The organism is Treponema sp. OMZ 805 (assembly GCF_050937395.1).
In the GTDB taxonomy this organism is placed as follows: domain Bacteria; phylum Spirochaetota; class Spirochaetia; order Treponematales; family Treponemataceae; genus Treponema.
This window is the reverse complement of sequence record NZ_JACCLP010000002.1, coordinates 1-56,864: the sequence shown is the minus strand read 5'-3', so window position 1 is coordinate 56,864 and position 56,864 is coordinate 1. Positions and strand designations below refer to the sequence as shown.

Genomic DNA, 56,864 nt, shown 5'->3' with positions numbered 1-56,864 from the left:
ATGACGGCAATATTTTTTACATATTCCATCATGTCTTCCCTCATCTGCATTTCTCGTTCAAAATATATTTGAAATCTTTTTTGCATGGTCTTTGCAGATAATTGTTGTACAAGGAACATGAGCGGTACCCCTGTAATCATTATTAATGCGAGCCGGTAATCTATAAAAAGCATTGCAATAAAAACCAGAACAGGAAGAAGAGTTGCCGCCATAATTTCCGGAAGACCGTGCGCCAGATATATTTCAATTTGCTCTACATCGTGTTCAACAATGCTTGTAAGCTCGCCGGTAGTATGCTTTTTAAAAAAGCCTAAATTCAATTTTTTAAGGTGTTCAATTATGGCAAGGCGTAATTCCGTCAATGTACTAAAAGCCCTGTCATGAGCTGTCTTTACGGCAAGATAATTACAACACGCCTTGAGCATAAACGAAATGAAAATACCTCCGGCAATCATTTTAAAATATTCCCTTTCCGCTTTTCCCGAAAATAGGCTGCTTATTACCAGTACCAATAAAACCTGCGGTAGTAAGTCAAACACTATTTTAAGTGCAAGCAGCACATTGGACAAAAAGGTTTTACCCGTTACCTGTTTTTTCAATTCCTTTTCAGTCATATCTACTCCTTTCTACATCTATAATGCACATGTATATTCGTTTATCTTTAAAACCAAATAATATTGAATATTTATTCAATATTGATAGATAAAATGAGGAGCGGTTGAACGCTCCTAAAATAAATCTTCTTCTATACTAAAGTGATTCCACGCCGTTGAAATAACACTTATTAAGAACAAAGAGCATATCTTCTGCCCATTTTTCATTTTTATAGTGCCGTGCAATTTCCATAAGCCCCTCAACATAATTATTTGCCAAAATATGAGCAAGCATTGGATCGTGCTTGGTTTTTGAATATCTCTTTAACCCATCTTTTATATGCTGTTCCAATCGTTTAACCCACATATCTTTTGCATTCTCATGTTTCGTTCCCGAGCTTTTGTCTATCAAAATGATGAGTTTTATTCTACTCTTTAATAGTTTGGGAAGTTGAGATGCTCCGCCCCGATTAAATCTTTCATAGGGACTTCCGGCCTCCATCTTTTCTTCATCTTCCATCATCTTAATGATGTTATCCAATACACCTGCGACTACTTCATCAAATAATCCTTCTTTGTTTTTGAAGTAGGTATAAATAAGCGCAACGGGAATATCAGCCTGTTCTGCAATATCCGTCAGCTTGGCGCTTCTATAATCTTGTTCATAAAATATTTTTTCCGCAGCCGTCAGAATCCTATTCTTAACTTCTTCTTTTAGCACCTGCACGGTAGAAATGTTCTCCTTTCTATTCCGTTAATACTGAATTATAATTTAATATTAAAAAGAAGTCCGATATTTGTCAAGTGAGGCTGACACTTTTGAAAATATATGGATAGATACTTATTTCAAAAGTGATTATACACCCGATAGGGTATGTTTTCGTACTCTTCTTTTGACATTATACCCTAGAGGGTGTATATTATATGTACAAAAACCTCACAGGAGACCATGTTTATATGAATAGAATAGCGGAATTCATTAAAGCAAGTAGAAAATCCGCCGGTTTGACACAGGAAGATTTTGCGATTCGATCAGGTCTTGGACTTCGTTTCGTCCGTGAATTGGAGCAAGGAAAAGAAACCGTACGCATGGATAAAGTGAATGTTGCATTGGCGATGTTCGGCATGGAAGCAGTTCCGGGTAAAAAAGGTGTAACTTCGGCAACCAAATAAGGTTGCCTCGTTAACCGATGAGTTTGCGTACCGCAAACATCACAGATTGTATGTACGCTATCGCGTACCAATTCAGCATCCTCCAAAATTGATATTTTGTTCGGCTGCTGAATTTTACGGAAGGTCTAACTTCGGCAGCATATAAATGAAAAATATATTCAGAACTGCATATGTGTATGTATATAATAACTTCGCCGGAAAGTTGTGCGAAACCGATGAGGGATATTCTTTTTCTTATGATGAAACCTATATGGCGCAAGGAGATAATTATCCAGTTTCATTGACGCTCCCGATTCGAAAAGACCCCTATACATCAAAAACGTTGTTTTCCTTTTTTGATGGACTGATTCCTGAAGGATGGCTTCTTGAGGTTGTAAGCCGTAATTGGAAGATAGACCCTAAAGACAGATTTGCCTTGCTGTTAGTTGCTTGTAAGGATCCTATCGGAAATGTCAGCATAAGTGAGGAAAAGATATGAACTGTCTGTGTTGTGGAAAGCTGATAAAAGACAATAATGAAAGTAGCGGCTGGCATAAGACATGTATAAAAAAATTTTTCACAACAGCTGTTATTCCGGAAATTGAAATAACAGACTCAGTGTTGGAAGAACTAGCAAAAGAAAGCACCAATAAAGGGTATACTATTCCGGGTGTTCAGAAAAAACTTTCATTACATCTTTCAAATGACGTGTATCCCAGATTGACTGTTGTGAATTACCCTACAGGATATATTTTGAAACCTCAAGTAAAAGAATTTCGTGCGTTGCCGGAATCTGAGCATCTTGCTATGTCTATGGCAGATAAAGCTAAGATTGTAACCGTTCCTCACGCTCTTGTAAAAAGTAAAGACTCTTATGCGTATATTACAAAAAGAATTGATCGTGTTTTTTCAAGAAATGCCAATGTAAAGCTCATCGCTATGGAAGATTTTTGTCAGCTTGATTTAAGATTGACTCAAGATAAATATAAAGGCTCTTATGAACGATGCGGGAATATTATTAAAAAATACTCTTATCGTCCCGGTCTTGATATAACCGAACTATTTTATCGACTCGTGTTTTCGTTTATTATCGGAAATTCCGATATGCATTTGAAAAATTTTTCCTTGATTGAAACGCAATCGGGTTCGGGAGTATATCATCTTTCCCCTGCATATGATTTGCTTCCGGTCAATATCATTATGCCGGAAGACAAAGAAGAATTTGCTCTGCCGATAAATGGAAAGAAAAACAATATTCATCGTAAAGATTTTCTTATCTTTGCAACCGGTTACGGCATAGCGAAACTTGCAGCAGAGAAAATGATAGGACAATTGATATCTATGACACCTGTTTTTATTGAAATGTGCCGTAATTCTTTAATACCTGATGATATGAAAAAGGCCTTTATAGCATTAGTTAATAAAAGAGTATCCGCTCTAAAGTAGTATGAAGATAGACAGCGCGGCGGGATAAGCGATTCTTCGTAACGGCATATCCATCGTTCAGACTGTGCAGAACCGTCTGTTATGCCGTCGATGGTGTTGCCGGTTTCTATGGGCCTATCATTTATTAAAAGATACAATGCTGTGTTGTATGCATGATTTACAAATCGCTTTCAAAAATCTTCTTGTTCATTTTTCCTCCACACGAATCACCTTTGCACTGTAATGTGAAAAAGTTGCATAGAAGTATCGTGTAACCTAGTATTCGTCTGCGGTGAGCAGCGTCAGTTCATCGCGCATGGAACGCCAGCTTTCGTAGCGGTCGGGATGGATATGCCCTGCGTCAAGTTCTTCCAAGATGCGGCAGCCGCGCTCGTGAATGTGTGAACAGGAAAGCCCGAAGGCGCACTGTATTGCGGCTGCCTCCATTTCGGGAAAGTAGAAGATGACTTCTTCCGGTTTAATGCCCCACAGCGCAAAGTGCCTGATACCGGGGGTGTCGATGATATTGAACGGCAGCCGGGTTCCGTCGTCAGCGGTAAAGGTCATCGGTAAAAAAACGCCCTGCGTTGTCGTATGGATACCGCGGTCGTACTTAAACGAAATGTCGGCGGTTTTAAGCGCAAGGCTGGGGTCAAGGCTATTCAGTAAGCTCGACTTTCCGACTCCCGACTGTCCGGTAACGGCACAGGTTTTACCCGAAAGGAGGCGTGCGAACGGTTCAAGTCCTTCCCCCGTCTTTGCGGAGACCTCGCATACCTGTATGCCGATGCGCTGCCAATCCCGTATCCGTTCCCGCACCGCTTCCGGAATACCCAAATCGATTTTGTTCACAATGATAAGTGCAGAGATTCCTTCCGCGGCGGCTTGAACCAATGTGCGGTCGGTAAAGCGCGGACGAAAGGGGGGATTGGCAGGGGTGGTAACGCAGAGCAGCAAATCGATGTTTGCCGCTAAGAGCTGCGGACTGCGCGTTTTCTGATTCCAGCGGATAAAACCGTTGCGCCGCGGTACAAGCGCCGTAATTTGTCCTTGGTCGGGGTTGAGGGCGTCATATTCAATATCGACCGTATCGCCGGGCGCTAAGGGGTTGTAATACCCGCGGCTTTCTTTCAGTTTTTTTCCCTTAATGGAACAACGCACTACGTTACCTTCGGGTGTGCGTACGGTAAAAAAATTATTTGCGCCGCTTAATACCAGCCCCTGCATTACAGCGATCCCTGCCAGTCGAGGTCAAACAGTTCACAGTAACCGCGGTAGAGCCGGTCGATGCGCTCGGTGATTTCGCCGGTAACATAGCAGCAGTTGCGGGATGCTTCCCCACCGGACGGCGGAGGCAGCACATCCAATGCATGGGAAACGACGCCGGGCAAGGAATCGACAACCTTTATTTCCGGAGCGGCGCATTCGGCAAAGGTGTCTGCAAGATGCAAAAAGTGAGTGCACGCCAGTACAATCGTGTCGACACCGGCGTCTTTAAATTGCCGGATTGCAGGCGCTACCGCTTTTTGTTTTTCTTCATCGGGAGCGGTAATCAGTCCGTTTTCAATTTTTGCAACCAGTTCCGCATCCGCTCGTCTTTCGATAGTACAATCGGCGGCAAATGATTCAATCAACTTATCAAGATACGGGTCGTTGATTGTCCGCGCCGTGGCGATAATCCCGATACGCTTATTAACGCTTACTTCCGCCGCGACCTTTACCGCCGGTACGGTACCGACAAAGGGAATGGAAAAATGTTTGCGCAGTGCATCGAGGGCGGCGGTTGACATCGTATTGCATACCACGATAACCATTGCGGGATCCAAGCGGTTTATTATTTTTTCCGTAACACCGAGGGCATACTTAATCACTTCCTCACGCGTTTTTTCCCCATAGGGAAAATGTTCCAAATCCGCCACATACGCAGCCGATGCTTGCGGCGCTTTTTTATGAAAATACCGGAAGTACGGCAAGCCTCCTATTCCCGAATCTAAAAAAACATACTTTTTGTGCATTTAATATAATACCTCATAAAATAAATTCATAATGCGAAATTCATAGTTTTACAATTAAGGATTATAAATTATGCATTATTCTTGAGCAAGGTGCATAGAATACAACGGATGCTCCTGTTATAATAAACGCCGTGAAAAATTTTGTTCGGCTCTTTTCGTATTTAAAAGGATTCCGTCTCTTATATCTGCTTGCGCTTATGTTTGCACTGCTTGCTCAGATTGCTGCAGCTCTACAGCCGAGCTTGATTAAAATCGCTAATTAATGATGCGCCTAGCTTGATCTTTGACGATTCACTTTCTGCAGTTGATATGGAAACCGATGCGGCAATCAGAGCCGCGCTCAAAAATGAAAATAAACATAAAACGGTGATCATCATTTCTCACCACATCGCTACGGTCAAAGATGCCGATATCATCATCGTATTGGAAGACGGAAAAATTACCCAGCAGGGCACACACCGCGAGTTGCCGGAACGAGGCGGTTTATACAAGCGAATTTATGATATTCAAAACGGTCAAAACTATTGAGCAGTATCCAGCGTATGATATAAAAAACCGGCAGCTTCACATCGTGTTGAGTAATTAAGAGTGCGATCCCCCCACATCCCGCTGTATAAAAACGGTTCGAGTGTTTTTTTTCCGCCGAGCAGCATGATGAGGCGGTCAAAGCCCATCGCGACGCCCGAACAAGGGGGCATGCGGGCGCACATCCCGCCGAAGTTATCCGGTACGGGATGCGGTACCCGCGCGGTTGCATTTTTGATTGCAGCCTCATCTGCAAATGAACGGTTGATCTCTCCCGCATCCCGCGCTTCGGTATAGCAGTTTGCAAGCTCCACTCCGCGTACATACACTTCCCACCGCTCTTTTGTCTTCCATATAAAACGGCGCCCGTCAGCGGCGGTACGCTGTTCCGTCCGTTCCTGTGCAAGGCAAGGTACCCGCGCGGGGTAGTCCAGCAGCGCAACCGGCACATCGGACGGAAGCTGCGGCTCGATGCAGTGCACCAAGAGCAGTTCGTATAAATCATCCCACGCCCAATCTTCATACTGCGCCCTGCCGCCGAGACCGAGCCGTTCCGCATGGAAAGCAAGCTCCGGCGTTTCCGCTTCTGCGAGGGAAAAACCGGCGAATCGTTTAAAGGCTTCGTCCATGGTCAGCTGCAAAAACGGTTTGGAAAGCACCGCACCCAATTCGGGATCAGCAAGCGGCATCCCCGCAACTGCCTGCGCCATAGTCTGTAGAAAAGCTTCAGTAATCTTGATGGAATCGCGGCAATCCGCTTGCATGGTGTAATATTCCAGCATGGTAAATTCTGGATTATGAATATGCCCGACGGATTCGCAGTTGCGGTAACATTTGGAAAGCTGAAACACCGAGCGGCCGTGCGCGGCGATAACCGGCTTGATGAATACTTCCGGGGAGGGAACAAGAAAGAGCGGGACTGCCGCATCCTCGCCGGTTTTAAAGGGTTTGAGGTACTCCGTGCGGAACACTTCAAGGCAGCTTTCGGGGATGAGCGCCGACGAGAGCGCCGGAGTGTCCAACTCCAGATATCCATGTGTAATAAAAAAATTCCGCGCCGCCTGTAAACAAGCCGCACGGAATTCGATAGCTTCTATGTCCATAATTTTTTCAAGGCAAACGCATCATCTTGCGGAATATTCCCGCAGAATAATTGATGCCTTGCTTCATCCATGCTATTCCCGAATGCTCAAGTGGAGTTCGGCAAGCTGCTTTTCGTCAACCTCGCTGGGGCTTTCATCCATGGGGCTGACGGCGAAGGTGTTTTTGGGGAAGGCGATGACCTCTTTAATCGAACTTTCGCCTGCCATCAGCATTACGATGCGGTCAAGCCCGGGGGCAATCCCTCCGTGGGGCGGCGCGCCGTACTTGAACGCTTCCGTTAAAAAGCCGAACTTCTTTTCCGCATCGGCGGGGTTAAAGCCGACAATGTTGAATATCCGCTTTTGCAGCTCCGGGTTATGGATTCTGATTGAACCGGACGCGACTTCGTATCCGTTGAGTACGAGGTCGTACAGGTCGCCTTTTACTTCGCCGGGGTTTTGCTCCAGCGTGTCAAGGTAGCGTTCCTGCGGCGCAGAGAACATGTGGTGCGCGGGATCCCATTTTTGCTCATCCTCGTTCCATTCAAAGAGCGGAAAGTCGATAACCCACAAAAAGGCGAATACTTTTGGGTCAAGTAGATTCAAATCCTTGCCGAGCTTGCTTCTGACGGCGCCGAGCGCGGTACAGGCGGTTTTATACTTTGCGTCCGCAACAAAGAGGAGAAGGTCGCCGTCTTGCGCGTTCAATTTTTTGCATATTTCAGCTTCCGCTCCGGCGCAGTATTTGGCAATGCCTCCTTCAAAGGCACCGCCTGCAACTTTTGTCCATGCAAGCCCCTTCGCCTTGTATATCTTTGCCGTTGCTTCCAGCTCTTCTATCTTCTTGCGGCTGTAGCTACCCGCCTGTCCCTTCACGGTGAGCGCTTTAACAGCTCCTCCGGCAGCGAGCGCATCTTTAAACACGGCAAAGTCCGTGCATTCCGCCATCCATGCGGCATCCTGCAGCTTCATCTCGAACCGGATATCGGGTTTGTCGGTGCCGTAGAGGTCGATGGCTTCATCATAGCTGATACGCGGGAATGACTGCGCCAAATCCGCGCCGATGGTCTTTTTGAACACCGTGCGAAACATGTCTTCGGTAACGTTGAGGACATCATCGCGGGAGACAAAGCTCATTTCGATATCGATCTGCGTGAACTCAGGCTGACGGTCGCCTCGCGCGTCTTCATCGCGGTAGCAGCGTGCAATCTGAAAGTAGCGGTCAAAACCGGAGACCATCAGTATCTGCTTGTACAGCTGCGGGGACTGAGGCAGCGCATAGAACTTACCCGGATACAGGCGGGACGGCACAAGGTAGTCGCGCGCGCCCTCCGGCGTGGATTTAATAAAGGTCGGCGTTTCAATCTCAAGGAAATTTTTACCGGTCAAGAATTCCCGCACAGCGAACGTAACCTTTGACCGCAGTATCAGGTGATCCTGCATGGTTTGGGAACGCAGGTCGAGGTAGCGGTACTTGAGCCGGAGATCTTCGTTGGCGTTGGTTTTTTCGTCAATCTGGAAGGGCAGCACCGCGCTCTTTGACAGCACCATAATGCGTTGAGCCTTAACTTCGATATGGCCGGTCGTCATGTCCGTATTGACCATGGAATCGGGACGCTCCCGCACCGTACCTTCAACGGCAATACAATATTCCATCTTCAAACCGGCTGCGGTTTCTTTTAGCTCAGTGCTTGCATCGTCATCGACAACCACCTGTGTCAGTCCGTAGCGGTCGCGTAAGTTTATAAAAGAGATACCCCCATGGTCGCGCTTGCGGTGCACCCATCCGTTTAATACTACTGTTTTACCGGCGTCGCTTTTTTGTAATTCTCCGCAGGTAACGGTCCGTTTCATTTCTATCATAATAGAATAAGTATAGTTAAAACGGAGCGTTTATGCAATTCTGAATTTATACACTTTTGCAAAAGGGGGCTGGAATGAGCGCAAAAGATTCTGTATACTGCTCCGATGGATGGGACAAATTCACTGCGACAGATTCAAAAATCATTCAAAAAGACCCTCTATTCTCCTAAAATACCGTTGAGTAGCATCCGGGAGGAATATGATTCTTTTTTTTACTCGCCGTATCTGCCTAACAATACGGATATAACACGAGATACGCTCGATTCGGTACCGGTAGAAATTCTGGAGCCGGAAGTAGCGGCAGCAAACCGTGTTATTCTTTATGCGCACGGTGGCTCATTTGTAAATGGATCATGTAAGGCTTCACGGAACTTTTGCGCGTCGTTTGCTCACGAATGCGCGTGCAAGTTGTTTTTGCCGGAATACCGCCGTGCACCCGAATATCCCTTTCCGGCCGGATTGGAGGATATCTTTATTACCTATCGAGGGATACTGAAAAAATACGCCTTTTCTCCGAAGTCGGTCGTTATTGCCGGAGACGAAGCGGGGGCTGCTTTGGCAACGGCGCTTGTTCATTATTTAAGACAAAAAAAATTACCGCAGCCTGCCGCGCTCGTACTCATTTCTCCATGGCTGGACATTTCATGCTCAAACGAAGAAATACATACGTTACAAAAATCCGATAAATTTTTGCTGAAAGAGTCACTTCTGGCAGTTGCCGGACGCTACACAACAGCTGAGAATTTTCAGAACCCCCTGGTATCTCCGCTGTACGGTTCCTTTACGAACTTTCCGCCGGTTTTTATCCAATGTGGCGGTAAGGAAATACTGTCGGCGGATGCAAAAGCGCTTGCGCAGAAGCTTGAAGCAGCCGGCGGCCAAGTCCGGTTAGATATATGGCCGGAGATGTGGCATTTCTTTCAGGCGATGGACGCACAGGCAAAAGAAGCTCACTTAGCGGTAGAGAAAATGGGACAATGGGTGCAGTCTCTTTTTATTGAGGAAGAACGATAACCATGATGGAATTGGTAGCCCCTGCCGGAAATTTGGAAAAACTACACTACGCGTGGGAATACGGAGCCGATGCCGCTTACATCGGCCTCAAAAATTTTTCTTTGCGGGTAAAAGCCGATAATTTTTTTACCGACGAATACAAAACCATCCATGCGCTCAAAGCGCACTATGCAAAACAAGGTAAACCAAAAAAGCTGCTCTGTGCGCTGAATATTTCTTTTCATAATGAGGACATTAAGGCCTTTTTAGCGGAGGCTGATTATTTTAAGCTCTACCCCATCGATGCCTTTATTGTTCAGGATATCGGAATGGTTTCCGTACTGCGCAAGCATTTTCCCGATGTGCCGATCCACCTCAGCACACAGGCAAACTGCATCAACTATGAAGCGGTGCGAGTATACCGCGACTTGGGATTTAAGCGCGTGGTACTCGGTAGAGAGGCCTCGCTTGCGGATATTGCCGAAATAAAAGCGCATGTACCGGAGATAGAGCTTGAGTGCTTTGTACACGGCGCAATGTGCATTGCGTATTCGGGGCGCTGCCTTATTAGCGCATACCTTACCGGCCGCAGCGCAAATGCCGGAGCCTGCACCCACTCCTGCCGCTGGGACTATTCGCTTGCCGTTGAAGAAAAAGAGCGCCCGGGTGAATACTTTCCCGTAGAAGAGGGCGACGGTTATACGGCGCTTTTTTCGTCTAAAGACCTTTGCATGATAGACTACCTTGCCGACCTGAAAAAAGCAGGCGCCGATGCGCTTAAAATAGAAGGAAGAATGAAAAGCCTCTATTATACCGCGCTTGTTACCCGCGCCTACCGGAAGCGGATCGACGCCTTATTCGGCAAAATCTCTCCTGCGGAAGCGGAGCCCTTTGTGAAAGAGCTATACAATACGGCGCACCGTGCGTTCGGTACCGGCTTTTATTTTTCAAAGGATGATGCAAATAAAACAACCCGCGGGGAATCCAAGTCACCGTATAATATGGCCGGTACCATCGGGAAAGAACTCGGCACCAACCGCTATGAATTCATATCGATGAATAAGATTACCGCAGATATGCCGCTTGAGTACATCGGTCCCGACATCTGCGCAATCGAAGACCGCAATTACACCCTGCTCAACCCCGAAACCGATACTGTCCGCGATTGGGTATGCCACGGACATCCCTGCATTATCGAAACAAACGTCCCGCTGCGCAGCGGTTTTATCGTGCGTACAAAGAGCTGCTAAAATTCGGAAATGATAGAATAGGACATTTTATTCATACGGTCTGTTAGAAACGGTTGACATTTTTTATAATTTTTGTCAGTATAGGTAAACTTTAGGAGGTTTTTAGATGTTATCTAAAAAACATATCGGATACGGAGCGGCAGTATTGCTGTTGCTGACCGTATTTTTCACCGGATGTAAATCGACATCCGCAGCTGCAAAGCTCGAAGCGGGAAACGAACTCTCTGCATGGAAGGGTGAATGGCAATCCTTTAGCGCGATTTCCGGTGCAACTCAGTTAAATGACGCATATAGAATGCAAGCGGAAAAGATGCCGTACTATACCGAAGACGGATTAAAGGCAGCGGTTTCTTCTATGTTTGCAACGCCTTTCGTAAAAATCAAGTTTGACGGTTCCAATACCGTATTGTTTACCGTGATGGACAAAGACGGTAACGAAAAACAAATTCCGTGCGAATATCGTTATACCGGAACGAAGCCCATGCAAGGAATTGAAGGCCACTCATGGTACGCATTTGAGGCGATAAAACCGGTACAGGGCTTAGCGGAAGCACAGTATTTTATTATCGTACCTCCGGGTCGAGATTCCGAAGATGGCTTATTGCACTGGCACGTACGATTCGGCAGCAAAGACATTAAGTCGCTGGTAGAAAGCGATCCGCTCTGGTGGCCGAGCTATGCCGATACGGCTGTTTCGCACGAAACTCTGTTAAACGAAATGACCGGCATGATTAAGGAAATTGCGGAGATGTTACCGAAAGCGTCCCTTATGCCGTATACGGGCAAATGGATCAACACTGCGCTTATCTATGACGATCCTCGTCCTGCCGTTCAGGAAGCATATACAAAGCTCATTAAAGAATTTTCCGGAAAGAAAGACGGCAGCGACTTTACCAAAGAAGAAATCATTATGATGGCAAAGAAAAGCTACGGTACTGCTTCCGACTTTACGCACCTTGAGTTTATTACCGGAAACGATAAGAACGAACTGGTTGTATGGAAGGGCGACACCGAACTTTCGAGAGTTGCTTACAACCGCGACGGCGCTAATAAACTGCGTGCTATGGCAACGGCGTTTGTTGCTTCCGACCGGAAAAAAGCGGGAAAATTCGCCTTTTTATCTATGACGACACCACACGGCAGCCCCGCGCACATGCATGTATGGTACGGAATGAAGCCGAGCGAAATCGAAAAAACGGACGGTGCAAAGCCGACCTGTATTCCGGCTGACAGCTCCGAAGAATTGGTCGCAACTCGCGTACTCAGTACGTGCCGTAAGCTTTTAAAAGAAGCGACAAAATAACGTGAAAAGCGGCTACATCGATAAGAAAAAATAGGAGTATCCCTCCCAAAATAAGTTTTTGAGCGGTCTTATATGTCCCCATAAGGCCGCTCTTTTTTTATTTGAGGGGTTAATACCCGCCGTTTCTTACCGGCACGGATACCCGTGGTTCCAGACAGCAGCGATGTTTTTGCATTTTTACTTTAAACATGGTATACTTTTTTCATCGTGTCGATTCGATCGTTGTGGCAAAACATACAGAAAATTTCCGCCTCCCGTTCTTTATTTGCACTATGCTGTGTTGCTTGTGTCGCGATAGCTGCCGCTGAATACAGGTTCTTTCGCCGTGCAATAAAAAACCGAATGGATACCTGTAAAAACACGCTGATTAAAACGGCTGATACTCTCCATTTAACAATGAGCGAAATACAACGGCTTTCTTATATGCTGATGATCAATACCGACGTACAAGCCTTTGTAATGCAGAATACGATTGTACAAGGTTCTGCCGATATACAAATACTTATCAATGCACAGCGTCAGCTCTCATATATCAAATCGGTGCATCCGGCAATCGATTCGCTGTATCTTTATTCTAAAAAGAGCGACTATTTACTGGAAGCGGACAACGCTTTTTTCGATATAGATGCCATGTATACAGCTCTTTTTGCATTCCAAGATTTAAACAGCAGACAATGGCGGGAACACTATCTACGGCCTGTATATGTCAATGCATGGTTGCCTGAATCTCCGGTGGTTTCTAAAGGAATACGGAGAAAACTTCTTGTATTTGAACAGACCTTTCCTTTGCAAAATACTGCGGCAAATGAGGGAAAGCTCATAATACTTTTAAAAACAAGCTATTTTGAAGGGCTTTTTTCCGCTCTTCCGGCTTCTACCGAAGCCGTCTTTTGGCTTATTGACAGCAAAGGCAGGCCGCTGCTTATCCGCCCTGACGGGGCAGTAAAAGAAACCGAACCCGTACAATCCGAAATACAAACAATGCTATCGGCCATGCCGAAACCGATGCAAACCGAAAGAAGCGAGCCGATAATCGTTATGCAACAGCGTATACGCGGCAAATCTTATTTTCTCTTTGCGCAAGCGATACGGGGTACCGATACTGTCCTTCTTGTAAGCATTCCGCAATTCACATTTGTTCAGCACATATTAACCGGACGTTTTGCCGTGTCTGCCGTATTTATGTTTTGTCTTTTATCTTATATCGGATATACAGCTGTATTATTGCTCCGCTTACCGCGAAAAAGTTCTTCGCAGTCTCCTCTTTGCTCATTTCAGGAATCTCAACCCGAAGCAATCAACAACCCCGACGCAAGCGTCGGGGTATGTTGTTCTCATAAGGTGGTTGCAGTCGGCTTTAATACCCTTTGTTACGACGCAGAGCGTCGGGGTATTAAACCCTCCGCACGAATCAACGACAACGAACATACGGTATCGGCAGATGTATATCAAGGAAAAGATATAACCCTTATAAATCATATTGCCGAATATATAGAACAATCTTATGCAAATCCGCTTTTAAATCTTTCTCAAATGGCGCAGGATTTCGGGATGACGGAAAATTTTCTATACTATTTTTTTCGTACCAGAATGCAAAAAAGTTTTGCTCAATATTTGGAAGATAAACGGCTCGAAAAAGCTCAAGCGCTGATTACGGAAGACACGAAAGCATCGCTTACCGTTTTAGCGGAACGCTGCGGTTATGCAAATACACAAACGTTCCGCCGTGCTTTTAAAAAGCGGTACGGACTTACGCCTTCGGAATTTAAACGCCAAGTATTTACAGCAAATCCTACACAGTGATTATAGGGCTTCTGTAAAAAACTACATTTCCCGCAGAGCATTGAGCGCTTCGGTGTATTCGTCATAGGGGGTGGCACCGTTTTTTCCGATAATCGAATTTTCATGCCCCTTTCCAAGCAAGAGTACCGCATCATTCGGTTGTGCAAGGGAGAAGGCTTTGCGGATGGCAGTAGGCCGGTCAGGAATAATAAACAGCTCCTCGCCGCGCTTCTTGTTAGGACAGCCTGCTGCAATCATTTCCAAAAGCTCGACAGGGTCTTCGCCGCGAGGGTCTTCATCGGTGAGGATAACAATATCGCAGTATTCTCCGGCAATCCGCCCCTGCTCCGGTCGTTTAACGGTATCGCGCTCTCCGCCCGAACCGAATACGGCAATCACACGACCGCCTTTCGCTTTAACACGGTCTCGGACAGACGGCATAATTACTTGGAATGATGACGGCGTATGCGCATAGTCGATAAGCACTTCAAAGTCCTGCCCCGCTTCAACACGGCACATTCTCCCTCTGACCGGCACAAGCCGATTCAGCAAGGATACAAGTGTTTCAAACGGCCCGCCTGTTAAATTATGCACAGCGATAAGGGCAGCAAGGATATTATACACATTAAAAAAGCCGGTTACCGGAGCGACGGCCTCATACACTTCCTTTACACCGTTAAACGCTGTGTGGATTGTAAAGGTTAAACCGGTCTCCCCTTCATGTACGTTATCGGCATATAAGCCGCCTGCAAAATTTGGAATCGAGGCCGAAGGAGTTGCCGTAGCGTCGACATGCTTCTGCAAAGCAAATCCGAACACCGGCTGATGTGTTGCCTGTGCAAAATAGGTGGCAGACGGATCTTCAAGATTGACAATGCCGAAAGCTGCAACCGTTCCGTTTTTTTTCTTATGATCATGGGTATCCAATGCGCGGAATAAGTTCGCTTTATCGTAGCGGTATTGTTCAAAGGTGCCGTGAAATTCCAAATGCTCCTGCGTAACATTCATAAATACGCCCGCATCGAACTGCACCTGCAATAGGCGCGCCGTTCGGGGAGAAAGCCCGTGCGATGACGCTTCCACGACTGCATATTCGCAACCGTTATCCCGCATACGGGCAAGCCGTTCCTGCACGGTAACCGATTCGGGCGTTGTTTGATGCGCCGGATTAGCGACGGATTCATCCCCAAGCGAAAAAGACACGGTTGAAGAAAACCCCGCTTTTTTTCCGGCAAGCCGCAGCAACTGCCAGATAAAGTCGACGGTGCTGGTTTTTCCTTCCGTACCGGTTACTCCGATTGTTACCAAATCTTTTGAAGGCTCGCCAAAAAAAGCAGCTGCAGCGGCGGCCATTGCGGCACGGACATCCGACACTTGAACGTAGCAAATATGCTCTTGGTATAATGGAAGCGTTTTTTCGTGGATAACCGCAACGGCGCCCTTCGCAATAGCTGCATCGACAAACTTTGAACCATCGGTATGCACGCCGGGCAAGGCAAAAAAAGCGGCGCCTGCCTGCACTTCACGCGAATCATACGAAAGCGAATGAACCGTAACATCTGCCCCGTGAACAGCTATCGGCTCTATAGAAAAAAGACATTGAAGAATTGATTTTGTATATTGGTTATTACACATGGGAACCTCTAAAAACCTCAGATTTTTAGAGGTTTGCTTAGATTTGATTGCGGGAAGTATAAACGGCAAGCAGTATTCAGGCAAGAGGAGTAATTCATAAATAATTGAAGACGTCCTATTGAGTAAACAATTTCTACCGTTTTCAATTATCAATACCGTAAAAGTCTGGCGTTATTCGCCGATATTATACAGGGCATCTCTAGAGATCAAAGTTTTAGGATGTCCTTACAGAAGATACTTGGAGGTTCTTATGAGACGAAGTATGGGTATCACCATCTTACAAATTGCACTTGTTTTTTTCTTACTGGTCAGCGGCGTAACGGGGCTTATGCAATCCAGCGCCGGTAATTTAAATCCGGTAGTTACATTTCTTACACAGTTGGTAAAAAGCTCGACGATAAGTACGATTATCATCATCGCGATTGCCGTATGCGAACTCATCGCCGGATTTTTCTTGTTGATGGGGTTGTTTACATTCTCTCCGCAGATTCTCAATGTGATTTTGATTATTTTTATCGTATTGTGGATTATCAATATTGTTTTGATCGATTTTATCGGAACATTTAACAGCGGCATTCATGGCGTGCACGGTTTATTAACCTATCTGCAGCAGCTATCCGCTCACCTGATGGTACTAGGAGCGCTTATCTGCGTACAATATCGCAACTGATTTTTTAAATTGATGGAAGCATCAAAAAAGCCGACGTCAAACGGTTGAAGTTAAATTTTCACCTCGTTTAATGCGTCGGCTCTTTTTATTTTAGGAGTCCTCTAAAAGCTTAGTAAGCTTTTTAGAGGCTTTCCTATACAATGACAAATAATAACAAATAAGCAAAATACAGCAAAGTTAAAAGCAGCTTACGCCGTTTTTTCCGAAATCAGTTTTAGCTCAGGTTTTTCCGTTTCCTCAATAACTTTTTTCGTGATATGCAGCTCTTTTTGCCCTTTCATCGAGGGAGCTTCAAACATCGCATCAAGCATTAGTTTTTCGACAATAGAGCGAAGCCCGCGTGCACCGGTATTTTGATCCAGCGCTTGCTGAGAAATCGCATCAAGGGCAGCATCATCAAAAGTCAGCTTAACGTTATCAAGCTTAAACGATTCTTGGAACTGTTTGATGATGGCATTTTTCGGTTCAACAAGAATACGCCGCAGGTCTTCGAGTTTTAAATCGCTGAGCGAAACACTGATGGGAAGCCGCCCGATCAACTCGGGAATAATGCCGAACTTTACCAAATCATCGGGAATGAGCTTGTCGTACAACTCCTGCAAATCCCTTTCTTTTGCAGACCGTACATCAGCCGCAAAGCCCATCGGATTTTCCGCAACGCGCGTTTGGATAATCGTATCAAGTCCAACAAAGGCGCCGCCGCAGATAAACAGAATATTGGACGTATCGATCTTCAGCATATCCTGATTCGGATGTTTACGCCCGCCCTGAGGAGGAACGGAAGCGACGGTTCCTTCAACAATCTTCAATAGAGCCTGCTGCACACCTTCACCCGAAACATCACGGGTAATCGACACGTTTTCACTTTTCCGCGCAATCTTATCGATTTCGTCGATAAAAATAATACCGCGCTCGGCACGGGCAATATCGCCGTCTGCATTCTGGATCAGTTTTAAGAGAATATTTTCAACGTCTTCACCAACATAGCCAGCCTCGGTTAAAGTAGTCGCATCCGCAATAGCAAACGGAACTTTCATCTTTTGTGCAAGTGTCCGTGCCAATAGCGTTTTCCCCGAACCGGTCGGCCCTATCAATAAAACATTTGATTTTTCAATAACAACGGCATTTCGGTCAGTCGGCGGATGCATAATCCGCTTGTAGTGATTATAGACGGCAACCGATAACACCCGTTTGGCTTTCTCTTGCCCGATAACATATTCGTCAAGATAGGTCTTTAATTCCATCGGTGTCGGGATATCCCCTGAAAGCTGCAGAGGCATTGCCATTTTATAAGCGCTCAAGTATTCCTTACAGAGCTGAATACAATGATCGCAGATAGCAACTCCCGGACCGGGAACAATTTTACGGCCTGCATCTTCCCGCTTACCGCAAAAAGAGCAAACCAAAGAAGGATCGCTTCTTAATTTAGGCATTTTTTCTCCTATCCATAACCATATCAACGATGCCGTATTCGCAGGCCTCCTGCGCAGACATAAAGAAATCCCGTTCCATGTCTTCGGCAACCGCCTTCTCCGATTTTCCGGTGTGATGGGCGCAATATTGGATAATCAGCTTTTTTAACCGGAGTATTTCCCGTGCTTGTATGGTAATATCGCTGGCCTGTCCCTGCGCGCCGCCCCACGGTTGGTGAATCATCACGCGGGAAGACGGCAGCGCAAAGCGCTTCCCTTTGCTCCCTCCTGCCAAAAGCACGGCAGCCATACTTGCTGCCTGCCCCAGACAGATGGTTTGCACGTCGGGATGAATATGCTGCATTGTATCGTACATAGCGAGTCCTGCCGTTACCGAACCGCCCGGACTATTGATATAAAGACTGATATCTTTGTCGGGATTCTGCGATTCCAGAAAAAGCAGCTGTGCAACTACCAGATCAGCAGTTGCATCGGTTATTTCTCCATCAACAAAGATGATACGGTCCTTTAATAGACGGGAAAAGATATCGTAGCTGCGCTCCCCGTTTCCCGTCTGCTCAATAACATAAGGAACAAGGCTATGCATCCGTTCCGACATCAGCAGCTCCCTCTCCAAGTAATTGTTCTACCGTCAGCTTCTCGCCCGGTTTTACCGTCGATTTTTCAAAAAGCTGTGTGTAGAGTTTTTTCTCCTTAATATCATCAATCAAATATTCTTTTTCGCGGGGGGTACCGTCATAATGCTTTTTAACATCTTCCGTTGAAGCCCCTGTACGTTCGGCTATCGAAGCATATTCCGCTTCAACATCTTCCGGCGAAGCAGTAATAGCCCGTTCTTCCATCAGTTTTTCAACAATAATGCGGGTTTTAAGCCGTAGCTCAGCCTCCGCCCGCCATTCACCCATCGCAGATTCTTTAGAAAACTTACCGTTTACACCGCCTGTCAGTTTTTCTAAGTTTTCGGGCGACATTCCCAACCGCTGTGCCAGCATAGCCCACCGCCCTTCGAGTTCCGCCTTAATCATGGACTCAGGCAATTCTATAGGATTAGCTTCCGCCATCTGCTTCAGCAGATCGTCGGTCTTTTTCCGCTCTAAAACATCTTCTACCTGACGGGTAAGATTCTTCGATATGTCGGCTTTTAAGTCGGCAAGGGTCTTGTATTTCTCGCTGACATCCTGTGCAAGATCATCATCGATAGCGGGCAAGTCTTTGCGCTTCAATGCAGTTACGGTAACCTTTAACTTGATTGTCTTTCCTGCAAGCTCTTTATCGATATGGTCGGCAGGGTATGTCTTGGTGATAACCTTTTCTTCGCCTTTTTTCATACCGATAAGCTCATCATCTACGCCGTAATGGAATTGTCCCTTACCAACGGTAAATACAAAATCATTCCGTTTTGAGCTTTCGATTTCCGCATCGGCATCATCAAGCTGTACATAGTTGATAGTTACGATATTATCATTCTGAACGGTATCGGAATCGCTGCAATCGATGACAAGTGCATTGCGTTCCTGTATCAGCTTCAATTCTTTTTCGATATCGGCATCAGTAACGGTCACTTTGGGAACGGATACCGTAAAGCCTTCCGTCTTTGTTATTTCTACTTTGGGAAGCACATCATACAGAACGGTAAATACCAAGTCGGAGTCGAGTTTGAAATCGGGTGTACCGTCAAGTTCAGGCTGCGAATAGGGCAACGGCCGTGAATATTTATCCGCAGCATCAAACACTTCTTCCAATACATTCTGAATTACTTCGTCATACGTTTCGGCACGCAGCGTTTCGCCGAATTTTTGTTCAAGGATTTTTACCGGTACTTTGCCTTTACGAAAGCCCGGTATTTGGAGCTGTTTCGCATATTTTTTCGTTAAAAGTGCATATCGGTTTTGCACCTCATCCTGTTTAACGGTGATCGAAAGTTTCATCCGAGACTTTTCGATAGGGGTAAATTCTTTCGTAAAATTCATTGGCATATCCTTATGATCCTAAAAAGGTTTCTCTCAAGAGAACTTTATTCTTTACCGGAAACGTCCGGTTAAAAAAAAAGCGATTCGGATGTACCGAATCGCTTCTGTAAGAGCGGGAAACGGGGATTGAACCCGCGACATCCACCTTGGCAAGGTGGCGCTCTACCACTGAGCTATTCCCGCAAAATATATCGCTCGGTATGGACTGTGTGGAATCCTGCGAGAGGAGGGACTTGAACCCTCACGCCGAGGCACCAGATCCTAAGTCTGGCGTGTCTGCCAATTCCACCACTCTCGCTCACAAAGTGAGTCGAAACAATATACCGATGATTTCTAGGAAAGTCAAGTCCTAACCTTTAGGCTACTTAAACCCTATTCATCTGAGCCATGCAGGCTTCGAACCTGCGACCCACAGATTAAGAGTCTGTTGCTCTACCAGCTGAGCTAATGGCCCATTGCTTAAATGTCTTAGCAAGACTGAACGAGTATTCCATAATTTCAAAAGAAAGTCAAGCCCCGTGCAAACGCATCATGGCTATTTCTTAGCATCCCCGCAGAATAATTGAGGCCGTTCAACCAGAACTGCCACGGATGGCGGTGGTTTTATGCAGCAGCGATGTTTTGTGCACGCACAAAACTCGCCTTCAACTGTTGTACACGGATGTACAACAGTTGAAGATGGTTCAAATGGTCTCACGGCCTCAATTATTCTGCGCTTTTATCTACTCTGCCTGGTGAGTTTGCTCTCCTGCCAAATCAACATACCGCAGTACCGCCATGGATGGCGGTAGTTTTATGCAGAAGCGATGTTTCGCGGTGACGCGAAACTCGTAGCCAAAACTATACACGGATGTATAGTTTTGGCGCAGATGCGTCGTATATTTTCAAAAGGACTCGCTGATGGCGCCAAGAGCATCAATAGCTGCCTCTATCTCTTCCGGCGTATTAAACGTAGAAAAGCTGAAGCGGACAATCCCTTGCGCTTCCGTTTTATAGCTCCGGTGTACAAGCGGAGCGCAGTGGGCACCCGGACGGGTTGCAATGCCGTACCGTTCATCAAGGAGGCGGCTCACTTCAGAAGACGGCACGGTTCCAATGTTCAGCCCGATAACGGGACCGGCATTCTGCACTTTCGGTGCATAGAGCGTGATAAACGGAAGGTCTGCGGCGAGTTTGAAAAAGTATGCGCGCAGCTTTGCTAAATACGCAGCGGCATTCTCTTGTCCGAGATTTTCGATGTATGCACATCCTGCAGTCAGTCCGGCAAAGGAAGGCACATTCATGGTGCCGGCTTCAAACACATCAGGCATTGTTGCAGGGTGTGTTTTGTCAAAAGAATGAATGCCGCTGCCGCCGGAAAACACCGGCTTAAAAGCAAAGTCGCCGTTCACGACGATGCCGCCGGTACCCTGTGGACCATACAACCCTTTATGCCCGGTAAAGCAGACAATAGTTTGTTCATATTGCGAAATATCCATCGGCATGGTACCGGCGCTTTGGGATGCATCGATAATCAGCGTCAACCCATTCTTTCTGCATAAGCCGTAAATTCTCTGCATATCGGGAACGGCGCCGATAACATTGGAGCAGGCGGTAACAATAATCGCCTTGGTATTGCTCCGTATCTGCGTTTCCATTGCCGTATAGTCAAGCGCGCCTGTTTCAAGATCAAAGCCGATAATCGAAAGCTCCGCCCCCTGACTTTCCAGCTGATAGAGCGGACGCAAGACCGAGTTATGCTCAAGCGCAGTGGTAATGAGGTGATCGCCTGCTCCGAACAAACTTTTGAGCACAAGGTTCAAGGCTGCCGTTGCATTTTGGCACAGGGCAACTTGCAGCGGGTCTGTTATATGGAAGATACGGGCAACGGCAACACGGGTTTTATACAAAGAGGCGAGTGCCGCATGGGCGGTTTTATGCGCGGCACGCCCCGGATTTGCAAACTGCTGCGAGACTATCGCGTCATACACTGCATCTGCAACACTGTCCGGCTTATGGAGTGTCGTCGCACTGTTATCAAAATAAATCATACTACTTACCCTTCCGACTATTTCCCAGACATCTTTACAGCAGTTCTGTCTGCACCGTGGACGGTGAGGGTATATACATCCTGATACGCAGCTCCGCTTGTTTTTAATAAGTCAACCGCTTTTTCCGCATCTTCACGGTTGACCCGCAGCGCCATTCCGCAACCTTCCGAGATTTCCGGAGGGAGCGGGATCAGGCGGGCGCCGGAGAGACCGGTCACTGCCATTTCCGCTGCGATTGCCTGATGAGCACTATCAAATGAAATAACGCAAAATACTTCGTTCTGCATGGTTTAGGGCTTTACGACCTTATTGGTACGCATAATTTCCGTAATACGGTACATATTCGTAGCCGAACCGACTTGCAGTTTCTCTTTTAAGCCATAGAAATCCAAACACAGCCCGCATGCAAGCACTTCCGTTCCCTTGTCCTGTAAGGTTTTTAAATCCTTGACGGTCTTTTCGTTCTCGGTTGCAAGGCGGATACCGGAGTTATACATCACTACCATTTTAGGGATTCGATCCTGTTCAGTCAGTGCATACACAAAGTTCTCCAACAGCTTTGTGCCAAAGCCTTCATCACCGGTGCCCATCTTATCGGAATTGATCACCACAACATATTCGTCAACGCCTTGTTCCAGCACGCTTGTGTCGTTCAAAATAGTACAAGCCTCGCAGCCTTGAAAGTCGTAGAGTACGGTGTATTCCGCATCATTCAGCTTGGTAACGCTCGCCTTGATATTCAGCTGCCCAGCCATCTTGGTCAGGTTCTGGGTCGCAATTTCGTTATCCACCCGTATCAGGATGTTTTCGCCTGCGGTGTTTTCGCTCAATACTTTTTTCGTCATAATGACGGGAATGGGACACACTTTGCCCATCGCATTTACTTCAATCATCATTTCTCTCCATATATTATCTCACCACAATCGGATAATCCGCACGAGGTTTTATACATCACATTCTTCAGGTTTGCTGTTAGGAGCTTTTTGTAAAACAGCTAAAAACTTTTCTCGCGATCCGTTTTTTGCCCGTTGCTCAATATACTGTTCCGTTTGTAGTGCCGATAATTTTTCTCCTATTGCAGCGGCAATAAATTGATTTATTGAGATGTTATCAATTTTAGCAACTTCTTTTATCATTGTATGATATGAATCCGGGATTCTAATACTCAATGTGCTCATTTTTGACCTCCATTTAATGTATCTATAAACTCCCGCGGCGTTAGTGCAACGATTCCTAACTGTTCCGCTTCTTTAAAGTTATCTCACCACAATCGGATAATCTGCACGCGGTTCGATGGCGCCGATTTGGAATAGACTGATTCCTGCCTCGGCAAAGGCCGGTCTGATTTTTTCCGCTTCGGCGGGGCTGACGGCAAAGAGTAAACCGCCTGAGGTTTGCGGGTCAAAGATGATTTCTTCGAGTGCAAAATCTTTTATGCCGAATTGAATTTTTCCTTGGGCAAAGTTCCGGTTCCGCTGTCCGCCGGCGGTAAGCAAAAATTCACCGGCTGCCTGATACGCTGCCTCGATATAGGGAATACGGTTTGCGTCAAGGCGGGCGGTAAAATCCGTGCCGGTCATTTCCGAAAGGTGTCCGCTCAAGCCGAAACCGGTTACGTCCGTGCAAGCATGAACGGTGAAGTTCCGAAGAATTTCGGCTGCGTATTTATTGAGGTAGGTCATCGAGGCAGCTGCTTCGTCAAAGGCGGAGCGGGGAACTTCTCCTGCGCTGTACGCGGTGGTGATAATCCCGATTCCTAGTTTTTTGGTTAAAAATAACACATCTCCCGCCTGCGGGGTGTTGTTCCGCCAAATGCGCTTAGGGTGTATCGTTCCCATCACGGAAAGTCCGTATTTTATTTTGGGGTCATGGATGGAGTGCCCGCCCACCAGCGCAGCGCCTGCTTCTTTCACCTTTTCCGCGCCGCCGGTTAGAATGCTTTGCAGCGCCGCGTATGCATTATCGCGGGTCGCTTCCTCAGGATAGCAGACAATGTTCATTGCACATACCGGCTCACCGCCCATCGCATATATATCGCTTAAAGCATTTGCTGCTGCAATCTGCCCGAAAAGGGTAGGATCGGTTACCATCGGCGGGAAAAAATCAAGGGTCTGAATGACTGCTATATCGGGTGTCAGCTGAATAACGGCCGCATCATCGGAGCTGTCGAAGCCGACCAATAAGCCTTCATGTGAAGTTTTAGGAAGTGTTTTCAGTAAGGCGCTCAAAACCCCTGCGCCGATTTTTGCATTGCATCCGCCGCAGACAAAAAGTTCATCGCCCTGTCCGCTTGCGGATTTATTATAATTTTCCATTGATTTATTATAATATATGGAGATGCTTTTTACAAGCAAATGTGAGTTGTGATAAAATACGTTTGCAAAACGACACTATCTACACAGACTGATATGCTGAGGTCGCGGTCGTTTCTTTTGTTTCATGCAATACCCCTACTAACCAGATATTTAGGTTTTAAAAAGATTTTCTTACCCTTGTTGATTAAGCTGTAAATATATTTGATCGGCAAGGCCGAGTCCCGCATTTTTAGTCATTGTGCGGGAAAGCTCTTCGTACATCATATCGTCGTACATTTTACCGGCAAAGCTGTCTTTTCCGGTCAGGCTGTTTTTGCCGAGTGTACTCCGCATGGAATCGAGCATGATTTTGACAAAGTAGGATTCAAGCTCAAGAGCTTGCTGATACAGTTCGGAGGTTTTATCGATAGTGGCTTTTGTACCGGAGTGTTGTGCCGCAGAAACGGCGCCCATACCCTTAGGTTGAGCCGCACGATCTGCATCGGTAGGATTGACGATTTCAAATGAGCTTAGATACTCACCCGGAAGCCGTGTCGAGAGGTTTGAATGAGCGGATTCCTTCGCCGTAGAAAAACGGGCGGATTCGGTCTTTAAGGAATCGAGCAACTGAGAAAAGCTTTGCGTGTTTTTTGCAGCATGTTTGTTCGCCGGACGAGATCCTTTTGTATGAGAAGTATCCCGCACTACCGACTGCTGCTGCACTGTATAGGTATTCTGCTTTACCGCTTCAATCATCAAATCCGCTCCTTCAATCAATTACCGCTTTAAGCCGACTGCGGTACCGAGCATATTGTCGCTGGTTTGGATGGCTTTTGAGTTAAATTCATAGGCACGCTGTGCGACAATCATGTTGACCATTTCGCTGACGGTAGAGACGTTCGACATTTCCAAAAATTTATGCTCGGTTTTGCCGAAGCCGTTAAAGCCGGGGCGCCCTGCGATGGCCTGACCAGATGCCGGAGTTTGCCGGAACAAATTGCTTCCTTGAGCGGAAAGCCCGACCGGATTCTGGAAGCGGTACAGCTCAATCTGACCTACTTCTACCGGATCATCCTGCTCCCCTACCCGCACCGACACCCTGCCGTCTTGACTGATTGCGATTGTGTGCGGAAGATAGTTTTCCGGGAAAATAATTTCCGGCAAACAGCGGAGTCCGTTTGAGGTTACCAACTGCCGGTCGGCATCGATTTTAAAGGAACCGTCCCGTGTGTACGCATAGGTGCCGTCATATTGCAGCACACGGAAAAAACCCTCTCCTGCAATAGCCACATCGGTAGAAACACCTGTGTTCTGCAACGAACCTTGTTCAAAATTCCGCTGCGTTGCGGCGAGCTTTGCACCGTGCCCCATCTCCACGCCGACGGGTGTAATCGTATCTTCGGTTGCAGGTGTTCCCGCCGCCCGAATGGTCTGATACAGCAGGTCTTCAAACTCCGCCCGCTGTTTTTTAAAACCGCTGGTATTCACGTTTGCAAGGTTGTTTGCAACGGTATCAATATTTGCTTGCTGGCTGTTCATGCCGGTTGCGGCTGTCCATAAACTTCTTACCATCTTATTCTCCTACTTCTCCTACGCTATTTTACTTTCGCAACCTCGTTCCAAAGTTTACTCATCATTGTATCTTCGGATTGAATTGTCTTTTGATTTGCTTCATACGCACGGTTAACCTCGATCATGCGTACCATCTCATTGACTACCTTAATATTTGAAGCTTCGACAAAGCCCTGCATTACAACAGGACGGTCGCCGCCCTCCGCAGCGATAGCAGGTCCCGACACGGGTGTATCAAGATAAAAACTGGAACCGTGCTTTTTCAGATACCGGTCATTTTCAAACGTAACGATTTTAAGCCGATCGGTAAGCGTTGCATCCGAATCGGGTTCGGTCATCGGCCGTGCATAGATCTCGCCGTTTTGTTTTACCTGATATTCCTTGTCCTGCAAAAAAATGCGACCATTTTCTCCAAGGACGGGATAGCCTTCTTTGGTCATCAAATAGCCTTCAACACCGACGGTAAAGTTCCCGTTGCGGGTATACCGTTCACCGTACGGGGTTTCCACGCAGAAAAAGCCCTTGCCTTCAAGCGCGAGATCGGAGGCCGCATTGGTCTGCTTTAAGGAACCTTGCTCAAACTCGGTAAAGATTTCATTCAGCTCCACCCCAAGACCGAGTTTTCCGATAATGGGCGCAATGTCTGACGAACCGAAAGGATTTTTAACAACGCCGTCATCATTTAAGCGCCGTATCAGTAATTCGGGGAAATTTTTATGGGTCGCAACGTCCCGTTTATAGCTTGTCGTATCGGCATTTGCTAAATTCTGAGCGATAACGTCCAGCTGTTTTTGCTGAGCGTTCATGCCGCTTGCTGCAGTGTACCAACCTCTAATCATAAGAACCTCTCTAAAGAATATCGGCACAAGGGGAAAAATATGAAGAGGTTTTTATTGAAGCAATTATAATTGGAAGTTTAGTGATTCCATTGCACTATCGTATGCATGTATCTGTGAAGAAATCCGCATCGGTGATGAGCGAGTAGGCATAGCCCTGTTCCGCAAGGAATTTTTGACGGTGATCGGCGCATTCTTCTTCGACGGAATGGCGGGTTACCAGCGTGTAAAAAAACGAATCCCGCTCTTTAGGCCGAAGAATACGCCCGAGCCGCTGGGCTTCCTCCTGCCGGCTGCCGAAAGTTCCGGAAATTTGGATTGCCACGGAAGCATCCGGTAAATCGATTGCGAAATTCGCTACCTTGGAAACCACCAGTACGGAAATATCGCCCGCTCTGAATGAGTCGTACAACACTTCCCTCTCGGCATTCGGCGTTTTTCCGGTGATGAGCGGCGCATGTACCTCTTCGGCTATTTTTTTCAGCTGCGTAATGTATTGCCCGATAATCAAAATTTGGTCGTCGGTATGCCGTGCAAGCAGCTGCCGGACAATTTCGTTTTTTGCTTCGTTCTCACTCGCAATCCGGTGTTTTTCGCGCAAGGGGGCGGCGGCATACTCAATCTCTTTAGAGACCGGCAAGGGGATGCGTATTTCCGTACAATAGGCGTGAGCAATCCAGCCCTTTTCTTCCAGCTCCTTCCACGGCACGTCATAGCGTTTAGGGCCGACGAGACTGAATACATCACCTTCGCAGCCGTCCTCCCTGATCAGCGTTGCCGTTAAGCCGAGCCGCCTGATCACTTGCAGCTCCGCGGTAATGCGAAACACCGGAGCGGGAAGTAGATGTACTTCGTCATAGATAATCAAGCCCCAGTTCCGTTCGCGAAACAGCTTAAAATGAGGGAACTCCGATTCGGTGTCCGGTCGCCATGTTAAAATTTGATAGGTTGCTACGGTAACCGGCTTAATCTCTTTGGTATCGCTTGAATAAATACCGATGGTATCGGGTTCCAATTCGGTTTTATCGATTAACTCGCGCTTCCACTGATGCACCGCGGCGGTGTTGGTGGTTAGAATCAATGTATCAGTGTTCAGCATCGACATAACCAGCATACCGACAATCGTTTTACCGGCGCCGCACGGCAGCACAATCGTACCGAAACCCGTTCCCGGTCCCTTATCTCCGGTGAATGCTTCCGCCGCTTCCCGCTGATAGTCGCGGATGATAAAATCTTTTTCTTTTTTTGTCTGCGTACGTAAATCAACCGCAAGCGGCGCTCCGTCTTTCAACGGTACCTCATCGCGCACCGGCCAACCCATTTTCAGCAGCGCCTGTTTTACCGTACCGCGGTTCAAAAGCGCAATTAAAAACGAACGCGGTTTTTCCGCCGCGACCAGATATTTTGCAAGCTTAGGCGAAGCTTTTAATTCTTGATATATTCGGTCGTTTTCCGCCGTTAAATACAAAAACGAATCATCTTCACACTGAGTCAGTTTGATCTTGCCGTATCTACTGAACGTTTCTTCCACCCAACCGAGTACGGCAGGGGGAATATCAAATCGGGAAAACCGCTTGAGCGTTTCCGTAATTTTTTCGGCAGTAAAGCCTGCGCTTGCGGCGTTCCATAATGACAAGCCGGTTAAGCGGTAGGTATGCAAGTGTTCGGGAGATTTTTCAAGTTCTGCAAAGGGGATAAGTGCAAAACGCGCATCCGTTGCTTCCGGCGCATGAACGTCGAGCAATATGGAGCGGTCGCCTTGAATGATAAGCGGTTTTAATGAAGCGGACATAGCGGATGATTTTACGCTATCCTTCACGTTTAGTCAAATCGGTCTTTTGAAAATATACGGCGCATCTACTTCGTCGCATTGGCAAAAGCGTACATCCTTGTACGCTTTTGCCAGCGAGTTTCGGCGCCGCCGAAACTCGCTACTGTTTAATACGAGCGGCATCCGTGCCGCTGTTGAAAATCCTCAACGTATCAGAACGGACACGGATGTCCGTGAAATTAAGCAGCAGCGAGTTTGCCCCGCAAACTCGACGTTGAACAGTGTACACGGAAGGACACTGTTCAACAGCGCCATGGATGGCGGGGGTTCTCGTCAGTAGCGTGTTTGCCTTGCAAACACGCAGTTCAAAAATGGACAAGGATGTTCATTTTTGGGCGAGGATGGCGGAGGTATTAAGCAGCAGCGAGATTTGTGGTATACACAAATCTCGTCGTTGACCAGGGTACAGGGACGTACACTGGTCAACAGTGCATCTACTGCGTCGCTCGTTCAGCGAAGTACGTCCGTGTACTTCGCTGAATACAAGTTTGACCGGTGTCAAATGGATTATCTTCGCTGTGCTGCTTGTTTTTCCGCTGCCATTGCATTGCGTAAAATGGTATTTATTCGGCTCTGATACCCCTTACCGTATGATTTAAGCCATACAATAATGTCCGAATCAAGACGGATTGAAAGAGGTTTTTTTATTGGACGATACATTTTAAAAAACTCTTCTTGTGTTAGCTCCGGAATATCAGATGTATCAATCGGTTGTTCAGCAAGTGTTTTTAACTGTTCTATCCGCTGTTGTGTAAGCATACTTTTAGCTTCCGAAAGTGTCATTGACTGCATCATAATATAACCCCTTTTCATTATCCCATTCAAACAACCCATCATCCATACTTAACGGTATATACATTTTAGTCATTTGTCAAGCGTATGTTTTTTAGAGTTTTTCCTTAGATTTAATTTGCGATGTAAAAAATTTTAAATAGACAGCAGGCTGTAAGTCTGATAAAATGTGTTCTAAAAAAGTTACGGTTATCATGTATCTCTCAAAACTCCGTTCTTTTTTCATCACTATTTATCAGAAGGAGATGATATGAACTATTTTGTTCTCATCGGCATTGCGATTATCATTGTCGGTTTTATTTTGAAACTTGACGTTGTCGCAGTCGTATTGATTTCCGGTCTCGTTACCGGATTAATTGCAAAAATGGGACTGGTTGAAGTGCTCAATGCAATTGGAACGGGATTTGTCAATAACCGTTATATGAGCTTATTTTTTATTTCGTTCCCTGTTATCGCTATTATGGAACGCTACGGTTTAAAACTACGCGCTGCGGAATGTATCAAAAAGATTAAGGGCGCAAGCGCCGGTATGGTTATTTGGCTCTACATTGTAATCAGAACGATTGCTTCCGCTTTTTCAATTCGGTTGGGCGGGCATGTTCAGTTTATCCGTCCGCTCATTTTACCGATGGCTGAGGGAGCCGCACGGAAGAATATCAAACTGACTGACGAAGATATTGAAAAAATCAAAGGGCTTGCCGGCGCTTCCGAAAACTACGGAAACTTCTTCGGGCAAAATATATTTCCCGTTGCATCCGGCGTTTTGTTAATTACCGGCACCTTGAAGGAACAGGGGTTTGATATCAGCAATATCGATGTCGCAAAGTATTCCATTTTAGCGGGCGTTGCGATGGTGCTCATTGCGCTTGTCCAGTGCTGGCTGTTCGAAAAACACTTAAGGAAAGGGGAGAAAAGCGATGTTTAGTTTTATCCATTCGCACAGTATGATTATCGACGAAATTATCTACGGCCTCTGCGGTCTTGTTTCCATTATCACCGCATTCATCTCCTTAAAAGGGAAAAAGCATTTGAGCGGGACGTTTTTGTTTTGGGGTATCTTGGGCTTGTTGTTTATGTTCGGCAAAGTGATCGTATTGAACGTTCCGAACGGCGGAGCTATTATCGGCGGATTATTGATTTTGTTGGGTATCCTCACACTGACAAAACAAGTAAAGGTTGCAGACCTCCCGACTGCCGAAAAAGAAGAAGTAGAAAAAAATTCGCAAAAGGTCGGCAATAAGATTTTTATTCCGGCGGTTTTAATCGGCGTTGTAGCAATGCTATTGGCGCAGGTCAAAAGCTTTAATATTTCGCTTGGAACCAATGCTGCCGGTAAGGCAATCATCTTCGGTTTTTCGACCGCTCAGGTTGTCGGCGCAGCCTCCATTATTGCATTGATTTTTGCGGTGTTATTGGCAAAACCGACATTGAAAAATACCGTCAACGATACTTCAAAGATGCTGATGCAAGTCGGCTCCTCAAGCTTACTTCCGCAATTACTCGGCGTTTTAGGAGCGATATTTGCAACTGCCGGTATCGGTAAAATCATCGGCCAGTTTGCAAGCGGTATTGTACCGCAAGGGGTACCCATTCTCGGTGTTATCGCATACTGCCTCGGCATGGTAATCTTTACGATGATTATGGGTAACGCATTTGCCGCCTTTACCGTCATTACCATCGGCGTCGGCGTTCCCTTTGTTATTATGCAAGGCGGAAATTCGGCAGTTGTCGGTGCACTCGGTATGACCTGCGGATACTGCGGCACACTTTTAACGCCGATGGCGGCGAACTTCAACATCGTTCCCGCAGCAATTTTGGAAACCGAAAATAAATACACGCTTATTAAAACGCAAGCCTTTATGTCGGTTGCCTTGATCATCGTGCACATCATCTTGATGTCAATCTTCGCCTTTTAGGAGTAATGATGAAAATTTTAGTTACCGGATTTGATCCCTTCGGCGGAGAAAAAATCAACCCCGCACTGGAAACAATTAAGCGATTGCCTGATACCATTTTAGGCGCGCAGATTATCAAACTTGAAATTCCGACTGTTGTAGGAAAATCTTTAGCAAAGATAAAAGAAGCGGTCGAGAAAGAAAATCCCGATGCGGTGTTAAGCATCGGGCAGGCAGGCGGCAGATCTGAAATTACCGTAGAAAGAGTCGGTATCAACATCGACGATTGCCGCATCCCCGATAACGAAGGGAATCAACCGATCGATGAACCGGTGGTAAAAGGCGGCCCCGCTGCATATTTCGTTACCGTTCCGATAAAAGCTATCGTTGAAAACATAAAAGCGCATAAAATTCCCGCTTCAATTTCCAATACGGCGGGTACTTTTATTTGCAACCATGTTTGTTACGGTGTCGCGCACCTTGCGGCAGCCAGAACGGCGGCGGGAAAACCGATGAAAAGCGGCTTTATCCATATTCCGTTCCTGCCCGAACAGGTAATCGGGAAACCGGCGCTTACCCCCTCGATGAGCTTGGAAACAATTGTCAGCGGCATTACCCACGCACTTGAAGCCATCGTCGAACACGGTTCCGACATAAAAGTTTCGGGCGGAAAGATATGCTAGCGGTTCGTACAGCATGAGTATTATCGGGCTACTGATAACGGCATTTTTACCGGCATCGGCAGCGGTCTGTATTGCAATAAAAAAACACATTCCCGTTTATACGCTTGCCGCCGTATTCTTTGCAGCGGCAGCGTCACTGCTTCCGGTGCTTGCGCTCCAGCATAGTGTTCATACTTTTTTAGATGCCGGTATTGCAAAACAATCGGAAGCGGTGAGGCTCCTGTTTAACAGCTTTATTACGACAGCCTGGATAGAAGAAGGTGTAAAAGCAGCGGTATTCGGTTTAACGGCAGCTATAGTTTTAAAAAAAAGATTCGGCATTACACAAAGTATGCTGCTTGGCGTATTCTTCGGCTTTGTCTTTAGCGGTTTTGAAAATATCTCGTATAGTTTGCGGTATTCCAACGTGCAGTCTCTCCGGCTTGTTACCGCCGCCGTATTACACGGGACGCTCGGCTGTTTTTATGCATCAATGGCATACACAAAAACAAAGCGGAAAGCTGCGTTCGTCTTTCTCGCAGCGGTTGTTCTCCACGGGCTTTATAACTTTTTTATTTCGCTGGGCGGCGGCTTCATACTTCCCGCAGCGGCAGTACTCGGCATTGCCTGCTTATATGCAGTACGGCTTGTTACGCCTTCCCGTCCTTAATTCTAAATATCAACTCCACTTCAAGGTCGGAAGCCTTATAATGCCAAAAGATGATATCCGAAGTTTGCTCCACCGATACGGGGCTGAGTTGATAGAGTTTATACAGAAAAGAATTTGCATTCAGCGGTTCTTGGCGTAAATCCATCGTAATCTCGTACTGCTGAGCTTCCGTCTTTCGGCATAGAAAATAAGCGGTCTCATTCAGCTCGGCGCCGTTAGCCGTAAAGCGGCGGTCTGCACCGTACAAAAACGAACCGTTTGCGGCGGGAGCGGAACAAAATGTATACACCAAATCGTCTTTAATTTCCTTACCGTTTATCCGCAACCGGATGAGTTCCGCCGCAGCCCCTTGTGCAAGCGCAGCGTGAGCCTCTGCCGCATTGCCCGCGCCGGTATTTCCGGCAGCATTGACGGTATCGGTACTTGTACCGCCGCTTGTGCCGGCAGCATTGTTTCCATTGGTTCCCGCACCGGTATTTCCGGCAGTACTTGCAGCATTGACGGTATCGGTACTCGTACCGCCGCTTGTGCCGGCAGCTTGAGCGGTTTGCGCTTGCAGTTTTTCCAGTTCGGTTAAAATCTTTGTTAAAACGGCGCCGCCCGTATCGGTTTGCAAACCGGTTACATTGCCCAAGCCTGCATTGCCGCCTAATCCCGCATCAGTGCCGAGCAAATTATTGAGCAGCGTTAGGTTGCCGCTGTTCTGGCTTAATGCCGCCAGCGTTTTAGCGTTGAGCCCGTTCAGCGCCGTTGATTTTTTTACATCGCTTTTACCGGAATTACCGGAAGCGGCCGTGGCGTTTCCCGTCTGTTTCCCCTTCGCCCCTGCTGCGGACGATGGAGTACGTTTTTGTTGCACAAACGTCGGAGGCTGAATAACGGGAGGCGCAGGCGGCCGAGTAATACCTCCGCCGATAGTAACTTCAGGAATGTCCGGTATCGCAGGTATTTGCATTTGCCCGACTCCGGTATTATCCGCAGTGAGGGGAGAAAGCAGCCGCAGCAAAAAGAAAAAACAAAAGATAAACGGCGTTACGGGCATCTTTGCAAGCGTGTCTTCCAACTCGCTGAGCCGCGCTTGCAGGCTGACAATCGTGCGCTCAATTCGGCGCTTTTCATTTTCCAACTTACGCCGCGGGTCTTCATCCTGCGGTTTATTTTTTACACTGTCGCGCACAAACGCAGGGCTGTGCTTTTGTAAAAAAAGATCCTCTGCTGCGGCGCGTTTATCGGGATTTGCGATATTCGCAACCACCTTCATCGCTTCATAGCCGAGTTCCGGCTTTACATCGAACGCATGTATTTTCTCAATCGTCGCAGCGGAAGCGCGCGGCAGGCACAGCACACGGTCGATATAATCTTCGTAGCGGACACCGGCTTGCTTACAGAGCACCCGCGCCTTGCTCAAAAGCCTGCCGAGTTCCTTCATCAGCTTGCCGTCCTCCGTCATGATGGTCGTCCTGATTGTATCCGTCAGTTCGAGCAGTTCAGGCGATTCTTCCATAGCGATTTTATACAGCCCCTTCTCCTCCGCCTTTTGCAGCAGCCGGTGAAAATAGCTCCAAAACCGCTGCGTATGCACACGGCCGGAACGGGTGCCGTCCAGCTCGCAGAGCCGATGATGCGTATATTCGTGAATAGCGGTGTACAGCAGTTCGTTATCGACGGAAAAGTTTTTATTGTGCAGCAAAATCTCATGCGTATCGCTTTTATAAAGCCCGTTGACTTTCTTGCTCGCCTTGCCGGTAAACGTTACCGAAAATTCAAGTTCCGACTCTTCAATCTGCAATAATATCTCTTTTACCTGATCCTGATTCATTGCACTCCTCTCATATCCCATGCGCCGGATAATGCAAGACACACTGCAACAGCGGAAGTAACGGCGGTTTCCGTACGCAAAATTCTCCGTCCCATAGTATAGGCAGTGAATTGCTTTTTTGCAAACAACAGCCGTTCATTCAGACTCCAGCCCCGCTCATTCCCGACGGCAAGCCACAGCGTTTGTTTTCCGTCCCACTGCAGCTGAGGCAGCGGATACATCACAGGAATGCAGAGTGTGTCGCCTTGTTCACTATGCGCTTGTTCAATACGGTCTTGCCCAATACGGCCTTGTTTCATGCGATTTTGTTCAATAGAACCTTGAGAACCTTGCTCAATTTGAAAAGGAACATCGAGCACCGCCCGCAGATGATCCGGACGGATATCATCCTCATACCGGTCGAAAAAATGCCGTACACTATAGGCTCGATACACGTTCGGGATATGAGTATCCCCTGCCTGACTGCATCCGTCAATCAGCAGCCGCTCTATCTCCGTTTCCGCAGCGATATCGGCCTGTAGATAGGATTTTTCCCCCAGCTCGGTACCGGTCAGATACAGTGCCTCAATTCCAAGCCCTGCGACATCACGCAAAATACGGCGCAGCTGAATGGGACGCGGAAACCCGAGTATCAGTCTGATGGGCGGCAACGCTAGATCCGGAAAGGCTCCATCAACCCCATCAGGAGCTTGCTTATCCGCTACGGTAAACCGTGCAGTCAACAGCTCATCGGAAAGGGAAGTGATCTCCGCCGTTCCTTTTTCCCCGTCAATGATACCCGCCTTGAATACTGAACCCACACCGAGCTTCAGCACTTTTTTGATATGTAAAAAGCGTTCATCAGTTTTGGCAAAAGAAAAATTCCCGTCTGAAAGTTCTTCCTCTCGTAATAAAATGATATTCATGGCAGCCTTGCCGCCCTTAACCTGTGATATGTCTTAATGTAAAATTGAGAACAATGTATGCGGCATAAAAGATAAAAAGAACCGCGCCTTGCAGCCGTGTTATGACGCTGCGCTGACGTGTTGAACAAAAACGGAAGATGCCGAGCACCAGCAGCATGGTCGGGAATTGCAGATAATAAAAATCTACCGGCACACGGATACCGGCGGGAGTCACCGCAGCCGCTACACCCAATACAAAGAGGACGTTCAAGATATCCGCTCCGATGATGTTGCCCGCCGCGAGTTCTCCGTGTCCTTTCCGAACGGCAGTAATTGCAGTTACCAATTCGGGCACGCTCGTACCGAATGCAACCAACGTCGCCGCGATAATACTCTGCGGAATACCGATCTTTATAGCGGAAACTTCTACCGTAGGAATCAGTATTTTAGATGACAGCACAACCGTTGCAATTCCGACAGCCAGCCACACAAGCAGCAGCCACAACGGCTTTTGATTTTCTTCTGCCGTATCCTGTTCGCTCTCTTCCATAGATTCTTTCGCCCAACGGAACGATATATACATATAACACGCGAGCAGCACGACAAAAATCCAGCCCATCCACTGATAGATTTTTCCTTCCCTGCCCGGGGAAAAGAACGGGAGCGAAACAAGCGTCAACAGCAGCGCTGCCGAAAACTGCACGGTACCCTGCCGATGGATGAGCCGTTTATCGACCGGCACCGTACCGAGCATCGCGACAAGCCCGATAATGAGAGCCGTATCCGCAATAATCGAGCCGATAGCATTCCCAAGCGCAAGCTCCGCATTTCCTTTAATTGCCGCTAATGTAGACACCGACGCTTCGGGCAGGGTCGTGCCGAGACTGACAATCGTCGCACCGATCACCATCTTGGGCATTCCCCATTTAAGCGAAAGGGCAACCGCGCTGTCTACCAGCCAATCCGCACCCTTACTCAGCGTAAACAAGCTTGCAACAAGCACAATCAACGATATTACAACCGATGAATTCATTAAAAAATCATGTAAGAGTGCATCCATATAAACCTCGTAAAATATCAGCAACCGGAATATCTGGAAATATACCGGTTTAGGCAAAATCACGCAAGACAGCTTGCGGGGCACAGCCGGATACACCGTCCGGTATGCACCTACATAAACTTTTTAACGAGGTTGAAATTTTTCTCGCTATAAGGATGATAGCGCATCGGTAAGTCTACCAGCAGGGATTTTTTCATTACGCTCTTTTCGTGGCTGAAAGTGTAAAAGCTTTGTTTTCCGTGGTAATTCCCCATGCCGCTTGTCCCGACGCCGCCGAAGGGCATGTACGGTGTCGCAAGATGCACGATTGTGTCGTTGATGCACCCGCCGCCGAACGATACTTCCGACAGGATCTTCCGCTCTACGGCGGCATCCTTGGTAAAGAGATAGAGGGCAAGCGGCTTCGGGCGGGCACGGATTTGGTCGACAGCCCACTGCACATCGCTAAATGAGATGAGCGGTAAGATAGGGCCGAAAATTTCTTCCTGCATAACCGGCGATTCAAAGCTGATATTGTCCAGTATCGTCAGCGGTATAAAACGCCCGTGCGCATCCTTTTCCCCGCCGATAACAGCCGCTTCTCCTTCCATTAAATGTGAGAGCCGTTCAAAATGTTTGTCGTTGACAATCCGCGTCATATTGCATGAGACATACGCGTCCGTCGGAAAAAATTCACGGAGAACTGCCTTACACTGTTCGATAAACGCTTCTTTTACCGCAGTGTGAATTAACACATAGTCGGGAGCGACGCAGGTTTGTCCGCCGTTCAGTATCTTACCGAAAAGGATACGTCGCGCCGCCGCTTTCATATCGGCGGTTTTATCGACGATACAGGGGGACTTGCCGCCGAGTTCGAGCGTTACCGGCGTCAGGTTCCGCGCAGCTGCTTCCATAACAAGCTTACCGACTACCGTACCGCCGGTAAAGAAGATGTAATCGAACTTTTGCTCCAAAAGCCCGGCATTCTCTTCTCGTCCGCCGGTTACAACCGTAACAAAGCTCGGATCAAAGGTTTCCGCAATCAAATCGGCGATTACTTTTGAGGTTTCGGGAGTATAATTCGACGGCTTTATCACCGCGCAGTTTCCTGCAGCAATCGCACCGGCAAGCGGTGTCAGCGTTAAATTGACGGGATAGTTCCACGGCGACATAATCAGCACGGTGCCGTACGGTTCGTAATAAATCGTACTCGACGCTAAAAAATGACTGAGCGGCGTGCGTACCCGTTTCGGCTTCATCAATTTTTTCAAGTGTTTCGATAAGAAGCGGACTTCTTCCTGCACCATACCGATTTCCGTAAGATAGGTTTCCATCGGCGCCTTGTGTAAATCCTTATAGAGCGCATCACTTATTCGCTGCTGATATGCGTGAACGGCGGCTCCCAGCTTACGAAGCTGTTCCGCTCGAAACTCGTATGATTTCGTTACATTCGACGCAAAAAAGGCCGAAGTATCCCGCACCAGCGCGGCTATGGCTATTCTTGTCATATAATCATTCTCCCCCGACGCAAAGGCTCAAGAGAAAAAAAGTATGATAAATCAGATTCTTCCTCTATCCATTTCGGCGGTTTGCTGATATAATCTATCTATAAAAATACTACTATTACTTGCTTGCAGCTAAAAATGTACGCCGCTATTATACTATGAAAAAGCCTCTATATAAAGTAGAGATTTTTAATAAAATTCAATAAGCGAAGGAGATTCAACATGGATTTTACGTTGAGCAGAGAACAGCTCATGGCGCAGCAGCTGTTTCGCGATTTTGCGCAAAACGAAGTAAAACCGCTCGCTGCCGAAGTCGACGAAGAGGAAAAATTTCCTGAAGAGAATGTCAAAAAGATGGCAAAGCTGGGATTCTTCGGTATTCCCGTTCCGAAACAGTACGGCGGACAAGGAGCTGACGTTTTAACCTATGCTATGTGCGTAGAAGAAATGAGCAAGGTATGCGGAACGACCGGTGTTATCATTTCCGCCCATACGTCACTTTGTATCGATCCGATTATGCACTTCGGAACGGAAGCGCAGAAGATGAAGTATGTACCCGATTTAGCTTCCGGTAAGAAAATCGGTGCATTCGGATTAACCGAACCGGGCGCCGGTACCGATGCTCAAGGACAGCAGACCACTGCAGTACTCGACGGCGATCACTGGGTATTAAACGGCAGCAAGATCTTTATCACCAATGCGGGCTATGCCGACGTCTTTATCGTTATTGCAGTAACCGGCACGGTAAAGGATAAAAAAGGCCGCTCTATGAAAGAGATCAGCGCGTTTATCGTAGAACGCGGCTTCCCCGGTTTCTCCGTCGGTAAGCATGAAAAGAAGATGGGTATCCGCGGTTCTTCAACCTGCGAATTGGTCTTTGAAGACTGCATTGTACCGAAAGAAAATCTCCTCGGCGTACAGGGACGCGGCTTTATTATCGCTATGGCAACCCTTGACGGCGGACGTATCGGTATTGCAGCACAGGCGCTCGGTATTGCGGAAGGCGCTATTGAAGAAACCATCAAATACACAAAAGAACGTGTCCAGTTCGGAAAGCGCATCAGCCAGCAGCAGAACACTCAGTTCCAGCTCGCAGATATGGCAGCCCGAACACAAGGCGCTCAGTATCTTGTCTATGCGGCAGCATGCAAGAAACAGGCAGCCAACGAAAATCCCAATATCCGGTATTCTGCGGAAGCGGCAATGGCGAAGCTCGTTGCAGCTGAGGTCGCAAGCGATGTAACCCGCCGCTGTTTACAGCTCTTCGGCGGATACGGCTATACCCGCGACTACCCGATTGAGCGGATGATGCGCGACGCAAAGATTACGGAAATTTACGAAGGCACGAGCGAAGTACAGCGCATGGTTATTGCCGCAAACCTCGGCGTCAATTAAGGAGGACAAGAACAGATGAAAGCTATTGTTTGTGTAAAACAAGTTCCCGATACATCCGGAAAAGTTGCCGTCAAAGAAAACGGGCAGCTTGACCGCGCTTCGATGATGACCATCACCAACCCCGATGACTTAAACGCGATTGAAGCGGCGCTGCAGCTAAAAGATCAAACCGGCTGTGAAGTTGTCGCTATTTCGATGGGGCCGCCCCCTGCAGAAAGCATGCTCCGTGAGCTGTTGGCGCGCGGCGTTGACAAGGCGGTACTGGTTTCCAGCCGTGAGTTCGGCGGAAGTGACACGTATGCTACCAGCCAGATTTTGGCAGCAGCTGTACGCCGCGTCGGTGTCGGGCCGGAAGATGTTGTATTCTGCGGCCGTCAGGCAATCGACGGAGACACCGCACAGGTAGGTCCGCAGATCGCTGAAAAACTGAATCTCCCGCAGATCACCTACGCAGCTGATATTAAAAAAGAAGGCAACACACTGACGGTAAAGCGTATGCTCGAAGACGGCTACATGATGCTCAAGGTAAAGACGCCCTGTCTTATCACCTGTATTAAAGAGCTGAACGAACCGCGCTATATGAGCGTCAGCGGTATTATGGAATGCTACTCAAAGCCGTATGAGGTATACAATTACGAAACCTTGAAGGACGACCCGCTCATCGATAAAGACACGATCGGTTTGGAAGGTTCTCCGACAAACGTATACAAGTCCTTTACCCCGCCGCAGAAAGGCGCCGGTACGATGATGGAAGGCGCCGACAAAGCCGCTTGTGAAAAGCTCGTCGGTATGCTGGCAGAAAAACATATCATTTAATGAAGGAGGAGAATGTACAAATGGCTTACGATAGCAAAGACACTGAAGCCTTCAAAGGCGTGTGGGTATTTTGTGAACAGCGCAACGGAGAAATCCTCAACACCTCGTTTGAATTATTGAGCGAAGGCCGGAAGCTCGCCGATGAATTAAAGGGCGAACTCTGCGGCGTTGTACTTGGAAAAGGTATTAAAGAAGATGCATTAAAGAATCTCGGCGGCTACGGCGCCGATAAGGTGTACTACTGCGAACACGATCTTCTTGCCGATTATACAACCGATGCGTATACAAAAGTGATTACCGCATTGGTACAGGACAAAAAACCGGAAGTTTTCTTAATCGGTGCAACAACCATCGGACGCGACTTAGGTCCCCGCTGTGCCGCACGGCTCCATACCGGATTGACCGCCGACACCACGCACCTCGACGTCGATACGGAAAAATACAAGGAATTTCTCCGCACCAGCTCGACGATGGATGTCGAAAAGACACCCTTTAAGGTAAACACCAACTTAAAGATGACCCGTCCGGCGTTCGGCGGTCACTTGATGGCAACGATTGTGTGTCCCCGCTTCCGCCCGCAGATTGCAACCGTGCGTCCCGGCGTTATGAAGAAGCAGGACTTTGATTCGGCAAAAGCGGCAAAGACCGTAATTGAAAAACCGGCAGTTGAGCTTTCCAAAGCCGATATCAGCGTTGATATCCTCGAAATCAAGAAAACCGCAAAGAATATCGTAGACTTGATCGGAGCAAATGTGGTTGTTTCCGTCGGCCGCGGTATCGGTAAAGACCCCAAAGCAGGTATCAAACTGGCTGAGGATTTGGCTCAGGCGCTCGGCGGCGTTGTCGGAGCTTCCCGTGCCGTTGTTGACTCCGGCTGGATGGATGCAAACCATCAGGTTGGACAGACCGGTAAAACCGTACATCCGCACATCTATGTGGCAGTCGGTATTTCCGGAGCAATTCAGCACCTTGCCGGTATGCAGGATTCCGAGTACATCATCGCGGTCAACAAGAACCCCGATGCGCCGATCTTCGGTGTAGCCGACTACGGTATTGCAGGAGACCTGTTCAAGGTACTTCCGATGCTGACCGAAGCGGTTAAAGCGGCAAAAGGCAGCCTGTAATTTTTTAAGGGGCGTGTTGAGCTTATGCTTAGCGCGCACCGAATTTTACATTGCTAGAAAACTGATTGTTTTTTAGAGAACCTTTGTGATGCACAAAGCCTGTTTTTCCTTTGCGGAAGAACAGGCTTTTTTAGTTAACCTACCCAAAGCTTTATGCTAAAAATTCATCCGGCGTATACACGGGTATTTTTGACCCAAAAAAATCTTTTTTATTGCGTGTAATAATGCAATCTACCGATTCTTCTAATGCACATTGATATTGCAAACCATCTTCAAAATCAGGAAATATTTTATTCTTTAAAGCATTTAAAATGCTCTCTTTATTTGCACTACCGATTCCAATGATTTCGAATAAATTGCAAAAAATTTCTCGTACATTCTCTGCCGGAATATACTTCTTTAAGATATAAAATAACGTTCCTTAAAATTCAGCAGCCGAACAAAATATCAATTTTGGAGGATGCTGAATTGGTACGCGATAGCGTACGTACAATCAGCGAGTTTGCAGCAAGCAAACTCGACGTGTTTTTCAGCCGCGCTATTTGAGCGGCTGAAAATAAACGTTGAAATAGTATGAACTGCTACAATTCCTGTTATTTCGTTATCTTTACATTTCTTAATGATAGTTTGTGCATTATTAAAAAAAACAGGACGCTTTGCCAGAAAATCAACCAAAATATTTGTATCAAGTAAGACTTTCATATTTCGTAACCGCAAATTCTATAGCTTCTTGTTTATAATCAATATCCGGCGGTAGGCAACCAGCATACTGTATCAGGGCATCATAAGCTCTATTTTTTTCTTGCTGGGGTATTGTTACAATATGTTGTCTATTCGTTTTTTTCATTTTTACAAATAAATATTCAATATAATGCTGCACTTCCTGCTGCAGCTCCTTTGAAAGCATATTGTATTGCCGCATCATTATATCGTTCATAGAACGCTCCTTATCTATCCATCCCATAGCAGTATAGCACACTTTACCGTTTCATTAAACTCTGCGAGCTTGGTGGCGTTTGCAGCTACTGTGATGACAAGCGGCGTTTATCATTTATCGAAAATGCAGCATCACCATTTCCCCCTGCTGCAAGACGAACTGTTTACCGGTACATATAAACCTTAGTTCATGACTCCCCTTATTTTCAACAACGACCTCAGGCTACATCCCTTGCTTTACTTGGCAACGGCAAGGCTCACGGTTAGTTGGGTGCAGGGCATTTCCTAAAAGAGAAGATGCCCTGCAAAGCCGGTAGGGAATGGATTAAAACATCTTGCTTCGGTTCTATCGGTTTTATAACCATATTCGGCGGGCAGCATTTTTGAACGGCTTTATTGGAGCCGCTCAAAATAAGCATAGCACATTTACCGGCAATTAAAAACATGTCATCTCTTAGCATCTGCAGAACGGACAGGGATGTACGCTGTTCAACAGACCTGCGGTACTTTTTTGCCTAACTCCTTGCATCTGCTCCGCCTATTTGCAAAAAGTTGATTTTTATAGAGCCTTTATTTCTTCAACGGAAAGGCCTGTTCCTTCAGCTATTTTATCAATATCAAAACCAAACTGCTTAAAAGCCTTAGCCGTTTCAAGTTTGGTTTGATAGGCTCCCTGAGATATACCTTGTTCAATGCCTGTGGCAAAGGCTATTTCCCGTTCTTCTGCTCGTTGTACGGCTATATCGGTTTCATAATCATATTCGGCTAGTAACAAGTTTATAATTTTTCTATTTCCGCTTGAGTAAGCCCTGTACCCTCAGCAATTTTTGCTATCGGTATACCCATTTTCTTAAAAGCTAAAGCTGTTTTTATTACTCCATCGGAAAAGCCTCGCTTAATACCCTGTTCAATACCCTGTTGTATTCCTTGTTGTATTCCAATTCTTAGACTTTCTTCTCTCTGTACTGCGATGTCTGTATCGTAATCATATTCGGCTACTAACATATTTATTACCTCCCGTGATTTTCTCTGTAAGTATTCTTTTAAGATTCCTTTTTCTATACATATCTTTACCGCATTGGTAAAGCCATTTTCAGGATCAAGTTGCGTTTGTTTTCTTACCTCTTCAACAAAGAGACTGTATTCTTCAAGCGGTTTACAGCGGCTCAATACTTCTGCTCCTTTGTCCTTATTTATGTTATATACCTTTACCTCAAGCTCCAGCGGCACTTTTTCTGGTTTTGTTATAAACGCATCAGATAACTTTAGAACTGTAGTTTCAGGGTAATCTTCCTTGCCGTTATAGAAAACGTAGAATTCCGGCGTAGGTATTTTAGACAGCTTTCTTAAATATCTATCGGTCGGAGCTTGAAGTTTTTCATAGAGCCTTGCTATGTATTCTAAAAAACGCAAAGGCATGTTTTCGTTTATGGTGGATTGATGTTCTGCAAGAACGATAATCTTATTGTCGACAAGGCAGGAAACATCGTTGATTATGTTCATATACATAACATTATCGAGCCTTATGTTTTCTACAGGACAAGACATTTGCAGATTTGTTCCGTGCAAAGCGTTATATAGCGATAAAAAGTTTTCTTTAGCCTTTTCGTCTTCTGCAAAAAGATCGACAAAAACCGAATCTTTATATTTTCTGTTTGCCGTAGTCATAGCTGTTTCCTCTCTTGTTGTATTATAGCATAGATGGGCAGGTTTTAAAGAGGGGGTACCCTCAGCGATTTTTGCTATCAGTATACCCATTTTCTAAGCTAAAGCTGATTTTAGAGAGACCTTTAGCTGTAATCAACAAAGGTCGATTATTCGTGCCTTGTTCCTTATGGTTTATCCAAAAACAGCTTTCCGTAAGATAGCATTTATGCGTGGTTGGTACTCTTGAGTTTCAATCTGTAACGCTTCTATTATGTCACTATCAATACTAACCTGTACAGTGTGGTTTTTACGTTTTTGTAATGTTGTATGAAGCTCATAATAAGGACGAAATTGTTTAAGCTCCTCTTTTGTCTGCTTTGGGCAGTCCGAAAAATCAGTATTTTGAAAATTTTTGATTTCGTTTAGCCGTTCTTCCGTAAGCGGCGGAAGATTTTTAACTTCATCGAGCGTCATAGTTTTCATAATATTCTGCATCCTCATCAACTTCGGCTTTTCGTGCAGAGATAAGCCGTATTGCTGATGTTTGCAGCTACTGTGATGGCAAGCGGCGTTTATCGTTTACCGAAAATGCAGCATCACCATTTCACCCTGCTGCAAGACGAACTGTTTACCGGTACACATAAACCTTAGTTCATTGCTATCCTTATTTTCAACAACGACCGTTACTTTCTTCTGCACCGGTATCGGCATCGTAAATGACTCGCCTTTTTGCAATCTAATCGAAGAAACAGGCTCCATATCATTTTTTTGCTGATTCACCGTTTGCGCACTATTCTTCCGCGGTTGTAACTGAATGTTTGAAAGATGATCGTATTCAGACGGAGATTCTCTTTGAATATACGGCTCTGTTTCATCAAGATTTAGATCCCGATTCAGTATTCTTGCATTTCTTGCAAAGGCTTCGGTTTTATCATGAGTATCCGTTTGAGTATCTCCTGCCGTTGAAACCGTTAAATCGGCAACACCGGCTAATACGGTGATAGGAAAGTAAAGCGCTCCGGTAGTCGGGGTACTTGTGCATGACATCACACTGATGCACAATATGCAAAAATATACATAACATCGTAAGTATTTCATATCTCAAACCTCCGTTTCTCGATAGTATCGGCAGCTTTCCAATGCGTAATGAGGTATCAATGCGTAATGTACCGCCCGGAACGACTATGTAACCTTTCAAAATCCTCATATCCATGCTACAATAGTCCCCGAGGAGAAACAGCCATGAGTACGGCGAACAGAAAGTACAAAGATTCACTGTCCAATACGGTACGTCCATATACCGTATTGGACGATGAGTTTTTCAGATGAAAAACTCACTTCTGCATGGAATCACCGCCATCCGTGGCGGTTCTGCATAGCCACCGCTTTTGGAAATAGACGATGCAGATACAAGGAATTAGGCAAAAAAGTACCGCAGGCACGGTCAAAAATGTACATCCATGTACATTTTCGACCTACGTGTTTGCAATGCAAACACGTTACTGATTGGAACCAGCGGCATCCGTGCCGCTTCTGAAACGTTGAGGACATTTTTTTGCCGTATGACACCGTAGATGCGTCGTATATTTCCAAAAGAAAATCAAAGGAGGTATTGAACATGTTACTCGCCGAATATGATTATGAGACAGATATCGCAGTGCAACGAGCGGAAGAACATGAAATAGCCTTTGCTCAAGGTATTGAACAAAGTATTGAGCGCGGCTTTGCGGACGGCTCCCACCAAAAAGCGCTCGAAACAGCAAGACTGATGAAGAATGAAGCTTTTGACATGAGCATGATTGCAAAGCTGACGGGTCTTTCCAAGCTTGAAATCGAAAAGTTGTAATCCAATCGGGAATAGCATTCTGCTTTACATTAACGTTCCACATATTTAATTATATGACTTATAGCGCATATTTTTTCAATTGACAAAAAAAGCCGCTTATTCAACGCGGTGTTAAACACTAAACACTAAACACTAAACACTAAGCACACATAAAGAAAAGACAAAAAAAAGACCTTAGGAAGCAACTGCTTCCTAAGGTCTTGCAAGAGTTCTACAATCCGGGATGCGTTAAAACCGATGAAGGTTTATTCCGCAGCCGCCGGATTGAACGGAAACGCTTAGCGTACATGCCGTTTAAAGGCAGCATCCTTAACGGTGTACATTACATTATCGATATGGAAACCGTCTTGGTTTGACAGTACGGTAAAGCTGCGATAGCCGTTAAATTTAGGCATGGGAAGCGCATCTTTTACATCCGTTTCGGCGTTCACGGAACCGAAATCACCTCTAACTTTCGCCTTTGTAAAGCTAAATTTAGCTGCCCGATAATCCAACCACGCACTCTTCATAGTTGTGTTATAGACATAACCAGCTACAGTAGCGTACGGCTGACCGGTCAGTGAGCCAGCAGTTTTTACGTCCGTGTCAACAACAGGCGTACCCGAATAGGTAGCCTTATCGCCTGCAGTAGCGCGCAGTCTTATCGAAGCGGGCGTAATTGTCCAGTTACCAGCAACAGCACCAGATTGATTAGACTTTACAACCGTCGGCACAATTACGAGAGCAATTTCCGTACCTTCCGCCGTAACAGACATCAGTACCTTATCATTAACAGCCGCACCTAAGGGGTTATCATCTTTATCGACAAATTTCGTGGCCATACCACTGATAACAGTGTTAATATTGGCAGGCAGCTGCATATCGAAAACAAGTTCGCTCTCTGCATACGGCTTTCCTACCGTGGAACCAAGCGTTTTAGTGTCATCCAGCTGTAAGGCGGGGGCGCTGTTACCGTTTGTAATATCGAGCACACCGGTTGTTGAAAGGCTTGCAGGGTTGTCGGTGGGGAAGCCGGAAGCAGCAGTACCGGAAACCATAGTACCGTTTATTATTAACCCTGAGTCGAAAGTATACTTAACGCTCTTAAGACCGTCATCGGTAGTAAAGCTGACTACCGGCGACTCGTGCTTCTCGCGCACCTTGGAGTTGGCTTTCTTGGTGTCATAGGAATAGATAACCTTTGCATAGTACACCTTGCCAAACTGCAATCCCTTCAATTCCGCTTTATAATGCTCCGGAACAGGCGGAGCAGCGGACACGTGTTCTACTTTGTAAGTCAGTTCGTTTGCGTCCTCAAGATTCTCCTTCTCCGATACAAGTATGGCATAGTTTTCACGCTCAAGAACGGAGTTAGCCGTTTTATCCAGATACAACATGGCTGCGTCTTTCATCGGGTTCCACGTCAAAGTCGGATCTGCGGTGTTAATGGCAATTTTATCGCGTCCAGCTACCGAAGAAAGCGCATATTCCTTGCTAGATGCGCCTTTCAACACAAAGTTCCAGGCATCGACTGCATCTTTTGCATAGACAACGTCTTCACCCACAAAAGATGTTATTCCTTCATCGCCGCCGAATTCCACATCTTTATAGTGCGCTTTAACGTGATAAGGCTGGTCGACGACAATGTCTTTATCATCCACCTTGCAGAGGAAATAGGTAATCGAGTTACCGCCACTAGTAACAACATGACCGTTTATCGGCTTGTCGCCGTTAATTTTTTTCGCTTGCGCATCGGCGCCAAGATAGAAATCGGCTGTTGCCGTCGGATAGTTACCATTCAATTGCGCTTCCAAATACCAGCCTTTAAAACCGTACTTGAGCGCTACCTTATCGAGCGTTGTGGGGTTTCCTACTTTAACATGGTGAGCCATGCGGGCAAGTTCCACACCGTCTTGATTGCTGCAGCGGAAGCCGAGCCAGAATTGGTCGCCGACCTGAATATCTCTGCCGAACCACTGCTTTATTTTGCCGTAGTCAATTTTTACATCACCTAATGTGTCGGGCGTAAGTCCATTTTTAGTCGCATGACCTACAATCAACGTTTCGCTTAATGCTTCTTTTTCCGTTCTTCCAACGCTGAAATCCCAGTCGACATAGTTAGTCTTTGCTTCCTCAGTACCTTCGATAACCTTACCGCTCGCTGATGCATTCTGCTTTACCTTATACACGATCTTTTCACGAACCGAACGGGTCAAAAAGTCAGAAGCCTTGATAACGTTAATCGGGATGGTAACCGTATCCGGTGCAGCCATATCCTGCTTGGCTCCCCCGCCCGTATACTGTGCGGGATTAGCGTGTTTACACGCAAACGTTACAAACAACATCGCTGCGGTAAACAGTACAAAAAGTGTTTTTTTCATAGATTAAATCTCCTTCCAGTTGTGGAATATTTAATTTTTTAGTTGTATAAGATCGGCTGACAGCCAACTCCCTTATACACTGCTGTTTATATAGTAAGGGCAAAACACGAATATGTCAAGCCACCTTTATTGACAACATTATATTTCCTGCTGTAAATAATCAATATTTCATTGCAGCATTGTTTTTAGCGAAGTTTCCAATACTTGAGAAAAATTTATACCTTGCATTTCTGCTTTCCGTTTTAGCGTATACGGAATAGTACAATTTGTTTTAACGCGCCGGTTATCCATTTGATTTTTCACAAAATCAGGATAAATGGTAATGGCATACACTATATCACCGGCATTTGTTTGTATATCAGAAAAATTTTCAATAGGCAACGTATCACCGTCTTTTTCCATACCGTATATATGCAATTCGAGCGCTTCTTGCGCCATTGCTTGCGCCTCTTGAAAGTTTTTTCCGTAACTTACACAACCTAAAACATTCGGAAAATAGACGCTATAAGCGCCGTTTCCAGCCGGTTCAAAAACCGCTAAATAAGTCATTTTACGCATATATGGTCTCCTATTTTAATCCTGCTTGCTTTAAAATACTATTCAAAGTACATGGCTTTAAATCTCCGCTGTGCATAGGAATGGTTACTTTTCCTTGCCTTTCCGAATGTTTAAGCTGGAAATGAGACCCTTTTGTTTCGTAAACATACCAGCCGTTTTGATTTAAGAGCTTTAATACTTCTTTTGCAGTCATAACTATACAATACGTACTTTTAATGCGTATGTCAAGTGTTTCTCACGGAAATCAATTTTTACCTACAACCATTCCTGACGGGCATAATGAAGCATTTCCTTTGCACTGAGATTTCTATAGTCCTCTATATCACTCTTAAGTGTCGGTTGATTGTCCTTTTTTTTCAAAAATTGATTTCCGTGTTTTTGACACACTAGCGCAGGGAATGCAACAGTTTCTGCTTCATTGCAAAGAGCGTCTTTGTAAGCGACACCTTGTAGATGTGCGGGTTGAGCAGACGGCGGGAAGTCGGGTGTAAACATTCCAGTTGCCGACTTGCCCGCTGGTGCATCTCTTGCAGTGTTTCCTTTTTACCGGTGTATACGCCATCGGTAATTTTTAGGTGGAGCAATTCCTCTGCCTTTGCCGCCTTAAACGAGAAACTTTGGTAGTCATTCAACGGATGATAGTAGGTGTTCATTGCTTCGGCATCGAGCGTTTCATCATATAAACCGATAATATCAGCCTTAAAAAATCCGTCGTTGTCGTAGAGCCGCCACACTTGTTTAATGCCCGGATTGGTAATCTTTGCAGGATTATCCGAAAGCTTCATAACCGGCAGCCATGTTCCGTCGCCGGATTGACGCGCGGCAAGTTTGTAGACACCGGTAAACGAAGACTCTTGCCCGCCGGTTACCATGTGAGTGCCGACCCCCCAAGAGTCAATCGGCGCTTTGTTCAAAATGAGCGATTCGATAATTTCTTCGGTTAGTTCGTTGGAAATGGAGATTTTAGCTTCGGGTAATCCGGCGGCGTCGAGGCGTTTCCGTACTTCGGTACTTAAATACTGCATATCCCCCGAATCGAGTCTGACACCGAAGTTTTTCCCTTGTGCTTGCAGTTTTTTTCCTACTTTTATTGCCGCCTCGATACCGGAACCGAGCGTGTTGTACGTGTCGATAAGGAATACCGATTTATCGGGATAGATGGCGGCATATTGTTCAAATGCCTCTTCTTCGCTGGGGAAGGACATTACCCATGCGTGAGCCATGGTACCCATCACCGGCACACCGTAAAGCTTTCCGCCGAGTGTATTGCTGGTACCGGCAGCTCCGCCGATAATAGCCGCACGAGTCGCACTCATTGCACCGTCCGCCCCCTGTGCGCGCCGTAATCCGAATTCCATAATGGAAGATTTCCCCGACGCAAGCCAGATGCGGGCGGTCTTTGTTGCAATCAAACTTTGAAAGTTGATAGTATTAAGGATAAGCCCTTCAAGAAGCAAGGCTTCGATAATCGGCGCTTCAATGCGCAGTACCGGCTCGCTGGGAAATATAAGGCTCCCTTCATCCATTGCCCATACCGAACCTGAAAAGCGGAAATCCTTGAGATAGCTGAGAAAGTCATCGTCAAAAAGGTGCAAGGTCGCAAGGTAGGCTATATCGGATTCATCAAAGTGAAAGGCTTGAATCGCTTCGAGCAGCGGCTCAAGTCCTGCAAGAACCGCGTAGCCTCCTCTAAACGGATTGCGCCTAAAAAACATATCAAAGACACACGGCCGATTGTTTTGGCGTTTAAAATAACCTTGAGCCATTGTTAGCTCATAAAGATCCGAAAAAAGCGCATTGGTAATCATCATTACTCCTTTCTAACTGTTTTGCTCGCAAATAAGCTTAAGGAAAACCTCTAAAAAACTGAGGTTTTTAGAGGTTCTCAGATCAATTTCCATACCTCGCTACTCTCCGATGGAGAGAATAAGAGCAATTTCACCAAGAGGGAGATCGACTTTTTCGGCGATAAAGTCGATCGAGAATCCTTGCCGTGCCAGTTCGACAACTTGTTCCCGGGGATTCAAAAGAGGAGAGACTTTTGCCGCAGTTTCGGGGATGCCGATAGGTTTTTTATAGATCATCACGGTATTTTTTTTAGTATCGGCTGCCGGTTCACCATCTCCTTGCGGTGAAGTTCGATAGGCGCCAAGAAATTCTTTTTGCATTCGCCATTTTTCATGCTCCTGCTCAACAAGCGCAATATGTTTATCTGTATCAGCAAGCAGCTTTTCTATCTGTTGAATTTTATTTTCAAGTACCGTTACTGCATGATCCGATTCATGTTCAATGTCGATAATAAGCCGATTTACTTCTTCCCGAATACGGTCGCGGTATGCATTTTGCGAAAAGTTATGCGATGTCTTTCGATAAAAAACAATCATTAAAATAATATTAATACAGAGCAGTATGAGGGCAGCAATAAGCATAGGAATTATCCTGAAATATCGATTTTTTTTCCAAGCGATGGGTCTTGAATATAATATGATTTTTCGTCCGTAAGAGGCGAATCCTGTTTTTGCTTTTGAGGGGTATCGTTGAATGCTCCTCCGGAAGAACCGTTTGAACCGTCTTTATTTATCGCCGTTTTCTCGGCTCCTGTGGCTTCGGTCTTCTGTACCGTTTGCTGGCGGCGCGCAGCATCTTCCTTATTGGCTTGCTGACTGTTTTCGAATTCTGCAGCAAATGTCTGCCGCGCGTCTCCTTGAAGCTTTCCGACCTTATCAAGTTGAGTATAAAGTGTCTGCAGATCAATCGGTTGAATACCCACTGGGCGTCCTCTTTACGTCTTCATCATTGGTATAATCTTCATAAGGACCATACCGCACGAGACCGTTTTGCAAGAAGAATGTTGTTGCTTTGCAATCAACCCGAACATCTTCGATAATATCTTTAATAACGATTCGTACACCCGTATAAATATTTCCGGAAACAGATACCCGCCCTTCCGTTTTAAGCGCAGTAAGATAATCCCGTATCCGTTCTATCTCGTTCCGCAGTTCTTTAATCTCCGTCTCGTTAATATAGCGTAGCTCTTTTTTCTTTTTAAGCAACGCTTCTTTTTCTTCGGAAAGCTCTTTGAGAATCTTTTTTTGACCTTCAAGCGATTTTAAATCCAGCTTCAACGCAGTGAGCGCTTTTTCGGAGGCAAGCAACTTTTTCTCTAATATGATCAACTGCTCTTTACTGCGCGGATCAAACCCTACGCTGATAATTGTGTCGGAACCGCCTGCCGGACTACCGAGATTTCGGGCATAGACCCCTTCGCATGCAGTTACTTGGCTGCCGATAATATCCGCACGTTTTCCGCGGCAGATAACTTTATGGTTAGCAATAATCTTCGAATTTAAAATACCATCAGATACGACAACCATGTCGCCGGCTTCTACCAATTCAATATTTTGAATAAATTTTGACCATATTGACTTGCCTGCACGAATATGTCCGCCTTCTTTTCCGGCAATACCTTGACTGACGACGATGTCTCCTTCCGCATCCAATGATGCCTTCCCGACAGTGCCTTTTACTTCGATATTACCCGCAGCCTTAATAGAGAATCCGTCGTCAACATTCCCCTTAACGTATACGGTTCCGAGGAACATAATATTGCCGGTCTTAATCGACACATTGCCCTCAATCGTCATAATCGGTTCGACATTGATCTTGTTCTTTATCAGCAGAACTTGTCCCTTCGTTTCGGCAACAACCGTCAGATTATCCTCTGCCAATCGGGTGTTCTTTCCCAATGGGATGGGGATATCCTTACCGGCAGCAGCGGGCAGGTATTTACCGGTAACGGTTCTTCCGCTCTTTCCTTCCTCAGCGGGAACCTTTTGGGCGAGCGGCTGCCCTTCAATGACATTTTGAATAAGATTAAGCTCTTTAAAATCAATCTGCCCGCTCTTGTTTTCTTTGAGGCGCAGCTGTGAATTATCGGTTTCAAAGTTGAAGAGTATCTTAGCATCGGCGCCTTTTTGCGGCGGCGTTCCTTCCGCAATCAGATAATTTTCTCGATATACGGGGCTGTCTTGGAATTGCTTAACTCTTTTTTCGTTAACACCTGAAACAACACGATTATTTGATAAGAAGGTGATAATCATATCTGCCGACACATCGGCGCCGCCGGGCATCGGGGGTGACACGAAAAGGTATGCCCTCATCTCATCATCACTGATTTCAACAGACATCAGCGCATCATTGCCGGGCAAGTATTCATAATGTCCGATTCTGACATATTCATCCGCACATGCCTTGACAATCGGTTTTAAAATTTCATCCGGCGGAACCGCCACATTCCTGTCGCGTATTTTTTCAACGACATCGGCAAGCGCTACTTTTCTACCGTTACCGCTGGGCGGCGTAACTTTTAGGAATACGCCATCGGGAGCGCAGAACACATAAGCGGCTCCGTCTCTATTCATATTTTCTTCCGACACTTCTTCGGCGCCGAGTCCTGTTACGGTTTCTGTGTGAATAGTAGGTCTCTGTACTTTGTGCGCTTCATAAGCGCGGATTTTCCATTCTTTAGGGTTTAAGACAAAAAAACCCGATGCACCTTTTTGTAAAATTTCATAGTCGATAAGAGAGCGGCGTAAACCAAGCTCAACAGCAGCATTGTCAATCGCTTCTTCGAGGGTTTGCCCGGTAACTTCAACAAAAAAACGGGAGGAATCCTTTTCATATTGTTCCTTCATCTGCTCCCGAATTTGTTCAAAATGTATCATAGCAACGCTCCTACCGGATACCCTTACGAATATTGCTCAATTTTGCTTTAAGTTTTAGATTTGCACTGGTGTGAATCTGAGATACTCGCGATTCGGTTACCTCTAATACTTTTCCAATTTCCCGTAATGTCATATCCTCATAGTAATACATGATTAATACTTTTTTCTCTCTATCGGGAAGTTCATTAATTGCATCCACGATAATTCGCTTCATTTCTTCCCGCTCTACAATGACATCAGGATTAAGCGAAGTAGGCGCTTCGATACTGTCTACAACCGGCGTTTGCTCGGAATCATCCGATCCAAACCGTAAATCAGTAAGGGAAATAATACTGGTACCCGAAATCTTTAATAAAACCTGATGGAATTCTTCCACACTCATACTGAGCGCTTCGGCAATTTCCGAATCGGTTGCAGCATGCCCCAACCGAGCTTCCAAATCCGCTATCACTTCTTCGATTTCACGGGATTGCTGGCGTACCGAACGGGGTACCCAATCAATTGAGCGTAATTCATCGAAGATAGCGCCGCGGATGCGTGTTACTGCATAAGTATTGAATTTTACATTTTTTTCGGGATCATATTTATCGATAGCATCCAGAAGACCGAATACACCGTAGCCGACTAAATCATCAAACTCAACATTATTCGGCATACCGACGGCAACTTTACCGGCAACGTATTTTACAAGAGGTGCATATTTTATAATAAAAAACTCACGAAGATGCGGGTCTTGCGTATGTTTATATTCAAGCCAAAGCTCGTCTTCCGGTCTCGTATCTAAACTGACATTTCCCATACTCTATCAACACCCACCCTCTAATCCTCAGTTGCTAAAACGGTTCTAATTGCCTGAGCCATTACCTTACTATCGTTGCCGTCAGTTTGAATGCCGGTCATCGAAAAACCGCTGGTATCCATTTGCATACTGTCATCAATATTTTCAGTTTCAGCAAAACTATCATCATCCATAAATGAACCCGCATCGGGTAAATCCGATAAGTCGCTATCGTCTTGAGGACTGTCGTCAAAAGAAAAGGGAGAAGCATCCAAAGATTCGGTGTTTTTCCGAGCATCACCGCTATCGGAGATATCCGAAGTAGAGTCCGCAGGAACTGATTCCGTACTTTGCGGCTCTGTCTGCATTTCTGCAGCATTCGGCGGTACAGAAGTCTCCGCGTTATCGCCTGCCGTTACCGGCGCTGCGGCGCCTAACTCGTCATCAAGGGTAATATTAATATTTGCCCCGGAAGAACTATTCGCCGTTTCAGCGATATCCGATGACGCCGGCGAGGTAAAAAGATCGGGGATGAATCGCTCCAAGAGAATCCGTGCGCAAAACACAAAGCCTCCGGCTCCTACACCGGCAATAAGCCCCCTTCCTAAAATATGTAAGAACCGTACCCCACTTATCAGTCCGATAAGCATAGATAACACGCATGTTGCACCGGCAATGATTAAGGGAGCTTTTAGCTTCAACACGGACAAACCTCCACTTCAATAGCTTATGCGAATTTCTATCTCTCGTCAAGGTATTGCCTGAAAATTCTTCCGGGTAACCGCATCAGACACTTCCTTGAATATCCCCGCAGAAAAATGAGGCTGTTCACCCAGAACTGCTATGGACGTATAACAGTTGAAGATGGTGCCTGATGCGTTTGCCTATCTGTTAGAAAAAAATAAGGGGTCAAAGAATAATGACGACTTATTTTTCGCAATCTTGCAAAGAAACCGGTTAAACCTTAAATTTATTAACTTCGGATACTAAGCTTTCAATATTGTGTTTATTTTTTTGTGTAATTTCATTTACTTCCTGCACGGCATTATTGATTTGAACCGCTCCCGCTGCCATTTCATTCATACTGTCGGTAATGACACGGGTAAGATCGTTCAGCTTCTGCATCTCTTCCGCAACCCCTTCGCCACCTTTGAGCATTTCGGCAGAACCCTCGCTTACTTCAACCGTTACCATATTGATATTTTTAATTGCGGCAAGCACTTCTCTACTACCATTTTCTTGTTCACGCATTGCCTCAGTCAGACGGTCGCTCATTGACTTTACCTGTTCCGATAAGTTAAAGATAGTGCTGAATTTTTCTTCGGCTGTTCTGGAAGAATCCGAAAGTGTTTCGATTTCTCCGCTTAATATTTTCAGTGTTGCAGTTATTGCCTTGCCTTGCGTTGCGGAATCTTCCGCCAGCTTTCGGATTTCGTCGGCAACAACTGCAAACCCCTTACCGGCTTCCCCTGCGTGTGCGGCTTCTATTGCAGCGTTCATTGCAAGTAAGTTTGTCTGCGAAGCGATATGCTGAATAACGCTCGACGCTTCCAACAAGCCTCCCGATTCTTCTGCAATTTTCTGCGTTACGGTATTGGCGGTTACGACTGTTTCTTTGCCGTCTCCGGTTGCGGAAGCCAACTTTTTAATAACGCCGTCGGTACTTTCAAGCGTCTTGGTAATTGAAGCGATATTTGCAACCATCTGTTCTATAGAAGAAGATGATTGTGCAACACTTTCCGCCTGCATTTCGATACTGCCATTAAGCTGCTTAATCGTTCGAACGATCTCTTCGATAGTAGCTGCCGTTTCGGTTACGCTTGCAGCCTGTGTCATTGCCTGTTGTTTTACACCTTCGATATTGGCGCTTATTTCGTTGATGGCGCTCGCGGTTTCGACCATGTTGGAAGCGAGTTCATTTCCAATTTCTTCCATTGATCCGCTATTTGCACCGACAGCACGTACCGACAGGGCAAGTTTTTCTATTGTTTCGTTGAAATATGCGGACAAATTCGTTATTTCATCATTTCCAATAACCGGCAGGCGAACCGTTAAATCTCCTCCACCGTGAGCAATATCCCGCAATGCAGCGACAACAGCCTGAACAGGCTGCATCATTTTATAGGCGATAATATACACAATGACAAGCGATAATACTAAAATAATAATACCGGTAAGCATAATGCCTCTGCGAAGCGCATTTACGGTTCTCATAAATTCATCCACCGGAGCTTTTATAATAACAGTCCAACCGGTCGACGGTATGGTTGCATAAGAGGCTATATTAGTGACGCCGTTATACTCATAATAGCCCACTTCGCTTTTTTGGGTGTCAAGTGCATGCCGGGTAAAAGTTGCTAACGAAGTAAGCGATGAGTCTGTTCTTGCCATTTCTATCGCATTTTGTTTGCCGGTTACTCGCTCATAATTCTTATTCGCTATGGTAGTACCGGTTAATCCGAGTATGTAACACTCGCCTGTTTTTCCAACGATAATATCCTCTATTTCTTGGGAAAGCAATTTTGCCGGCGCCGCCGCACTCAGAACACCGATGATGGTATCCATGTCGTCATAGACCGGAACAGCAAAGAGTATTTGCATATTATTCGTTATTTGCGAAAGGAATGGTTCCGTAATATAGTTTTTCCCCTTAGCAGCGGCCCGAAACCATTCTCTGTCACTTACAAACGTGAGGGCTCTATGCGCGTCATACCGATTACCTTCGAGATCGCACACGCCGAAGTAATCTATTTTTGTATTCCGTTCCGCTTCTATTGTTATCATTCGCGCCTTTTCCTGCAATGAAAGACTGTTATCACGTAAAAACGGCATACGGGCAAGTCCCTCTACAAATTGTACAAAGGAAGAGGCTCTTCCGTCGACAATCTCTGCAACGTCTGTCGCCTTGTCGGTAAGATGGACTTCAATTTTTTCTATAACGGCTTTACGTGCTGTCCTTATTGCCAAAGTTCCCAGCGTAACGCCCGCCGCTAAAATCAATAACCCAAAAAATAAAACAAGCTTATATCTAAGCGGGAAGATTCGTTTTCCGGTATTCATAAGATACCTCCCGTCTTGCAATGATGATTTCCGTACGTACGTATCGGGGGGGGGGGGGGGGGGGGGTTTTTTTTTTTTTTTTTTTTTTTTTTTAGATTTC

At 46.1% G+C, this 56,864-nt stretch carries 56 protein-coding genes, 3 tRNA genes and 2 pseudogenes (1 of these 61 running past the window's edge); 18 read left to right on the top strand and 43 right to left on the bottom strand.

The window, feature by feature from the left end; genetic code table 11:
- Positions 1-614, bottom strand: the 5' portion of a protein-coding gene (locus tag HGH47_RS02070; RefSeq protein WP_212565503.1) for an ABC transporter ATP-binding protein. Its footprint begins 1,105 nt before the window's first position; the window shows 614 of its 1,719 coding nt (coding positions 1-614); the start codon lies at positions 612-614; its stop codon lies off the left edge, out of view.
- Between the two features lie 136 nt (positions 615-750).
- Complete coding sequence (locus tag HGH47_RS02065; protein ID WP_432909993.1) at positions 751-1,320, bottom strand: TetR/AcrR family transcriptional regulator; 570 nt, start codon at positions 1,318-1,320, stop codon at positions 751-753.
- A gap of 230 nt (positions 1,321-1,550) precedes the next feature.
- Between HGH47_RS02065 and HGH47_RS02060 the strand changes: the two genes are divergently transcribed.
- The 3 genes from HGH47_RS02060 to HGH47_RS02050 all read left to right on the top strand — a co-directional run bounded on the left by HGH47_RS02060 (position 1,551) and on the right by HGH47_RS02050 (position 3,191).
- The gene (locus HGH47_RS02060) at positions 1,551-1,766 is read left to right on the top strand and encodes a helix-turn-helix domain-containing protein (protein WP_212565504.1); all 216 of its coding nucleotides are present in this window, start codon (positions 1,551-1,553) and stop codon (positions 1,764-1,766) included.
- 145 nt (positions 1,767-1,911) lie between these two features.
- The gene (locus tag HGH47_RS02055) at positions 1,912-2,244 is read left to right on the top strand and encodes a HipA N-terminal domain-containing protein (RefSeq protein ID WP_253675712.1); all 333 of its coding nucleotides are present in this window, start codon (positions 1,912-1,914) and stop codon (positions 2,242-2,244) included.
- Complete coding sequence (locus tag HGH47_RS02050) at positions 2,241-3,191, top strand: HipA domain-containing protein (RefSeq protein ID WP_212565505.1); 951 nt, start codon at positions 2,241-2,243, stop codon at positions 3,189-3,191. Before HGH47_RS02055 ends, HGH47_RS02050 begins: the two co-directional genes overlap by 4 nt.
- Positions 3,192-3,217: 26 nt before the next feature.
- Here the strand turns inward: HGH47_RS02050 and HGH47_RS02045 are convergent.
- The 3 genes and pseudogenes from HGH47_RS02045 to murI form a co-directional block, all read right to left on the bottom strand.
- Positions 3,218-3,340 (bottom strand): annotated as a pseudogene (locus tag HGH47_RS02045) (DUF4261 domain-containing protein); the annotation flags it as partial.
- 106 nt (positions 3,341-3,446) lie between these two features.
- Positions 3,447-4,397 (bottom strand): ribosome small subunit-dependent GTPase A, encoded by a 951-nt coding sequence (gene rsgA / locus HGH47_RS02040; RefSeq protein ID WP_212565506.1) that lies wholly within the window; start codon positions 4,395-4,397, stop codon positions 3,447-3,449.
- On the bottom strand, positions 4,397-5,185 hold the full coding sequence (gene murI, locus HGH47_RS02035) for a glutamate racemase (RefSeq protein WP_212565507.1): 789 nt from the start codon (positions 5,183-5,185) through the stop codon (positions 4,397-4,399). The genes rsgA and murI overlap by 1 nt, the downstream gene beginning before the upstream one ends.
- 309 nt (positions 5,186-5,494) lie before the next feature.
- Between murI and HGH47_RS02030 the strand changes: the two genes are divergently transcribed.
- Positions 5,495-5,713 carry a hypothetical protein gene (locus HGH47_RS02030; protein WP_253675714.1) on the top strand — a complete coding sequence of 73 codons (219 nt, stop codon included), beginning with the start codon at positions 5,495-5,497 and terminating at the stop codon, positions 5,711-5,713.
- Here the strand turns inward: HGH47_RS02030 and HGH47_RS02025 are convergent.
- Together HGH47_RS02025 and aspS are read right to left on the bottom strand one after the other, a co-directional pair.
- On the bottom strand, positions 5,707-6,813 hold the full coding sequence (locus tag HGH47_RS02025) for an amino acid--tRNA ligase-related protein (RefSeq protein ID WP_230974474.1): 1,107 nt from the start codon (positions 6,811-6,813) through the stop codon (positions 5,707-5,709). The two genes, HGH47_RS02030 and HGH47_RS02025, sit on opposite strands and share 7 nt — an antisense overlap.
- 72 nt (positions 6,814-6,885) lie before the next feature.
- Entirely contained in the window at positions 6,886-8,646 is a 1,761-nt protein-coding gene (gene aspS / locus HGH47_RS02020) for an aspartate--tRNA ligase (RefSeq protein ID WP_212565508.1), read from the bottom strand.
- A 114-nt stretch (positions 8,647-8,760) separates the two neighbouring features.
- Between aspS and HGH47_RS02015 the strand changes: the two genes are divergently transcribed.
- From HGH47_RS02015 to HGH47_RS02000, 4 genes are all read left to right on the top strand, one after another.
- On the top strand, positions 8,761-9,669 hold the full coding sequence (locus tag HGH47_RS02015) for an alpha/beta hydrolase (RefSeq protein WP_432909984.1): 909 nt from the start codon (positions 8,761-8,763) through the stop codon (positions 9,667-9,669).
- A 5-nt stretch (positions 9,670-9,674) separates the two neighbouring features.
- Positions 9,675-10,898 carry a peptidase U32 family protein gene (locus HGH47_RS02010; RefSeq protein WP_212566619.1) on the top strand — a complete coding sequence of 408 codons (1,224 nt, stop codon included), beginning with the start codon at positions 9,675-9,677 and terminating at the stop codon, positions 10,896-10,898.
- 106 nt (positions 10,899-11,004) lie between these two features.
- On the top strand, positions 11,005-12,201 hold the full coding sequence (locus HGH47_RS02005) for a ZinT/AdcA family metal-binding protein (RefSeq protein ID WP_212565510.1): 1,197 nt from the start codon (positions 11,005-11,007) through the stop codon (positions 12,199-12,201).
- Positions 12,202-12,543: 342 nt separating this feature from the next.
- A complete protein-coding gene (locus HGH47_RS02000) occupies positions 12,544-14,004 on the top strand; it encodes a helix-turn-helix domain-containing protein (RefSeq protein ID WP_432909980.1) in 1,461 nt (486 codons plus the stop codon).
- A 21-nt stretch (positions 14,005-14,025) separates the two neighbouring features.
- On the opposite strand, the gene HGH47_RS01995 is transcribed toward HGH47_RS02000, so the two are convergent.
- The gene (locus HGH47_RS01995) at positions 14,026-15,618 is read right to left on the bottom strand and encodes a UDP-N-acetylmuramoyl-L-alanyl-D-glutamate--2,6-diaminopimelate ligase (protein WP_432909977.1); all 1,593 of its coding nucleotides are present in this window, start codon (positions 15,616-15,618) and stop codon (positions 14,026-14,028) included.
- Between the two features lie 250 nt (positions 15,619-15,868).
- On the opposite strand from HGH47_RS01995, the gene HGH47_RS01990 reads away from it, so the two are divergent.
- A complete protein-coding gene (locus tag HGH47_RS01990) occupies positions 15,869-16,288 on the top strand; it encodes a hypothetical protein (RefSeq protein ID WP_212565513.1) in 420 nt (139 codons plus the stop codon).
- Positions 16,289-16,476: 188 nt separating this feature from the next.
- Here the strand turns inward: HGH47_RS01990 and clpX are convergent, their stop codons facing one another.
- From clpX to HGH47_RS01915, 15 genes are all read right to left on the bottom strand, one after another.
- Positions 16,477-17,721 (bottom strand): ATP-dependent Clp protease ATP-binding subunit ClpX, encoded by a 1,245-nt coding sequence (gene clpX / locus HGH47_RS01985; protein WP_212565514.1) that lies wholly within the window; start codon positions 17,719-17,721, stop codon positions 16,477-16,479.
- Positions 17,714-18,319 (bottom strand): ATP-dependent Clp endopeptidase proteolytic subunit ClpP, encoded by a 606-nt coding sequence (gene clpP / locus HGH47_RS01980; RefSeq protein WP_212565515.1) that lies wholly within the window; start codon positions 18,317-18,319, stop codon positions 17,714-17,716. Before clpP ends, clpX begins: the two co-directional genes overlap by 8 nt.
- On the bottom strand, positions 18,300-19,691 hold the full coding sequence (gene tig / locus HGH47_RS01975; protein WP_432909972.1) for a trigger factor: 1,392 nt from the start codon (positions 19,689-19,691) through the stop codon (positions 18,300-18,302). Before tig ends, clpP begins: the two co-directional genes overlap by 20 nt.
- Positions 19,692-19,802: 111 nt before the next feature.
- Positions 19,803-19,874, bottom strand: a tRNA-Gly gene (locus HGH47_RS01970).
- A gap of 35 nt (positions 19,875-19,909) precedes the next feature.
- Positions 19,910-19,989, bottom strand: a tRNA-Leu gene (locus HGH47_RS01965).
- An 83-nt stretch (positions 19,990-20,072) separates the two neighbouring features.
- Positions 20,073-20,145 (bottom strand) — tRNA-Lys (locus HGH47_RS01960).
- A gap of 430 nt (positions 20,146-20,575) precedes the next feature.
- Positions 20,576-21,721 (bottom strand): aminotransferase class V-fold PLP-dependent enzyme, encoded by a 1,146-nt coding sequence (locus HGH47_RS01955; RefSeq protein ID WP_212565517.1) that lies wholly within the window; start codon positions 21,719-21,721, stop codon positions 20,576-20,578.
- A gap of 17 nt (positions 21,722-21,738) precedes the next feature.
- The gene (locus tag HGH47_RS01950) at positions 21,739-22,008 is read right to left on the bottom strand and encodes a DUF3343 domain-containing protein (RefSeq protein ID WP_212565518.1); all 270 of its coding nucleotides are present in this window, start codon (positions 22,006-22,008) and stop codon (positions 21,739-21,741) included.
- 3 nt (positions 22,009-22,011) lie between these two features.
- On the bottom strand, positions 22,012-22,617 hold the full coding sequence (yedF, locus tag HGH47_RS01945) for a sulfurtransferase-like selenium metabolism protein YedF (protein ID WP_230974475.1): 606 nt from the start codon (positions 22,615-22,617) through the stop codon (positions 22,012-22,014).
- 48 nt (positions 22,618-22,665) lie between these two features.
- Positions 22,666-22,899 (bottom strand): toxin-antitoxin system HicB family antitoxin, encoded by a 234-nt coding sequence (locus HGH47_RS01940; protein WP_016670442.1) that lies wholly within the window; start codon positions 22,897-22,899, stop codon positions 22,666-22,668.
- Between the two features lie 78 nt (positions 22,900-22,977).
- Positions 22,978-24,036, bottom strand: a complete 1,059-nt coding sequence (gene selD, locus HGH47_RS01935; protein WP_212565519.1) for a selenide, water dikinase SelD — start codon at positions 24,034-24,036, stop codon at positions 22,978-22,980.
- A 171-nt stretch (positions 24,037-24,207) separates the two neighbouring features.
- Positions 24,208-24,771, bottom strand: coding sequence for a rod-binding protein (locus HGH47_RS01930; RefSeq protein WP_212565520.1), 564 nt, complete (start codon positions 24,769-24,771; stop codon positions 24,208-24,210).
- Between the two features lie 21 nt (positions 24,772-24,792).
- Positions 24,793-25,587, bottom strand: a complete 795-nt coding sequence (flgG, locus tag HGH47_RS01925; RefSeq protein WP_016524140.1) for a flagellar basal-body rod protein FlgG — start codon at positions 25,585-25,587, stop codon at positions 24,793-24,795.
- A 23-nt stretch (positions 25,588-25,610) separates the two neighbouring features.
- Entirely contained in the window at positions 25,611-26,426 is an 816-nt protein-coding gene (flgF, locus tag HGH47_RS01920; RefSeq protein ID WP_212565521.1) for a flagellar basal-body rod protein FlgF, read from the bottom strand.
- Positions 26,427-26,520: 94 nt separating this feature from the next.
- On the bottom strand, positions 26,521-28,215 hold the full coding sequence (locus HGH47_RS01915) for a DNA repair helicase XPB (RefSeq protein WP_212565522.1): 1,695 nt from the start codon (positions 28,213-28,215) through the stop codon (positions 26,521-26,523).
- On the opposite strand from HGH47_RS01915, the gene HGH47_RS01910 reads away from it, so the two are divergent.
- Positions 28,187-28,534, top strand: a complete 348-nt coding sequence (locus tag HGH47_RS01910) for a hypothetical protein (protein WP_432909964.1) — start codon at positions 28,187-28,189, stop codon at positions 28,532-28,534. The two genes, HGH47_RS01915 and HGH47_RS01910, sit on opposite strands and share 29 nt — an antisense overlap.
- A 227-nt stretch (positions 28,535-28,761) precedes the next feature.
- Here the strand turns inward: HGH47_RS01910 and HGH47_RS01905 are convergent, their stop codons facing one another.
- Positions 28,762-29,037 carry a BrnA antitoxin family protein gene (locus HGH47_RS01905; RefSeq protein ID WP_044015505.1) on the bottom strand — a complete coding sequence of 92 codons (276 nt, stop codon included), beginning with the start codon at positions 29,035-29,037 and terminating at the stop codon, positions 28,762-28,764.
- A 259-nt stretch (positions 29,038-29,296) separates the two neighbouring features.
- Between HGH47_RS01905 and HGH47_RS01900 the strand changes: the two genes are divergently transcribed.
- Genes HGH47_RS01900 through HGH47_RS01885 form a run of 4 tightly spaced genes read left to right on the top strand, consistent with a single transcriptional unit; the run spans position 29,297 to position 32,273 of the window.
- Complete coding sequence (locus tag HGH47_RS01900; protein WP_432909961.1) at positions 29,297-29,971, top strand: DUF969 domain-containing protein; 675 nt, start codon at positions 29,297-29,299, stop codon at positions 29,969-29,971.
- Positions 29,964-30,962 carry a DUF979 domain-containing protein gene (locus HGH47_RS01895; RefSeq protein ID WP_432909958.1) on the top strand — a complete coding sequence of 333 codons (999 nt, stop codon included), beginning with the start codon at positions 29,964-29,966 and terminating at the stop codon, positions 30,960-30,962. Before HGH47_RS01900 ends, HGH47_RS01895 begins: the two co-directional genes overlap by 8 nt.
- An 8-nt stretch (positions 30,963-30,970) precedes the next feature.
- On the top strand, positions 30,971-31,624 hold the full coding sequence (gene pcp / locus HGH47_RS01890; RefSeq protein ID WP_432910361.1) for a pyroglutamyl-peptidase I: 654 nt from the start codon (positions 30,971-30,973) through the stop codon (positions 31,622-31,624).
- A 13-nt stretch (positions 31,625-31,637) separates the two neighbouring features.
- Positions 31,638-32,273: a PrsW family glutamic-type intramembrane protease gene (locus HGH47_RS01885; protein ID WP_212565524.1), complete on the top strand. Its 636-nt coding sequence runs from the start codon at positions 31,638-31,640 to the stop codon at positions 32,271-32,273.
- Here the strand turns inward: HGH47_RS01885 and HGH47_RS01880 are convergent.
- The 4 genes from HGH47_RS01880 to HGH47_RS01865 all read right to left on the bottom strand — a co-directional run bounded on the left by HGH47_RS01880 (position 32,254) and on the right by HGH47_RS01865 (position 37,523).
- Positions 32,254-34,092 carry a hypothetical protein gene (locus HGH47_RS01880; protein WP_432909954.1) on the bottom strand — a complete coding sequence of 613 codons (1,839 nt, stop codon included), beginning with the start codon at positions 34,090-34,092 and terminating at the stop codon, positions 32,254-32,256. The two genes, HGH47_RS01885 and HGH47_RS01880, sit on opposite strands and share 20 nt — an antisense overlap.
- The gene (locus HGH47_RS01875; protein WP_432909951.1) at positions 34,089-34,997 is read right to left on the bottom strand and encodes an RsmE family RNA methyltransferase; all 909 of its coding nucleotides are present in this window, start codon (positions 34,995-34,997) and stop codon (positions 34,089-34,091) included. Before HGH47_RS01875 ends, HGH47_RS01880 begins: the two co-directional genes overlap by 4 nt.
- Positions 34,998-35,013: 16 nt before the next feature.
- Complete coding sequence (locus tag HGH47_RS01870) at positions 35,014-36,036, bottom strand: calcium/sodium antiporter (RefSeq protein ID WP_432909948.1); 1,023 nt, start codon at positions 36,034-36,036, stop codon at positions 35,014-35,016.
- Positions 36,037-36,146: 110 nt separating this feature from the next.
- Positions 36,147-37,523 carry an aldehyde dehydrogenase gene (locus tag HGH47_RS01865; protein WP_432909946.1) on the bottom strand — a complete coding sequence of 459 codons (1,377 nt, stop codon included), beginning with the start codon at positions 37,521-37,523 and terminating at the stop codon, positions 36,147-36,149.
- A gap of 219 nt (positions 37,524-37,742) precedes the next feature.
- Here HGH47_RS01865 and HGH47_RS01860 point away from each other — a divergent pair, with 219 nt between their 5' ends.
- Genes HGH47_RS01860 through acrA form a run of 3 tightly spaced genes read left to right on the top strand, consistent with a single transcriptional unit; the run spans position 37,743 to position 40,855 of the window.
- Positions 37,743-38,915: an acyl-CoA dehydrogenase gene (locus HGH47_RS01860; RefSeq protein ID WP_212565528.1), complete on the top strand. Its 1,173-nt coding sequence runs from the start codon at positions 37,743-37,745 to the stop codon at positions 38,913-38,915.
- Positions 38,916-38,930: 15 nt separating this feature from the next.
- Complete coding sequence (gene acrB / locus HGH47_RS01855; protein WP_016522167.1) at positions 38,931-39,731, top strand: acryloyl-CoA reductase electron transfer subunit gamma; 801 nt, start codon at positions 38,931-38,933, stop codon at positions 39,729-39,731.
- Positions 39,732-39,751: 20 nt separating this feature from the next.
- Positions 39,752-40,855, top strand: coding sequence for an acryloyl-CoA reductase electron transfer subunit beta (acrA, locus tag HGH47_RS01850; protein WP_212565529.1), 1,104 nt, complete (start codon positions 39,752-39,754; stop codon positions 40,853-40,855).
- A gap of 685 nt (positions 40,856-41,540) precedes the next feature.
- Here acrA and HGH47_RS01845 read toward each other — a convergent pair.
- From HGH47_RS01845 to HGH47_RS01825, 5 genes are all read right to left on the bottom strand, one after another.
- Positions 41,541-41,792 (bottom strand): hypothetical protein, encoded by a 252-nt coding sequence (locus tag HGH47_RS01845; protein WP_212565530.1) that lies wholly within the window; start codon positions 41,790-41,792, stop codon positions 41,541-41,543.
- A 558-nt stretch (positions 41,793-42,350) separates the two neighbouring features.
- Entirely contained in the window at positions 42,351-42,566 is a 216-nt protein-coding gene (locus tag HGH47_RS01840) for a hypothetical protein (protein ID WP_016522172.1), read from the bottom strand.
- 2 nt (positions 42,567-42,568) lie between these two features.
- Positions 42,569-43,459, bottom strand: coding sequence for an Rpn family recombination-promoting nuclease/putative transposase (locus tag HGH47_RS01835; RefSeq protein ID WP_212565531.1), 891 nt, complete (start codon positions 43,457-43,459; stop codon positions 42,569-42,571).
- Between the two features lie 171 nt (positions 43,460-43,630).
- Positions 43,631-43,921 carry a BrnA antitoxin family protein gene (locus tag HGH47_RS01830; RefSeq protein WP_212565532.1) on the bottom strand — a complete coding sequence of 97 codons (291 nt, stop codon included), beginning with the start codon at positions 43,919-43,921 and terminating at the stop codon, positions 43,631-43,633.
- Positions 43,922-44,017: 96 nt separating this feature from the next.
- A complete protein-coding gene (locus HGH47_RS01825; RefSeq protein ID WP_212565533.1) occupies positions 44,018-44,536 on the bottom strand; it encodes a hypothetical protein in 519 nt (172 codons plus the stop codon).
- Positions 44,537-45,029: 493 nt separating this feature from the next.
- Here HGH47_RS01825 and HGH47_RS01820 point away from each other — a divergent pair.
- A pseudogene (locus HGH47_RS01820) lies at positions 45,030-45,284 on the top strand (hypothetical protein); the annotation flags it as partial.
- A 278-nt stretch (positions 45,285-45,562) separates the two neighbouring features.
- On the opposite strand, the gene HGH47_RS01815 reads toward HGH47_RS01820, so the two are convergent.
- The 10 genes from HGH47_RS01815 to HGH47_RS01770 form a co-directional block, all read right to left on the bottom strand.
- A complete protein-coding gene (locus HGH47_RS01815; RefSeq protein ID WP_432909939.1) occupies positions 45,563-47,644 on the bottom strand; it encodes a hypothetical protein in 2,082 nt (693 codons plus the stop codon).
- 168 nt (positions 47,645-47,812) lie between these two features.
- The gene (locus HGH47_RS01810) at positions 47,813-48,202 is read right to left on the bottom strand and encodes a type II toxin-antitoxin system HicB family antitoxin (RefSeq protein WP_253675738.1); all 390 of its coding nucleotides are present in this window, start codon (positions 48,200-48,202) and stop codon (positions 47,813-47,815) included.
- A gap of 10 nt (positions 48,203-48,212) precedes the next feature.
- Complete coding sequence (locus HGH47_RS01805; RefSeq protein ID WP_432909936.1) at positions 48,213-48,395, bottom strand: type II toxin-antitoxin system HicA family toxin; 183 nt, start codon at positions 48,393-48,395, stop codon at positions 48,213-48,215.
- Positions 48,396-48,588: 193 nt separating this feature from the next.
- On the bottom strand, positions 48,589-50,010 hold the full coding sequence (locus tag HGH47_RS01800; RefSeq protein WP_432910358.1) for a nicotinate phosphoribosyltransferase: 1,422 nt from the start codon (positions 50,008-50,010) through the stop codon (positions 48,589-48,591).
- Between the two features lie 99 nt (positions 50,011-50,109).
- A complete protein-coding gene (locus HGH47_RS01795) occupies positions 50,110-50,631 on the bottom strand; it encodes a hypothetical protein (protein WP_432909934.1) in 522 nt (173 codons plus the stop codon).
- 5 nt (positions 50,632-50,636) lie between these two features.
- Positions 50,637-50,972, bottom strand: coding sequence for a hypothetical protein (locus HGH47_RS01790; protein ID WP_206182343.1), 336 nt, complete (start codon positions 50,970-50,972; stop codon positions 50,637-50,639).
- A complete protein-coding gene (locus HGH47_RS01785) occupies positions 50,953-52,926 on the bottom strand; it encodes a FapA family protein (protein WP_253675740.1) in 1,974 nt (657 codons plus the stop codon). Before HGH47_RS01785 ends, HGH47_RS01790 begins: the two co-directional genes overlap by 20 nt.
- A 10-nt stretch (positions 52,927-52,936) precedes the next feature.
- Positions 52,937-53,725, bottom strand: coding sequence for an RNA polymerase sigma factor WhiG (gene whiG, locus HGH47_RS01780; protein WP_253675741.1), 789 nt, complete (start codon positions 53,723-53,725; stop codon positions 52,937-52,939).
- Positions 53,726-53,745: 20 nt separating this feature from the next.
- The gene (locus tag HGH47_RS01775; protein ID WP_212565540.1) at positions 53,746-54,408 is read right to left on the bottom strand and encodes a hypothetical protein; all 663 of its coding nucleotides are present in this window, start codon (positions 54,406-54,408) and stop codon (positions 53,746-53,748) included.
- A gap of 253 nt (positions 54,409-54,661) precedes the next feature.
- A complete protein-coding gene (locus tag HGH47_RS01770) occupies positions 54,662-56,764 on the bottom strand; it encodes a methyl-accepting chemotaxis protein (protein ID WP_432909929.1) in 2,103 nt (700 codons plus the stop codon).
- Positions 56,765-56,864: the final 100 nt, after the last annotated feature.

What these genes read in the sequence shown, in the direction of transcription:
- HGH47_RS02060 (WP_212565504.1), top strand. Translation starts at nt 1,551, where the DNA reads ATGAATAGAATAGCGGAATTCATTAAAGCAAGTAGAAAATCCGCCGGT.
- HGH47_RS02055 (WP_253675712.1), top strand. Translation starts at nt 1,912, where the DNA reads ATGAAAAATATATTCAGAACTGCATATGTGTATGTATATAATAACTTC.
- HGH47_RS02050 (WP_212565505.1), top strand. Translation starts at nt 2,241, where the DNA reads ATGAACTGTCTGTGTTGTGGAAAGCTGATAAAAGACAATAATGAAAGT.
- rsgA (WP_212565506.1), bottom strand. Translation starts at nt 4,397, where the DNA reads ATGCAGGGGCTGGTATTAAGCGGCGCAAATAATTTTTTTACCGTACGC.
- murI (WP_212565507.1), bottom strand. Translation starts at nt 5,185, where the DNA reads ATGCACAAAAAGTATGTTTTTTTAGATTCGGGAATAGGAGGCTTGCCG.
- HGH47_RS02030 (WP_253675714.1), top strand. Translation starts at nt 5,495, where the DNA reads ATGGAAACCGATGCGGCAATCAGAGCCGCGCTCAAAAATGAAAATAAA.
- HGH47_RS02025 (WP_230974474.1), bottom strand. Translation starts at nt 6,813, where the DNA reads ATGGACATAGAAGCTATCGAATTCCGTGCGGCTTGTTTACAGGCGGCG.
- aspS (WP_212565508.1), bottom strand. Translation starts at nt 8,646, where the DNA reads ATGAAACGGACCGTTACCTGCGGAGAATTACAAAAAAGCGACGCCGGT.
- HGH47_RS02015 (WP_432909984.1), top strand. Translation starts at nt 8,761, where the DNA reads ATGGATGGGACAAATTCACTGCGACAGATTCAAAAATCATTCAAAAAG.
- HGH47_RS02010 (WP_212566619.1), top strand. Translation starts at nt 9,675, where the DNA reads ATGGAATTGGTAGCCCCTGCCGGAAATTTGGAAAAACTACACTACGCG.
- HGH47_RS02005 (WP_212565510.1), top strand. Translation starts at nt 11,005, where the DNA reads ATGTTATCTAAAAAACATATCGGATACGGAGCGGCAGTATTGCTGTTG.
- HGH47_RS02000 (WP_432909980.1), top strand. Translation starts at nt 12,544, where the DNA reads ATGGATACCTGTAAAAACACGCTGATTAAAACGGCTGATACTCTCCAT.
- HGH47_RS01995 (WP_432909977.1), bottom strand. Translation starts at nt 15,618, where the DNA reads ATGTGTAATAACCAATATACAAAATCAATTCTTCAATGTCTTTTTTCT.
- HGH47_RS01990 (WP_212565513.1), top strand. Translation starts at nt 15,869, where the DNA reads ATGAGACGAAGTATGGGTATCACCATCTTACAAATTGCACTTGTTTTT.
- clpX (WP_212565514.1), bottom strand. Translation starts at nt 17,721, where the DNA reads ATGCCTAAATTAAGAAGCGATCCTTCTTTGGTTTGCTCTTTTTGCGGT.
- clpP (WP_212565515.1), bottom strand. Translation starts at nt 18,319, where the DNA reads ATGTCGGAACGGATGCATAGCCTTGTTCCTTATGTTATTGAGCAGACG.
- tig (WP_432909972.1), bottom strand. Translation starts at nt 19,691, where the DNA reads ATGAATTTTACGAAAGAATTTACCCCTATCGAAAAGTCTCGGATGAAA.
- HGH47_RS01955 (WP_212565517.1), bottom strand. Translation starts at nt 21,721, where the DNA reads ATGATTTATTTTGATAACAGTGCGACGACACTCCATAAGCCGGACAGT.
- HGH47_RS01950 (WP_212565518.1), bottom strand. Translation starts at nt 22,008, where the DNA reads ATGCAGAACGAAGTATTTTGCGTTATTTCATTTGATAGTGCTCATCAG.
- yedF (WP_230974475.1), bottom strand. Translation starts at nt 22,617, where the DNA reads ATGATGATTGAAGTAAATGCGATGGGCAAAGTGTGTCCCATTCCCGTC.
- HGH47_RS01940 (WP_016670442.1), bottom strand. Translation starts at nt 22,899, where the DNA reads ATGAGCACATTGAGTATTAGAATCCCGGATTCATATCATACAATGATA.
- selD (WP_212565519.1), bottom strand. Translation starts at nt 24,036, where the DNA reads ATGGAAAATTATAATAAATCCGCAAGCGGACAGGGCGATGAACTTTTT.
- HGH47_RS01930 (WP_212565520.1), bottom strand. Translation starts at nt 24,771, where the DNA reads ATGATTGAAGCGGTAAAGCAGAATACCTATACAGTGCAGCAGCAGTCG.
- flgG (WP_016524140.1), bottom strand. Translation starts at nt 25,587, where the DNA reads ATGGTAAGAAGTTTATGGACAGCCGCAACCGGCATGAACAGCCAGCAA.
- flgF (WP_212565521.1), bottom strand. Translation starts at nt 26,426, where the DNA reads ATGATTAGAGGTTGGTACACTGCAGCAAGCGGCATGAACGCTCAGCAA.
- HGH47_RS01910 (WP_432909964.1), top strand. Translation starts at nt 28,187, where the DNA reads ATGATAAGCGGTTTTAATGAAGCGGACATAGCGGATGATTTTACGCTA.
- HGH47_RS01915 (WP_212565522.1), bottom strand. Translation starts at nt 28,215, where the DNA reads ATGTCCGCTTCATTAAAACCGCTTATCATTCAAGGCGACCGCTCCATA.
- HGH47_RS01905 (WP_044015505.1), bottom strand. Translation starts at nt 29,037, where the DNA reads ATGACACTTTCGGAAGCTAAAAGTATGCTTACACAACAGCGGATAGAA.
- HGH47_RS01900 (WP_432909961.1), top strand. Translation starts at nt 29,297, where the DNA reads ATGAACTATTTTGTTCTCATCGGCATTGCGATTATCATTGTCGGTTTT.
- HGH47_RS01895 (WP_432909958.1), top strand. Translation starts at nt 29,964, where the DNA reads ATGTTTAGTTTTATCCATTCGCACAGTATGATTATCGACGAAATTATC.
- pcp (WP_432910361.1), top strand. Translation starts at nt 30,971, where the DNA reads ATGAAAATTTTAGTTACCGGATTTGATCCCTTCGGCGGAGAAAAAATC.
- HGH47_RS01885 (WP_212565524.1), top strand. Translation starts at nt 31,638, where the DNA reads ATGAGTATTATCGGGCTACTGATAACGGCATTTTTACCGGCATCGGCA.
- HGH47_RS01880 (WP_432909954.1), bottom strand. Translation starts at nt 34,092, where the DNA reads ATGAATCAGGATCAGGTAAAAGAGATATTATTGCAGATTGAAGAGTCG.
- HGH47_RS01875 (WP_432909951.1), bottom strand. Translation starts at nt 34,997, where the DNA reads ATGAATATCATTTTATTACGAGAGGAAGAACTTTCAGACGGGAATTTT.
- HGH47_RS01870 (WP_432909948.1), bottom strand. Translation starts at nt 36,036, where the DNA reads ATGGATGCACTCTTACATGATTTTTTAATGAATTCATCGGTTGTAATA.
- HGH47_RS01865 (WP_432909946.1), bottom strand. Translation starts at nt 37,523, where the DNA reads ATGACAAGAATAGCCATAGCCGCGCTGGTGCGGGATACTTCGGCCTTT.
- HGH47_RS01860 (WP_212565528.1), top strand. Translation starts at nt 37,743, where the DNA reads ATGGATTTTACGTTGAGCAGAGAACAGCTCATGGCGCAGCAGCTGTTT.
- acrB (WP_016522167.1), top strand. Translation starts at nt 38,931, where the DNA reads ATGAAAGCTATTGTTTGTGTAAAACAAGTTCCCGATACATCCGGAAAA.
- acrA (WP_212565529.1), top strand. Translation starts at nt 39,752, where the DNA reads ATGGCTTACGATAGCAAAGACACTGAAGCCTTCAAAGGCGTGTGGGTA.
- HGH47_RS01845 (WP_212565530.1), bottom strand. Translation starts at nt 41,792, where the DNA reads ATGAACGATATAATGATGCGGCAATACAATATGCTTTCAAAGGAGCTG.
- HGH47_RS01835 (WP_212565531.1), bottom strand. Translation starts at nt 43,459, where the DNA reads ATGACTACGGCAAACAGAAAATATAAAGATTCGGTTTTTGTCGATCTT.
- HGH47_RS01830 (WP_212565532.1), bottom strand. Translation starts at nt 43,921, where the DNA reads ATGAAAACTATGACGCTCGATGAAGTTAAAAATCTTCCGCCGCTTACG.
- HGH47_RS01825 (WP_212565533.1), bottom strand. Translation starts at nt 44,536, where the DNA reads ATGAAATACTTACGATGTTATGTATATTTTTGCATATTGTGCATCAGT.
- HGH47_RS01815 (WP_432909939.1), bottom strand. Translation starts at nt 47,644, where the DNA reads ATGAAAAAAACACTTTTTGTACTGTTTACCGCAGCGATGTTGTTTGTA.
- HGH47_RS01810 (WP_253675738.1), bottom strand. Translation starts at nt 48,202, where the DNA reads ATGCGTAAAATGACTTATTTAGCGGTTTTTGAACCGGCTGGAAACGGC.
- HGH47_RS01805 (WP_432909936.1), bottom strand. Translation starts at nt 48,395, where the DNA reads ATGACTGCAAAAGAAGTATTAAAGCTCTTAAATCAAAACGGCTGGTAT.
- HGH47_RS01800 (WP_432910358.1), bottom strand. Translation starts at nt 50,010, where the DNA reads ATGATTACCAATGCGCTTTTTTCGGATCTTTATGAGCTAACAATGGCT.
- HGH47_RS01795 (WP_432909934.1), bottom strand. Translation starts at nt 50,631, where the DNA reads ATGCTTATTGCTGCCCTCATACTGCTCTGTATTAATATTATTTTAATG.
- HGH47_RS01785 (WP_253675740.1), bottom strand. Translation starts at nt 52,926, where the DNA reads ATGATACATTTTGAACAAATTCGGGAGCAGATGAAGGAACAATATGAA.
- whiG (WP_253675741.1), bottom strand. Translation starts at nt 53,725, where the DNA reads ATGGGAAATGTCAGTTTAGATACGAGACCGGAAGACGAGCTTTGGCTT.
- HGH47_RS01770 (WP_432909929.1), bottom strand. Translation starts at nt 56,764, where the DNA reads ATGAATACCGGAAAACGAATCTTCCCGCTTAGATATAAGCTTGTTTTA.